The 57,312-nt window shown below is 38.1% G+C and carries 67 protein-coding genes (1 of these 67 only partly in view); 64 read left to right on the top strand and 3 right to left on the bottom strand.

Annotated elements, in window-relative coordinates:
* From rplL to HU235_RS00415, 58 genes are all read left to right on the top strand, one after another.
* Window positions 1–288, top strand: partial view of a 50S ribosomal protein L7/L12 gene (gene rplL, locus HU235_RS00700; protein ID WP_095301346.1) — the 3' portion only. It extends 75 nt beyond the left edge of the window; 288 of the gene's 363 nt are visible here — the last part of the coding sequence; the start codon falls outside the window, past its left edge; the stop codon is at window positions 286–288.
* A gap of 119 nt (window positions 289–407) precedes the next feature.
* Window positions 408–1,010 (top strand): class I SAM-dependent methyltransferase, encoded by a 603-nt coding sequence (locus tag HU235_RS00695; RefSeq protein ID WP_174879084.1) that lies wholly within the window; start codon window positions 408–410, stop codon window positions 1,008–1,010.
* Window positions 1,011–1,365: 355 nt separating this feature from the next.
* Window positions 1,366–4,947, top strand: a complete 3,582-nt coding sequence (gene rpoB / locus HU235_RS00690) for a DNA-directed RNA polymerase subunit beta (RefSeq protein WP_095301348.1) — start codon at window positions 1,366–1,368, stop codon at window positions 4,945–4,947.
* Window positions 4,948–5,060: 113 nt separating this feature from the next.
* Window positions 5,061–8,660 (top strand): DNA-directed RNA polymerase subunit beta', encoded by a 3,600-nt coding sequence (rpoC, locus tag HU235_RS00685; RefSeq protein WP_174879083.1) that lies wholly within the window; start codon window positions 5,061–5,063, stop codon window positions 8,658–8,660.
* A 117-nt stretch (window positions 8,661–8,777) separates the two neighbouring features.
* On the top strand, window positions 8,778–9,026 hold the full coding sequence (locus HU235_RS00680; RefSeq protein WP_095301350.1) for a 50S ribosomal protein L7ae-like protein: 249 nt from the start codon (window positions 8,778–8,780) through the stop codon (window positions 9,024–9,026).
* A 108-nt stretch (window positions 9,027–9,134) separates the two neighbouring features.
* Window positions 9,135–9,557, top strand: a complete 423-nt coding sequence (gene rpsL, locus HU235_RS00675; protein ID WP_095301351.1) for a 30S ribosomal protein S12 — start codon at window positions 9,135–9,137, stop codon at window positions 9,555–9,557.
* A gap of 42 nt (window positions 9,558–9,599) precedes the next feature.
* The gene (gene rpsG, locus HU235_RS00670; RefSeq protein WP_095301352.1) at window positions 9,600–10,070 is read left to right on the top strand and encodes a 30S ribosomal protein S7; all 471 of its coding nucleotides are present in this window, start codon (window positions 9,600–9,602) and stop codon (window positions 10,068–10,070) included.
* A gap of 53 nt (window positions 10,071–10,123) precedes the next feature.
* Window positions 10,124–12,202, top strand: coding sequence for an elongation factor G (fusA, locus tag HU235_RS00665; RefSeq protein ID WP_095301353.1), 2,079 nt, complete (start codon window positions 10,124–10,126; stop codon window positions 12,200–12,202).
* 113 nt (window positions 12,203–12,315) lie between these two features.
* Window positions 12,316–13,503 carry an elongation factor Tu gene (gene tuf, locus HU235_RS00660; protein ID WP_095301354.1) on the top strand — a complete coding sequence of 396 codons (1,188 nt, stop codon included), beginning with the start codon at window positions 12,316–12,318 and terminating at the stop codon, window positions 13,501–13,503.
* A gap of 385 nt (window positions 13,504–13,888) precedes the next feature.
* The gene (gene rpsJ, locus HU235_RS00655) at window positions 13,889–14,197 is read left to right on the top strand and encodes a 30S ribosomal protein S10 (RefSeq protein ID WP_095301355.1); all 309 of its coding nucleotides are present in this window, start codon (window positions 13,889–13,891) and stop codon (window positions 14,195–14,197) included.
* Between the two features lie 42 nt (window positions 14,198–14,239).
* Window positions 14,240–14,869, top strand: a complete 630-nt coding sequence (gene rplC / locus HU235_RS00650) for a 50S ribosomal protein L3 (protein WP_095301356.1) — start codon at window positions 14,240–14,242, stop codon at window positions 14,867–14,869.
* A 27-nt stretch (window positions 14,870–14,896) separates the two neighbouring features.
* On the top strand, window positions 14,897–15,520 hold the full coding sequence (rplD, locus tag HU235_RS00645) for a 50S ribosomal protein L4 (protein WP_095301357.1): 624 nt from the start codon (window positions 14,897–14,899) through the stop codon (window positions 15,518–15,520).
* Window positions 15,520–15,807 carry a 50S ribosomal protein L23 gene (rplW, locus tag HU235_RS00640; RefSeq protein WP_095301358.1) on the top strand — a complete coding sequence of 96 codons (288 nt, stop codon included), beginning with the start codon at window positions 15,520–15,522 and terminating at the stop codon, window positions 15,805–15,807. The genes rplD and rplW overlap by 1 nt, the downstream gene beginning before the upstream one ends.
* A 27-nt stretch (window positions 15,808–15,834) precedes the next feature.
* Window positions 15,835–16,665: a 50S ribosomal protein L2 gene (rplB, locus tag HU235_RS00635; RefSeq protein WP_095301359.1), complete on the top strand. Its 831-nt coding sequence runs from the start codon at window positions 15,835–15,837 to the stop codon at window positions 16,663–16,665.
* 57 nt (window positions 16,666–16,722) lie between these two features.
* Window positions 16,723–17,001 carry a 30S ribosomal protein S19 gene (gene rpsS, locus HU235_RS00630; RefSeq protein ID WP_095301360.1) on the top strand — a complete coding sequence of 93 codons (279 nt, stop codon included), beginning with the start codon at window positions 16,723–16,725 and terminating at the stop codon, window positions 16,999–17,001.
* A 17-nt stretch (window positions 17,002–17,018) separates the two neighbouring features.
* Window positions 17,019–17,363: a 50S ribosomal protein L22 gene (gene rplV, locus HU235_RS00625; protein ID WP_095301361.1), complete on the top strand. Its 345-nt coding sequence runs from the start codon at window positions 17,019–17,021 to the stop codon at window positions 17,361–17,363.
* 3 nt (window positions 17,364–17,366) lie between these two features.
* On the top strand, window positions 17,367–18,023 hold the full coding sequence (gene rpsC / locus HU235_RS00620) for a 30S ribosomal protein S3 (protein ID WP_095301362.1): 657 nt from the start codon (window positions 17,367–17,369) through the stop codon (window positions 18,021–18,023).
* A 1-nt stretch (window position 18,024) separates the two neighbouring features.
* Window positions 18,025–18,459, top strand: a complete 435-nt coding sequence (gene rplP / locus HU235_RS00615) for a 50S ribosomal protein L16 (protein ID WP_003225801.1) — start codon at window positions 18,025–18,027, stop codon at window positions 18,457–18,459.
* Window positions 18,449–18,652, top strand: coding sequence for a 50S ribosomal protein L29 (rpmC, locus tag HU235_RS00610; protein WP_095301363.1), 204 nt, complete (start codon window positions 18,449–18,451; stop codon window positions 18,650–18,652). The genes rplP and rpmC overlap by 11 nt, the downstream gene beginning before the upstream one ends.
* 21 nt (window positions 18,653–18,673) lie before the next feature.
* A complete protein-coding gene (rpsQ, locus tag HU235_RS00605; protein ID WP_095301364.1) occupies window positions 18,674–18,937 on the top strand; it encodes a 30S ribosomal protein S17 in 264 nt (87 codons plus the stop codon).
* Window positions 18,938–18,975: 38 nt separating this feature from the next.
* The gene (rplN, locus tag HU235_RS00600; protein WP_095301365.1) at window positions 18,976–19,344 is read left to right on the top strand and encodes a 50S ribosomal protein L14; all 369 of its coding nucleotides are present in this window, start codon (window positions 18,976–18,978) and stop codon (window positions 19,342–19,344) included.
* Window positions 19,345–19,380: 36 nt separating this feature from the next.
* Window positions 19,381–19,692, top strand: coding sequence for a 50S ribosomal protein L24 (rplX, locus tag HU235_RS00595; RefSeq protein WP_095301366.1), 312 nt, complete (start codon window positions 19,381–19,383; stop codon window positions 19,690–19,692).
* 25 nt (window positions 19,693–19,717) lie between these two features.
* On the top strand, window positions 19,718–20,257 hold the full coding sequence (gene rplE, locus HU235_RS00590; protein WP_095301367.1) for a 50S ribosomal protein L5: 540 nt from the start codon (window positions 19,718–19,720) through the stop codon (window positions 20,255–20,257).
* 25 nt (window positions 20,258–20,282) lie between these two features.
* Window positions 20,283–20,468: a 30S ribosomal protein S14 gene (rpsN, locus tag HU235_RS00585; protein WP_010285078.1), complete on the top strand. Its 186-nt coding sequence runs from the start codon at window positions 20,283–20,285 to the stop codon at window positions 20,466–20,468.
* 30 nt (window positions 20,469–20,498) lie between these two features.
* Window positions 20,499–20,897: a 30S ribosomal protein S8 gene (rpsH, locus tag HU235_RS00580; RefSeq protein ID WP_095301368.1), complete on the top strand. Its 399-nt coding sequence runs from the start codon at window positions 20,499–20,501 to the stop codon at window positions 20,895–20,897.
* A gap of 29 nt (window positions 20,898–20,926) precedes the next feature.
* Window positions 20,927–21,466 carry a 50S ribosomal protein L6 gene (gene rplF / locus HU235_RS00575; RefSeq protein WP_095301369.1) on the top strand — a complete coding sequence of 180 codons (540 nt, stop codon included), beginning with the start codon at window positions 20,927–20,929 and terminating at the stop codon, window positions 21,464–21,466.
* Window positions 21,467–21,499: 33 nt separating this feature from the next.
* Window positions 21,500–21,862, top strand: a complete 363-nt coding sequence (gene rplR, locus HU235_RS00570) for a 50S ribosomal protein L18 (protein ID WP_095301370.1) — start codon at window positions 21,500–21,502, stop codon at window positions 21,860–21,862.
* 23 nt (window positions 21,863–21,885) lie between these two features.
* Window positions 21,886–22,386: a 30S ribosomal protein S5 gene (gene rpsE, locus HU235_RS00565; protein WP_095301371.1), complete on the top strand. Its 501-nt coding sequence runs from the start codon at window positions 21,886–21,888 to the stop codon at window positions 22,384–22,386.
* 13 nt (window positions 22,387–22,399) lie between these two features.
* A complete protein-coding gene (gene rpmD / locus HU235_RS00560) occupies window positions 22,400–22,582 on the top strand; it encodes a 50S ribosomal protein L30 (RefSeq protein WP_095301372.1) in 183 nt (60 codons plus the stop codon).
* Between the two features lie 31 nt (window positions 22,583–22,613).
* Entirely contained in the window at window positions 22,614–23,054 is a 441-nt protein-coding gene (gene rplO / locus HU235_RS00555) for a 50S ribosomal protein L15 (protein ID WP_095301373.1), read from the top strand.
* The gene (gene secY / locus HU235_RS00550; protein WP_095301374.1) at window positions 23,054–24,343 is read left to right on the top strand and encodes a preprotein translocase subunit SecY; all 1,290 of its coding nucleotides are present in this window, start codon (window positions 23,054–23,056) and stop codon (window positions 24,341–24,343) included. Before rplO ends, secY begins: the two co-directional genes overlap by 1 nt.
* A gap of 58 nt (window positions 24,344–24,401) precedes the next feature.
* Window positions 24,402–25,064 (top strand): adenylate kinase, encoded by a 663-nt coding sequence (locus HU235_RS00545; protein WP_095301375.1) that lies wholly within the window; start codon window positions 24,402–24,404, stop codon window positions 25,062–25,064.
* Window positions 25,051–25,797: a type I methionyl aminopeptidase gene (gene map, locus HU235_RS00540; RefSeq protein ID WP_174879082.1), complete on the top strand. Its 747-nt coding sequence runs from the start codon at window positions 25,051–25,053 to the stop codon at window positions 25,795–25,797. The genes HU235_RS00545 and map overlap by 14 nt, the downstream gene beginning before the upstream one ends.
* Window positions 25,798–26,099: 302 nt before the next feature.
* The gene (gene infA, locus HU235_RS00535; RefSeq protein ID WP_003348578.1) at window positions 26,100–26,318 is read left to right on the top strand and encodes a translation initiation factor IF-1; all 219 of its coding nucleotides are present in this window, start codon (window positions 26,100–26,102) and stop codon (window positions 26,316–26,318) included.
* Window positions 26,319–26,353: 35 nt separating this feature from the next.
* Window positions 26,354–26,467 (top strand): 50S ribosomal protein L36, encoded by a 114-nt coding sequence (gene rpmJ / locus HU235_RS00530; protein ID WP_003156543.1) that lies wholly within the window; start codon window positions 26,354–26,356, stop codon window positions 26,465–26,467.
* A 22-nt stretch (window positions 26,468–26,489) separates the two neighbouring features.
* The gene (rpsM, locus tag HU235_RS00525; protein ID WP_026561242.1) at window positions 26,490–26,855 is read left to right on the top strand and encodes a 30S ribosomal protein S13; all 366 of its coding nucleotides are present in this window, start codon (window positions 26,490–26,492) and stop codon (window positions 26,853–26,855) included.
* 21 nt (window positions 26,856–26,876) lie between these two features.
* A complete protein-coding gene (gene rpsK, locus HU235_RS00520; RefSeq protein ID WP_095301377.1) occupies window positions 26,877–27,266 on the top strand; it encodes a 30S ribosomal protein S11 in 390 nt (129 codons plus the stop codon).
* Window positions 27,267–27,443: 177 nt separating this feature from the next.
* Window positions 27,444–28,388, top strand: a complete 945-nt coding sequence (locus HU235_RS00515) for a DNA-directed RNA polymerase subunit alpha (protein ID WP_072581439.1) — start codon at window positions 27,444–27,446, stop codon at window positions 28,386–28,388.
* A gap of 99 nt (window positions 28,389–28,487) precedes the next feature.
* Window positions 28,488–28,883, top strand: a complete 396-nt coding sequence (gene rplQ / locus HU235_RS00510; RefSeq protein WP_095301378.1) for a 50S ribosomal protein L17 — start codon at window positions 28,488–28,490, stop codon at window positions 28,881–28,883.
* A 399-nt stretch (window positions 28,884–29,282) separates the two neighbouring features.
* Complete coding sequence (locus tag HU235_RS00505; RefSeq protein WP_174879081.1) at window positions 29,283–30,122, top strand: energy-coupling factor ABC transporter ATP-binding protein; 840 nt, start codon at window positions 29,283–29,285, stop codon at window positions 30,120–30,122.
* Complete coding sequence (locus tag HU235_RS00500) at window positions 30,098–30,964, top strand: energy-coupling factor ABC transporter ATP-binding protein (protein ID WP_174879080.1); 867 nt, start codon at window positions 30,098–30,100, stop codon at window positions 30,962–30,964. The genes HU235_RS00505 and HU235_RS00500 overlap by 25 nt, the downstream gene beginning before the upstream one ends.
* Entirely contained in the window at window positions 30,961–31,758 is a 798-nt protein-coding gene (locus tag HU235_RS00495; RefSeq protein WP_095301381.1) for an energy-coupling factor transporter transmembrane component T family protein, read from the top strand. Before HU235_RS00500 ends, HU235_RS00495 begins: the two co-directional genes overlap by 4 nt.
* Before the next feature lie 6 nt (window positions 31,759–31,764).
* Window positions 31,765–32,508 (top strand): tRNA pseudouridine(38-40) synthase TruA, encoded by a 744-nt coding sequence (gene truA / locus HU235_RS00490; RefSeq protein WP_174879079.1) that lies wholly within the window; start codon window positions 31,765–31,767, stop codon window positions 32,506–32,508.
* A 154-nt stretch (window positions 32,509–32,662) separates the two neighbouring features.
* Window positions 32,663–33,100: a 50S ribosomal protein L13 gene (gene rplM / locus HU235_RS00485; protein WP_095301383.1), complete on the top strand. Its 438-nt coding sequence runs from the start codon at window positions 32,663–32,665 to the stop codon at window positions 33,098–33,100.
* Between the two features lie 20 nt (window positions 33,101–33,120).
* Window positions 33,121–33,513 (top strand): 30S ribosomal protein S9, encoded by a 393-nt coding sequence (gene rpsI, locus HU235_RS00480; RefSeq protein WP_095301384.1) that lies wholly within the window; start codon window positions 33,121–33,123, stop codon window positions 33,511–33,513.
* A 549-nt stretch (window positions 33,514–34,062) separates the two neighbouring features.
* Window positions 34,063–34,332 (top strand): heterocycloanthracin/sonorensin family bacteriocin, encoded by a 270-nt coding sequence (locus HU235_RS00475; protein ID WP_233452102.1) that lies wholly within the window; start codon window positions 34,063–34,065, stop codon window positions 34,330–34,332.
* 159 nt (window positions 34,333–34,491) lie between these two features.
* Window positions 34,492–36,447 (top strand): putative thiazole-containing bacteriocin maturation protein, encoded by a 1,956-nt coding sequence (locus HU235_RS00470; RefSeq protein WP_174879077.1) that lies wholly within the window; start codon window positions 34,492–34,494, stop codon window positions 36,445–36,447.
* Between the two features lie 29 nt (window positions 36,448–36,476).
* Window positions 36,477–38,390 carry a TOMM precursor leader peptide-binding protein gene (locus HU235_RS00465; protein WP_370877295.1) on the top strand — a complete coding sequence of 638 codons (1,914 nt, stop codon included), beginning with the start codon at window positions 36,477–36,479 and terminating at the stop codon, window positions 38,388–38,390.
* Between the two features lie 21 nt (window positions 38,391–38,411).
* Window positions 38,412–39,989, top strand: coding sequence for a SagB family peptide dehydrogenase (locus HU235_RS00460; protein WP_174879075.1), 1,578 nt, complete (start codon window positions 38,412–38,414; stop codon window positions 39,987–39,989).
* Between the two features lie 775 nt (window positions 39,990–40,764).
* Window positions 40,765–42,255 carry a BglG family transcription antiterminator gene (locus tag HU235_RS00455; RefSeq protein WP_145584863.1) on the top strand — a complete coding sequence of 497 codons (1,491 nt, stop codon included), beginning with the start codon at window positions 40,765–40,767 and terminating at the stop codon, window positions 42,253–42,255.
* Entirely contained in the window at window positions 42,245–42,694 is a 450-nt protein-coding gene (locus HU235_RS00450; RefSeq protein ID WP_145584865.1) for a PTS sugar transporter subunit IIA, read from the top strand. Before HU235_RS00455 ends, HU235_RS00450 begins: the two co-directional genes overlap by 11 nt.
* Window positions 42,694–43,011, top strand: coding sequence for a PTS fructose transporter subunit IIB (locus HU235_RS00445; protein ID WP_145584867.1), 318 nt, complete (start codon window positions 42,694–42,696; stop codon window positions 43,009–43,011). Before HU235_RS00450 ends, HU235_RS00445 begins: the two co-directional genes overlap by 1 nt.
* A 31-nt stretch (window positions 43,012–43,042) precedes the next feature.
* The gene (locus HU235_RS00440) at window positions 43,043–43,495 is read left to right on the top strand and encodes a PTS sugar transporter subunit IIA (protein ID WP_095301406.1); all 453 of its coding nucleotides are present in this window, start codon (window positions 43,043–43,045) and stop codon (window positions 43,493–43,495) included.
* Window positions 43,496–43,524: 29 nt separating this feature from the next.
* A complete protein-coding gene (locus HU235_RS00435; RefSeq protein ID WP_095301392.1) occupies window positions 43,525–44,619 on the top strand; it encodes a PTS fructose transporter subunit IIC in 1,095 nt (364 codons plus the stop codon).
* Between the two features lie 138 nt (window positions 44,620–44,757).
* The gene (alsE, locus tag HU235_RS00430; protein WP_095301393.1) at window positions 44,758–45,447 is read left to right on the top strand and encodes a D-allulose 6-phosphate 3-epimerase; all 690 of its coding nucleotides are present in this window, start codon (window positions 44,758–44,760) and stop codon (window positions 45,445–45,447) included.
* Window positions 45,448–45,924: 477 nt separating this feature from the next.
* The gene (kduI, locus tag HU235_RS00425) at window positions 45,925–46,755 is read left to right on the top strand and encodes a 5-dehydro-4-deoxy-D-glucuronate isomerase (protein WP_174879074.1); all 831 of its coding nucleotides are present in this window, start codon (window positions 45,925–45,927) and stop codon (window positions 46,753–46,755) included.
* Window positions 46,756–46,924: 169 nt separating this feature from the next.
* The gene (gene kdgT / locus HU235_RS00420) at window positions 46,925–47,920 is read left to right on the top strand and encodes a 2-keto-3-deoxygluconate transporter (RefSeq protein WP_095301395.1); all 996 of its coding nucleotides are present in this window, start codon (window positions 46,925–46,927) and stop codon (window positions 47,918–47,920) included.
* 50 nt (window positions 47,921–47,970) lie between these two features.
* Window positions 47,971–48,921, top strand: coding sequence for a sugar kinase (locus HU235_RS00415; RefSeq protein WP_174879073.1), 951 nt, complete (start codon window positions 47,971–47,973; stop codon window positions 48,919–48,921).
* Window positions 48,922–49,104: 183 nt separating this feature from the next.
* Here the strand turns inward: HU235_RS00415 and HU235_RS00410 are convergent, their stop codons facing one another.
* Complete coding sequence (locus HU235_RS00410) at window positions 49,105–49,866, bottom strand: IclR family transcriptional regulator (protein ID WP_174879072.1); 762 nt, start codon at window positions 49,864–49,866, stop codon at window positions 49,105–49,107.
* Window positions 49,867–50,517: 651 nt separating this feature from the next.
* Here HU235_RS00410 and HU235_RS00405 point away from each other — a divergent pair.
* The 4 genes from HU235_RS00405 to HU235_RS00390 all read left to right on the top strand — a co-directional run bounded on the left by HU235_RS00405 (window position 50,518) and on the right by HU235_RS00390 (window position 54,494).
* The gene (locus HU235_RS00405) at window positions 50,518–51,996 is read left to right on the top strand and encodes a SulP family inorganic anion transporter (RefSeq protein ID WP_174879071.1); all 1,479 of its coding nucleotides are present in this window, start codon (window positions 50,518–50,520) and stop codon (window positions 51,994–51,996) included.
* A gap of 131 nt (window positions 51,997–52,127) precedes the next feature.
* A complete protein-coding gene (locus tag HU235_RS00400) occupies window positions 52,128–52,565 on the top strand; it encodes a DUF2521 family protein (protein ID WP_174879070.1) in 438 nt (145 codons plus the stop codon).
* A gap of 78 nt (window positions 52,566–52,643) precedes the next feature.
* Window positions 52,644–53,357 (top strand): N-acetylmuramoyl-L-alanine amidase CwlD, encoded by a 714-nt coding sequence (cwlD, locus tag HU235_RS00395; RefSeq protein WP_174879069.1) that lies wholly within the window; start codon window positions 52,644–52,646, stop codon window positions 53,355–53,357.
* Between the two features lie 87 nt (window positions 53,358–53,444).
* Window positions 53,445–54,494 (top strand): P-loop NTPase, encoded by a 1,050-nt coding sequence (locus tag HU235_RS00390; protein ID WP_095301401.1) that lies wholly within the window; start codon window positions 53,445–53,447, stop codon window positions 54,492–54,494.
* Window positions 54,495–54,537: 43 nt separating this feature from the next.
* Here HU235_RS00390 and gerD read toward each other — a convergent pair whose 3' ends face one another.
* Window positions 54,538–55,119: a spore germination lipoprotein GerD gene (gerD, locus tag HU235_RS00385; RefSeq protein ID WP_095301402.1), complete on the bottom strand. Its 582-nt coding sequence runs from the start codon at window positions 55,117–55,119 to the stop codon at window positions 54,538–54,540.
* Window positions 55,120–55,264: 145 nt separating this feature from the next.
* Here gerD and HU235_RS00380 point away from each other — a divergent pair, with 145 nt between their 5' ends.
* A complete protein-coding gene (locus HU235_RS00380; RefSeq protein WP_174879068.1) occupies window positions 55,265–55,870 on the top strand; it encodes a KinB-signaling pathway activation protein in 606 nt (201 codons plus the stop codon).
* A 77-nt stretch (window positions 55,871–55,947) separates the two neighbouring features.
* On the opposite strand, the gene pdaB is transcribed toward HU235_RS00380, so the two are convergent.
* Window positions 55,948–56,709: a polysaccharide deacetylase family sporulation protein PdaB gene (pdaB, locus tag HU235_RS00375; RefSeq protein ID WP_095301404.1), complete on the bottom strand. Its 762-nt coding sequence runs from the start codon at window positions 56,707–56,709 to the stop codon at window positions 55,948–55,950.
* A gap of 121 nt (window positions 56,710–56,830) precedes the next feature.
* On the opposite strand from pdaB, the gene HU235_RS00370 reads away from it, so the two are divergent.
* Entirely contained in the window at window positions 56,831–57,043 is a 213-nt protein-coding gene (locus HU235_RS00370; RefSeq protein WP_174879067.1) for a hypothetical protein, read from the top strand.
* Window positions 57,044–57,312: the final 269 nt, after the last annotated feature.

Below are 57,312 nucleotides of genomic sequence, written 5' to 3'. Positions count from 1 at the left end.
GAAGAAGAGTTTGGTGTAACTGCTGCAGCTCCTGTAGCTGTTGCTGGTGCTGCTGCTGGTGAAGCTGCTGCTGAGAAAACTGAATTTGACGTAGTACTTGCAAGTGCTGGCGGACAAAAAATCAAAGTTATCAAAGTAGTACGTGAAGCTACTGGCCTTGGCTTAAAAGAAGCTAAAGAATTAGTAGACAACGCTCCAAAGCCACTTAAAGAAGGCGTATCTAAAGAAGAAGCTGAAGAATTAAAAGCTAAACTTGAAGAAGTAGGCGCTTCTGTAGAAGTTAAGTAATTTAAAATCATTTATAAAAGAAGTCCGCTTTTTAGCGGACTTTTTATTTATGTATTTTTGTATGTATAAATTGACAGAAGTTAGTAAAATATAAACTCCTGAAAGAGGAGGAACGATTGATGAGTGATCACTATTATTCAGAAAAGCCTACTGTGGAAAGTGACCGGAAAACATGGGAATTTGAATTAAAGGGATACAACTTTACTTTTCAGAGTGATAAAGGAGTATTTTCTAAAAATGAAGTTGATTTTGGCTCGAGAATTTTGATTGAAAACTTTATCCCGCCTACAATTGATGGAAATTTTTTAGATGTTGGTTGCGGATATGGACCGATAGGACTCTCGCTTGCAAAACATTTTAATAGACATGTTGATATGATTGATGTAAATGAAAGAGCAGTAGAGTTAGCGAAGGATAATGCAGTAAAAAATTCTATAAACAATGTAACAATATTTCAAAGTAACTTATTTTCTAATATAGATGAAAAACGCCAATATGCAGCAATTATTACAAATCCTCCTATCCGGGCTGGGAAAAAGGTAGTTCATGCAATTTTTGAAACTAGCTATCATCATTTAGTGAATGATGGGGAATTATGGATAGTTATTCAGAAAAAACAAGGGGCACCGTCAACAATCGATAAATTAAAAGAGTTATACTCTGAGGTAGAGGTAGTTGATAAGAAAAAAGGCTATTTTATTATTAAGGCGAAAAAAAGTTGACTCAATATCCTTGTTATGTTAACATTATAAAATGCCAATATATAATTTCCATAACTGTCTAATTTTTTGTAAAAACTTGTATGAAAATTAGATAATTGGAAATACTTATAAAATCAATAGTACGATTAAATTGTGGTTTTTCTTAGTTAGAAACCCTTTTTATTTTTTGTTTTTTCCTTGCGTATGTGCTTCGTTTTCCTTTATTTTTAACTTCAGATTTTATAGTATATATTAAGATATTGATTTTTAAGAGAATGATCATATGTGAGTTCTCTTATTCGTCTGTCTAAAAAATAAGGTATACATAATAAGTACAACGCAAGATCTATTACGCTTGATTTGAGGGGTGAATGAGTTGACGCATCAACTAGTTCAGTATGGACGACACCGCCAACGTAGAAGTTACGCACGCATTAGTGAAGTGTTAGAATTACCTAATCTTATTGAAATTCAAACGTCTTCCTATCAGTGGTTTCTTGATGAGGGCTTGAGAGAAATGTTCCAAGATATTTCTCCTATTGAGGATTTTACTGGTAACCTCTCGCTAGAATTTATTGATTATAGCTTAGGAGACCCAAAGTACTCTGTTGAGGAATCAAAAGAGCGCGATGTTACCTATTCTGCACCGTTACGTGTGAAGGTGCGACTTATTAACAAGGAAACTGGTGAAGTAAAAGATCAAGATGTCTTTATGGGGGATTTCCCTCTAATGACGGAGACAGGTACATTTGTGATTAATGGAGCAGAGCGCGTTATCGTGTCTCAGTTGGTCCGTTCTCCAAGTGTATATTACAGTGCCAAGGTCGATAAAAATGGTAAAAAAGGCTTTACAGCTACTGTTATTCCAAACCGTGGAGCTTGGTTAGAGTACGAAACAGATGCAAAAGATGTCGTTTATGTACGTATTGACCGTACACGTAAGTTGCCAGTAACGGTTCTTTTACGTGCTCTTGGGTTTGGCTCTGATCAAGAAATCATCGACTTATTGGGTGAAAATGAGTACTTGCGTAATACGCTAGATAAAGATAATACGGAAAGTACTGAAAAAGCACTACTTGAAATTTATGAGCGTCTTCGTCCTGGTGAACCACCAACGGTAGAAAACGCAAAAAGTTTATTAGATTCTAGATTCTTCGATCCTAAAAGATATGATTTGGCAAATGTTGGTCGTTACAAGATTAATAAAAAGCTACATATTAAAAATCGACTTTTCAACCAACGTTTAGCTGAAACCTTAGTAGATCCTGAAACTGGGGAAATCATCGCTGAAAAGGGTACGATGATCGATAGAAGAACACTTGATCGAATCTTACCAAACTTAGAAAGTGGAGTAGGATTTAAAAAAGAGCATCCATCTGGTGGTGTTATTGAGGAAGAAGTGACTCTACAGTCAATTAAAATCTTTGCGCCAAATGATCCAGAGGGTGAAAAAGTAATAAATGTATTAGGAAATGCCTATGTAGAAGAGGCTGTTAAAAATATAACTGTAGCAGATATTTTAGCATCTATAAGTTATTTCTTTAACCTATTACATGGTGTTGGTGATACGGATGATATCGATCATCTCGGTAATCGTCGTTTGCGTTCTGTTGGGGAATTATTACAAAATCAATTTAGAATTGGTTTATCTCGTATGGAACGTGTAGTTCGTGAAAGAATGTCTATTCAGGACACGAACACAATTACACCACAGCAATTGATTAATATTCGTCCGGTTATTGCGTCAATTAAAGAGTTCTTTGGTAGCTCGCAATTATCACAATTCATGGATCAAACAAACCCTCTTGCTGAACTAACGCATAAGCGTCGTTTATCTGCACTTGGACCTGGTGGTTTAACGCGTGAACGTGCTGGTTTTGAGGTTCGTGACGTTCACTATTCACACTATGGTCGTATGTGTCCAATTGAAACGCCAGAGGGACCAAACATTGGATTGATTAACTCATTATCTTCTTACGCAAAGGTAAACAGATTTGGGTTTATTGAAACTCCGTATCGTCGTGTTGATCCAGAGACTGGTAAGGTTACATCTCGAATTGACTATTTAACAGCGGATGAAGAAGATAATTATGTTGTAGCACAAGCGAATGCTAGATTAGCTGAAGATGGCTCTTTCATTGATACAGATATCGTATCTCGTTTCCGTGGTGAAAACACGGTTGTTCATAGAGACCGCATTGATTACATGGATGTATCTCCAAAACAAGTCGTTTCTGCTGCTACGGCATGTATTCCGTTCTTAGAAAATGATGACTCAAACCGTGCGTTAATGGGAGCGAACATGCAACGACAAGCTGTTCCATTATTAAACCCAGAGGCACCGATCGTTGGTACTGGAATGGAGTATGTATCAGGTAAAGACTCTGGTGCAGCTGTTATTTGTAAGCATCCGGGAATCGTTGAACGTGTCGAAGCGAAAAACGTTTGGGTTCGTCGTTATGAAGAAGTAGATGGACAAAAAGTTAAGGGTAATCTTGATAAGTACAGCTTGTTGAAATTTATCCGTTCAAACCAAGGTACATGCTACAACCAAAGACCTATCGTAAGTGTGGGTGATGAGGTTGTGAAGGGAGAAATCCTAGCTGATGGTCCATCTATGGAAAAAGGTGAACTTGCTCTTGGGCGAAATGTAATGGTAGCGTTCATGACATGGGATGGTTATAACTATGAGGATGCCATTATCATGAGTGAGCGTTTAGTAAAAGATGATGTTTATACTTCAATTCATATTGAAGAATATGAATCAGAATCTCGTGATACAAAATTAGGACCTGAAGAAATCACTCGTGATATTCCTAACGTTGGTGAAGATGCATTAAGAAATCTAGACGAACGTGGAATTATTCGAATTGGAGCAGAAGTAAAAGACGGCGACTTACTAGTTGGAAAAGTTACACCTAAAGGGGTAACTGAGTTAACAGCAGAAGAGCGATTACTTCATGCGATCTTCGGTGAGAAAGCACGTGAAGTTCGTGATACTTCATTGCGTGTGCCACACGGCGGAGAAGGGATTGTCCTGGATGTTAAAGTCTTTAACCGTGAAGACGGTGATGAGTTACCACCAGGAGTAAATCAATTAGTTCGCGTGTTTATTGTACAGAAGCGTAAAATACATGAAGGCGATAAGATGGCTGGACGTCATGGTAATAAAGGGGTTATCTCACGTATTCTTCCGGAAGAGGATATGCCTTATTTACCAGATGGAACACCTGTTGATATCATGTTGAACCCTCTAGGGGTACCATCACGTATGAATATCGGTCAGGTTCTTGAGCTGCATCTTGGTATGGCTGCTCGTAAAATGGGTATCCATGTTGCGTCTCCAGTATTTGATGGTGCCAGAGAAGAAGATGTATGGTCAACATTAGAAGAAGCAGGAATGGCGCGTGACGCTAAAACTGTATTATATGATGGCCGTACTGGTGAACCGTTTGATAACCGTGTATCAGTAGGGATCATGTACATGATCAAGCTAGCACATATGGTTGATGATAAGTTACATGCACGTTCAACAGGTCCATATTCATTAGTTACACAACAACCGCTTGGTGGTAAAGCACAGTTCGGTGGTCAGCGATTTGGAGAGATGGAGGTTTGGGCACTTGAAGCATACGGTGCTGCATATACTCTTCAAGAAATTCTAACTGTAAAATCGGATGATGTCGTTGGTCGTGTGAAAACATATGAAGCTATTGTAAAAGGCGAAAATGTTCCTGAACCAGGAGTTCCTGAATCATTTAAAGTATTAATTAAAGAGCTTCAAAGTTTAGGTATGGACGTTAAAATGCTATCAAGTGATGAACAAGAAATTGAAATGAGAGATCTTGATGATGATGAGGATGACTCTCAACAAGCAGAAGGATTTTCAATTACTGAGCAAGAAGAACCAGAGCTTGAAGCTGTCGAACTAGAAAAGGACACAGTAGCGAAAGAATAATGTATACCTGAGCGTCTAGATCAGTAAATCTAGGCGCTACAGTTAACATTAAGATAAGAAAATGTATCTTATAATATGGGTAGAACCTGAAGACGAAAAGGGAGGTAGGCCCCTTGATAGATGTTAATAATTTTGAATATATGAGCATCGGCTTAGCTTCACCAGATAAAATCCGTTCTTGGTCTTTTGGTGAAGTGAAAAAACCAGAAACAATTAACTATCGTACTTTAAAGCCAGAAAAGGATGGACTTTTCTGTGAACGTATTTTTGGACCAACAAAGGATTGGGAATGTCATTGCGGTAAATACAAAAGAGTCCGTTATAAAGGTGTAGTTTGTGACCGCTGTGGCGTTGAGGTTACTCGTGCAAAAGTTCGTCGTGAAAGAATGGGGCATATTGAACTAGCGGCTCCTGTGTCACATATTTGGTACTTTAAAGGTATTCCTAGTCGTATGGGATTAGTACTAGACATGTCTCCAAGAGCGTTAGAAGAAGTTATTTATTTTGCTTCCTACGTTACAACTGATACTGGTGATACTCCACTCGAGAAAAAACAATTGTTATCTGAAAAGGAATATCGTGCATACCGTGAAAAATACGGTAACACATTCCAAGCATCAATGGGTGCTGAAGCAATTAAAAAGCTTTTATCTGATATTGATTTAGATAAAGAAGTGGATGCATTAAAAGAGGAACTAAAAACAGCGCAAGGACAACGTAGAACTCGTGCGATTAAACGTCTTGAAGTTCTTGAAGCATTCCGTAATTCTGGAAACGAACCTTCTTGGATGATTTTAGATGTTCTTCCTGTCATTCCACCTGAACTACGTCCTATGGTACAGCTTGATGGTGGACGTTTTGCAACATCTGATTTAAATGACTTATATAGACGAGTTATTAATCGTAACAATCGCTTAAAGCGTCTATTGGATTTAGGTGCTCCAAGCATTATCGTTCAAAATGAAAAGCGTATGCTCCAAGAAGCAGTAGATGCGTTAATTGACAATGGACGTCGTGGACGCCCTGTAACTGGACCTGGTAACAGACCATTGAAGTCTCTTTCACATATGTTGAAAGGTAAGCAAGGACGTTTCCGTCAAAATCTATTAGGGAAACGTGTTGACTATTCAGGTCGTTCAGTTATCGTTGTTGGACCAAACTTAAAAATGTATCAATGTGGATTACCGAAGGAAATGGCTCTTGAATTATTTAAGCCGTTTGTTATGAAAGAACTAGTTGAAAAAGGTTTAGCACACAATATTAAAAGTGCAAAACGAAAAATTGAAAGAGTACAGCCGGAAGTATGGGATGTTTTAGAATCGGTTATTAAAGAACACCCAGTATTACTAAACCGTGCACCGACTCTTCACAGACTAGGGATTCAGGCGTTTGAACCAACATTGGTTGAAGGTCGTGCAATTCGTCTACATCCACTTGTATGTACGGCATATAATGCTGACTTTGATGGTGACCAAATGGCGGTACACGTTCCTTTATCTGCAGAAGCTCAAGCAGAAGCACGTATCTTAATGCTTGCTGCACAAAACATTTTGAACCCTAAAGATGGAAAACCAGTTGTTACACCATCTCAAGACATGGTTTTAGGTAACTATTACTTAACTCTTGAACGTGAAGGTGCAATTGGTGAAGGTATGATATTTAATGATACCAATGAAGCATTGCTAGCATATCAAAATGGTTATGTACATTTACACACACGTGTGGCTGTAAATGCTGGTGCATTAAATAATCAAACATTTACTGATGAGCAAAATAAAATGCTGTTGATTACAACAGTAGGGAAGCTTATTTTCAATGAGATTTTACCGGAATCATTCCCATACATGAATGAACCAACAAAACAAAACATTGAAGATAAAACACCTGAAAAATATTTTGTTGATACAAATGTAAATGTAAAAGAGCATATTGCTGCTCAAGAGGAAATTGCTCCGTTCAAAAAAGGTATCCTTGGAAAAATCATTGCGGAAATCTTCAAGAAGTTCCATATTACAGAAACTTCAAAGATGTTGGACCGCATGAAAAATCTCGGATTTAAATATTCTACAAAAGCAGGTATCACTGTTGGTGTAGCTGACATTATCGTATTAAAAGAGAAACAAGAAATTATTAGCGAAGCACAAGCAAAAGTTGATAATGTTATGAAACAGTTTAGAAGAGGATTAATTACAGAAGATGAACGTTATGAACGTGTCATCTCAATCTGGAGTGCTGCCAAAGATAATATTCAAGGGAAATTAATGGCGTCTCTTGATAAGCGAAATCCAATCTTCATGATGAGTGACTCTGGTGCCCGTGGTAACGCATCGAACTTTACACAATTAGCTGGTATGCGTGGACTTATGGCCAACCCGGCTGGACGTATTATCGAATTACCAATTAAATCAAGTTTCCGTGAGGGACTAACGGTATTAGAGTACTTTATCTCTACTCACGGTGCTCGTAAAGGTCTTGCCGATACAGCACTTAAAACAGCAGACTCTGGTTACTTAACACGTCGACTAGTAGATGTTGCCCAAGATGTTATCATCCGTGAAGATGACTGTGGAACAGACCGTGGTATTCGTGCTGAAGCTATTAAAGAAGGTACTGAAATTATCGAGAAGCTTGATGAGCGCTTGATTGGAAGATACTGTCGTAAAGCAGTCAAACATCCTGAAACTGGTAAGATTATTGTAAATGAAAACGAACTAATTACTGAGGACATAGCAGTAGAGATTATCGAAGCTGGTATTGAGGCAGTTTGGATTCGTTCTGCATTTACATGTAACACTAGACATGGTGTTTGTAAAAAATGTTATGGACGTAATTTAGCGACAGGTAGTGAGGTTGAAGTCGGTGAAGCTGTAGGTATCATTGCTGCACAATCAATCGGAGAACCTGGTACTCAGTTAACAATGCGTACGTTCCATACAGGTGGGGTTGCTGGAGACGATATCACTCAAGGTTTACCTCGTATTCAAGAACTCTTTGAAGCTAGAAATCCTAAAGGTCAAGCAATTATCTCTGAAATCGATGGTGTTGTAGCAGAAATCAACGAAGTACGTGAAAAACAACAAGAAATTGTTATTCAAGGTGAAGTTGAATCACGTTCGTACACTGCGCCATATAATGCACGCTTGAAAGTAGCGCAAGGAGATAAAATAGAAAGCGGTCAGGTATTGACTGAAGGTTCTATTGATCCAAAAGAATTATTAAAAGTTAAAGATTTACAAGCAGTTCAAACATATCTACTACGTGAAGTTCAAAAAGTATACCGTATGCAAGGGGTAGAAATTGGTGATAAGCACGTAGAGGTAATGGTTCGTCAAATGTTACGTAAGGTCAGAGTAATGGACGCTGGAGATACAGATGTATTACCAGGAACACTTCTTGATATCCATCAGTTTACTGATGCAAACAAGCAAGTATTACTAGAAGGTAAACGACCAGCAACAGGTAGACCAGTTCTACTTGGTATTACGAAGGCATCACTTGAAACAGATTCATTCCTATCTGCTGCGTCATTCCAAGAGACAACACGTGTACTAACAGATGCGGCAATTAAAGGAAAACGTGATGAATTACTTGGACTGAAAGAAAATGTTATCATCGGTAAACTTGTTCCGGCTGGTACAGGTATGCCGAGATATCGCCAATCTGAACCAATCATGAAGGTAGAGCAAGCCGAAGAGGTTGTTTCAGTAGACTAATGTAATTGAAGATGGATGTTAAACTTTTTCACTAGGAATGTTGACATCCATCTTTTCTGATGTTAATATATTCAAGGTGTGTTAGTCACAACCTGTTACTTTGGAGGATATTTGATTATGTCTTATGAAAAAGTATCACAGGCACATAAAATCATTGTTGGTACAAAGCAAACAGTTAAAGCCCTGTTAAATAATCAAGTTAAAGAAATTGTCATTGCTGAAGATGCAGAACCAAGAATAATTAACAAAGTTATTCAAACTGCGGAACAAATGCAAGTACCTTTAACGAAAGTTTCTTCTATGAAAAAGCTTGGTAAAGCTTGCGGAATAGAGGTAGGAGCTGCAGCTGTAGCTATAATCCAGTAAAAACTGTTTTTGCACGATGAAAATAGTCATTATGCAGAAACTTTGTTTTTGCCTAAATATGAACCACCTGGATGTGTGGGATTAAAAGATGAGGGGAGGATATCCAAAATGCCTACAATTAATCAACTAGTTCGTAAAGGACGCGTAAGCAAAGTTGTGAAATCAGATTCACCAGCTTTGAATAAAGGTTACAATAGCTTCAAGAAAGAGCAAACAGATGTATCATCACCTCAAAAACGTGGTGTATGTACTCGTGTAGGTACGATGACGCCAAAGAAACCAAACTCAGCGCTTCGTAAATATGCTCGTGTACGTTTAACAAACGGTATTGAAGTAACTGCTTATATTCCTGGTATCGGTCATAACTTACAAGAGCACAGCGTTGTGTTAATCCGTGGAGGTCGTGTAAAAGACTTACCAGGGGTACGTTATCACATCGTGCGTGGAGCACTTGATACTGCAGGTGTAGATGGACGTATGCAAGGTCGTTCTAAATACGGTACAAAGCGTCCAAAAGCTGCAAAAAAATAATATGAATAAAATTTCAAACTAATTTGAAGGGAGGAACATAACATGCCACGTAAAGGTCCTGTAGCAAAAAGAGATGTATTACCAGATCCACTTTACAATTCAAAGCTTGTTACACGTTTAGTAAATAGAATTATGATCGACGGGAAAAGAGGTAAAGCACAATCTGTACTTTACAATGCGTTCGATCTAATCAAAGAACGTTCTGGAAAAGAACCTATGGAAGTGTTTGAACAAGCACTTAAGAACATCATGCCTGTTCTTGAAGTTAAAGCTCGCCGTGTTGGTGGTGCTAACTATCAAGTACCAGTAGAAGTTCGTCCAGATCGTCGTACTACTTTAGGTCTTCGTTGGTTAGTTAACTACGCTCGTCTTCGTGGAGAAAAAACAATGGAAGAGCGTTTAGCTAATGAAATTCTTGATGCAGCTAACAATACTGGTGCTGCTGTTAAGAAGCGTGAAGATACACATAAAATGGCTGAAGCAAATAAAGCATTTGCTCACTATCGTTGGTAATCAATATAATATAAATATACTAAATTTCCTATTAGGAAGGAGAAATTTACCCAATGGCAAGAGAGTTCTCCTTAGAAAATACTCGTAATATTGGTATCATGGCTCATATCGATGCTGGTAAAACAACAACAACTGAGCGTGTACTTTATTACACTGGTCGTATTCATAAAATTGGTGAAACTCATGAAGGTGCATCTCAGATGGACTGGATGGAGCAAGAACAAGAACGTGGAATCACGATCACATCTGCTGCAACTACAGCGCAGTGGAAAGGTCATCGCGTAAACATCATTGACACTCCTGGACACGTAGACTTCACAGTTGAAGTTGAACGTTCATTACGTGTTCTTGATGGTGCGATCGCTGTTCTTGATGCTCAATCAGGTGTTGAACCACAAACTGAAACAGTTTGGCGTCAAGCAACAACTTATGGAGTACCACGTGTTGTATTCGTTAATAAAATGGATAAAATCGGTGCAGACTTCATATATTCAGTGAATACATTGCATGATCGTCTTCAAGCAAATGCTCATCCAATTCAATTACCGATTGGTGCTGAGGATCAATTTGAAGGTATCATCGATTTAGTCGAAATGAAAGCTACGTTCTATGGTAATGACTTAGGAACTGATATCGTTGAGAAGGAAATTCCTGAAGAATACCAAGATCAAGCAAACGAATACCGTGAAAGATTAGTTGAAGCAGTTGCTGAATTAGATGAAGAGTTAATGGAAAAATACCTTGGTGGTGAAGAAATCACTAACGAAGAGCTTAAAGCAGCAATTCGTAAAGGTACAGTTAATGTTGAATTCTATCCAGTTATCTGTGGATCAGCTTTCAAAAATAAAGGTGTTCAAAAAATGTTAGATGCAGTAATCGACTACTTACCATCTCCATTAGATGTACCTGCAATCAAAGGTACTGTTCCTGATAGTGATGAGGAAGTAACTCGTGAATCTAGCGACGATGCTCCATTCGCTGCATTAGCATTTAAAGTTATGACAGACCCATATGTAGGTAAACTTACATTCTTCCGCGTTTACTCTGGTACATTAAGTTCTGGATCATATGTTCAAAACTCTACTAAAGGTAAACGTGAACGTGTAGGACGTATCTTACAAATGCATGCAAACAGCCGTGAGGAAATCTCTCAAGTACATGCGGGTGATATTGCTGCAGCAGTTGGTTTGAAAGATACAACAACTGGTGATACTTTATGTGATGACAAAAACTTAGTTATCTTAGAGTCTATGGTATTCCCTGAGCCAGTTATTGAGCTTTCAGTTGAACCAAAATCAAAAGCAGACCAAGATAAAATGACGACTGCTTTACAAAAACTTCAAGAAGAGGACCCTACATTTAGAGCTCATACTAACCCAGAAACTGGTCAAACGATCATTGCTGGTATGGGTGAACTTCACTTAGATATTCTCGTTGACCGTATGAAGCGTGAATTCAAAGTTGAAGCAAATGTTGGTGCACCTCAAGTAGCATATCGTGAAACATTCCGCCAAGGAGCAAAAGTTGAAGGTAAATTTGCTCGTCAATCTGGTGGTCGTGGACAATTCGGACATGTTTGGATCGAGTTTGAACCAAATGAAGAAGGTAAAGGCTTCGAATTTGAAAACAAAATCGTCGGTGGTGTAGTACCACGTGAATATGTTCCTGCTGTTCAAGCTGGTCTTGAAGATGCAATGCAAAACGGTGTATTAGCTGGTTATCCACTAGTAGACGTTAAAGCTGCACTAGTTGACGGATCTTACCATGATGTTGACTCAAGTGAAATGGCGTTTAAAGTTGCTGCTTCTTTAGCTCTTAAAAATGCTGTTTCAAAATGTAACCCAGTAATTCTTGAACCTGTTATGAAGGTTGAAGTTGTAGTACCAGAAGAGTACATGGGTGATATCATGGGTCAAGTAACTGCTCGTCGTGGACGTGTAGAAGGTATGGAAGCACGCGGTAACGCTCAAGTTGTTCGTGCAATGATTCCACTTTCTGAAATGTTTGGATATGCGACAGCATTACGTTCAAGTACTCAAGGTCGCGGTGTGTTCACAATGCACTTTGATCACTATGAAGAAGTACCAAAATCAGTTGCAGAAGAAATTATTAAAAAAAATAAAGGTGAGTAATTGATTTTACCCCTTTGTTGAGATATAACTACTTATGTGAGAACAGAAAGTGTTTACATCACTTTCTGTTACATAAATCCTAAAAAATTTAAACTCTAAGGAGGATTTTTAGAATGGCTAAAGAAAAATTCGATCGTTCCAAAACGCATGCTAATATCGGTACAATTGGTCACGTTGACCATGGTAAAACTACATTAACAGCTGCTATCACAACAGTTCTTGCAAAAGCAGGCGGCGGTGAAGCAAAAGGTTATGATCAAATCGACGCAGCTCCAGAAGAACGTGAGCGTGGTATTACAATCAATACTTCACACGTTGAATATGAAACAGCTACTCGTCACTATGCACACGTTGACTGCCCAGGACACGCTGACTATGTTAAAAACATGATCACTGGTGCTGCACAAATGGATGGTGGTATCCTAGTAGTATCTGCTGCTGACGGTCCAATGCCACAAACTCGTGAGCACATCCTTTTATCTCGTCAAGTAGGTGTACCATACCTTGTTGTATTCTTAAACAAATGTGACATGGTTGATGATGAAGAGTTATTAGAACTTGTTGAAATGGAAGTTCGTGACCTTCTTTCTGAATATGAATTCCCTGGTGATGATGTACCAGTAATCAAAGGTTCTGCTCTTAAAGCATTAGAAGGAGAGCCTGAGTGGGAAGAAAAAATCGTTGAATTAATGAACGCTGTTGACGAGTATATCCCAACTCCAGAACGTGACACTGACAAGCCATTCATGATGCCAGTTGAGGATGTATTCTCAATCACTGGTCGTGGAACAGTTGCTACAGGTCGTGTAGAGCGTGGACAAGTTAAAGTTGGTGACGTTGTTGACATCATCGGTTTAGTTGAAGAGCCAAAGAACACAACTGTAACAGGTGTTGAAATGTTCCGTAAGCTTCTTGACTATGCTGAAGCTGGTGATAACATCGGTGCACTTCTTCGTGGGGTTGCTCGTGACGATGTACAACGTGGACAAGTACTTGCTAAACCAGGTACAATCACTCCACACACTAAGTTCAAAGCTGAAGTTTACGTATTATCAAAAGAAGAAGGTGGACGTCACACTCCATTCTTCTCAAACTACCGCCCACAGTTCTACTTCCGTACAACTGACGTAACTGGTATCTGCCAATTACCTGAAGGCGTAGAAATGGTAATGCCTGGTGATAACGTTGAAATGTCTGTTGAGCTTATCGCTCCAATCGCGATTGAAGAAGGAACTAAATTCTCAATCCGTGAAGGTGGACGTACAGTAGGCGCTGGCGTTGTAGCTTCTATCCAAGAATAATTAACTATAATAGTTAGAAAAGACGAGTATTTGTTACTCGTCTTTTTTTTTGCATTATATCCTTTATATGAAACTAATCGATTTCATCTTTTCACAATTAATTAGAAAAGGTATTTTTAAGGATGATAGAAAATAAAACCATCTAGAATGAACTTGATAATCAACTATAATCTATGTATAATATGAAAAGTGCGCAAGAATACTATATAACTTTAATTTATTCTTGCATCTATCACGGTTTTTTTGTATAATAGACAATGTTGGTCTTTGACTGCGATGAGGCAGGAGGTTGCCGATACACACGGCCGCTTTGCCATGGCGTGTGTAGGAAAATTTCTGCTGAGAAAATGTCTATTTTAAAAATAGGCGAAAAGGAGGGAAAATAATGGCAAAACAAAAGATTCGTATTCGTTTAAAAGCTTATGATCATAGAATTCTTGATCAATCAGCTGAGAAAATCGTTGAAACTGCAAAACGTTCTGGAGCAAGTGTTTCTGGTCCAATTCCATTACCAACAGAAAGATCTGTATACACAATCCTACGTGCGGTTCATAAGTACAAAGATTCTCGTGAACAATTCGAAATGCGTACGCATAAGCGTTTAATTGATATCATCAACCCAACACCACAAACAGTTGATGCATTAATGCGTTTAGACTTACCATCTGGTGTTGACATCGAAATCAAATTATAATTTTAAGAATAATTTCTACGGAATATATAGGAGGTGTGACTCATGACCAAAGGAATCTTAGGAAGAAAAATTGGTATGACGCAAGTATTTGCTGAAAACGGTGATTTAATCCCTGTAACAGTTATTGAAGCTACTCCAAACGTTGTTCTTCAAAAGAAATCAGCTGAAACTGATGGATATAATGCTGTACAATTAGGTTTTGAAGATAAACGTGAAAAATTAGCTAACAAACCTGAAAAAGGACATGTTGCAAAAGCAAACACTGCACCTAAGCGCTTCGTTAAAGAACTTCGTGAAGCTAGCTTAGATGGTTACGAAGTTGGTCAAGAAGTCAAAGTTGATATTTTCACCGCTGGTGAAATTGTAGATGTAACAGGAATTTCTAAAGGGAAAGGTTTCCAAGGCTCAATTAAACGCCACGGACAATCTCGTGGACCTATGTCTCACGGTTCTCGCTATCATCGTCGCCCAGGTTCAATGGGACCTGTAGCTCCAAACCGAGTTTTCAAAAACAAATTATTACCTGGACGTATGGGTGGAGAACGTATTACAGTTCAAAACTTAGAAATCGTTAAAGTAGATGCAGAACGCAATCTATTATTAGTTAAAGGTAATGTACCTGGAGCTAAAAAAGCACTTATCACTGTAAAAAGCGCAGTTAAATCTAAATAATTTCTTTAGGAAAGGAGGAATTGGATAATGCCGAAAGTAGCATTATTAAACCAATCTGGATCTAATGTTGGAGAAATTGAACTAAATGATTCTGTATTTGGTATCGAACCTAATCAGCACGTATTATTTGATGCGGTTATCATGCAAAGAGCTTCCTTACGTCAAGGAACTCATAAAGTAAAAAATCGTTCTGAAGTTGCAGGCGGAGGTCGTAAGCCTTGGCGCCAAAAGGGTACTGGTCGTGCTCGTCAAGGATCTATCCGTTCGCCACAATGGCGCGGTGGTGGTATCGTATTCGGACCAACTCCACGTTCATATTCTTATAAATTACCTAAAAAAGTTCGCCGTTTAGCGATCAAATCTGCTTTATCATCAAAAGTAATTGACAACAATATCGTTGTTTTAGAGGATTTAACGTTTAATGCACCAAAAACAAAAGAAATGACTGCTGTTCTTAAAGGTCTTTCTGTTGATAAAAAAGCATTAATCGTTACTGCTGACAACAATGAAAATGTTGCATTATCAGCACGTAATATTCCAGGTGTAACAGTTGTTACAGCTAATGGAGTAAACGTACTTGATGTACTTAACCATGATAAGCTTATTATGACGAAAGCTGCGGTGCAAAAAGTAGAGGAGGTGCTTGCATAATGAAAGATCCTCGTGATATTATTAAGCGCCCCGTAATCACTGAACGTTCAACAGATCTTATGACTGAAAAGAAATATACATTTGAAGTTGATGTTAAAGCAAATAAGACTGAAGTAAAAGATGCTATCGAAGCTATCTTTGGCGTAAAAGTTGAAAAAGTAAACATCATGAACTACAAAGGTAAATTAAAACGAGTAGGCCGTTACACTGGTTTAACAAACCGTCGTCGTAAGGCTATCATTAAACTCGCTGCGGATAGTAAAGAAATCGAATTATTCGAAGTATAATTTTAAAAGAAAAGGAGGGATATCGATATGGCGATTAAAAAATATAAACCAACCTCAAATGGTCGTCGTAATATGACTGTTTCTGATTTTGCTGAAATTACGACTGACAAACCAGAAAAATCGTTACTTGCACCTCTACACAGTAAAGGTGGACGTAATAACCAAGGTAAATTAACGGTTCGTCACCAAGGCGGCGGACATAAGCGCCAATATCGTGTGATCGATTTTAAACGCAACAAAGATGGAATACCAGGACGCGTTGCTACAATCGAGTACGATCCAAATCGTTCAGCTAACATCGCATTAATCAACTATGTTGATGGTGAGAAAAGATATATCCTTGCACCAAAGAACTTAACTGTAGGATTAGAAATCATGTCTGGTCCAGACGCTGATATTAAAGTAGGGAATGCACTTCCACTACAAAACATCCCAGTTGGTACTGTTGTGCATAACATTGAGTTAAAACCAGGTAAAGGCGGACAATTAGTTCGTTCTGCAGGTACATCTGCTCAAGTATTAGGTAAAGAAGGTAAATATGTACTTGTACGTTTAAATTCTGGTGAAGTACGTATGATTCTTGCTACTTGCCGTGCAACTATCGGTCAAGTTGGTAACGAACAACACGAACTTATTAATATTGGTAAAGCAGGTCGTTCTCGTTGGTTAGGTAAACGCCCAACTGTTCGTGGATCTGTAATGAACCCTAATGACCATCCACACGGTGGTGGTGAAGGTCGCGCTCCTATCGGACGTAAATCACCAATGTCACCATGGGGTAAACCAACTCTTGGAGCTAAGACTCGTAAGAAATCAAATAAATCAGATAAGTTTATCGTACGTCGTCGTAAAAAATAACGTGATTGAACTACGGTTCTTTCGAACCGTAGCACGATCGCGAAGGGAGGTACAATCATGGGCCGTAGCTTAAAAAAAGGACCATTCGTGGATGAACATTTAATGAGTAAAGTTGAAAAGTTAAATGAAGCGGATAAGAAACAAGTGATTAAAACTTGGTCTCGCCGTTCTACAATTTTCCCGCAATTCATTGGTCACACTATCGCTGTTTATGATGGACGTAAACATGTTCCTGTATATGTAACTGAGGACATGGTAGGTCACAAACTTGGTGAGTTTGCACCTACACGTACGTACAAAGGTCATGCAAGTGATGACAAGAAAACAAGACGTTAATGAGAGGAGGCATTTATATGCAACAATCTAAAGCTGTCGCTAAAACAGTTCGCATTGCTCCTCGTAAAGCTCGTTTAGTTTTAGATCTTATTCGAGGTAAGCAAGTAGGCGAAGCAGTAGCAATTTTAAACCATACTCCAAAAGCTGCTTCTCCAATCATTGAAAAAGTATTAAAATCAGCAGTGGCAAACGCTGAACATAACTATGAAATGGACATTAATAGCTTAGTTGTATCTGAAGCTTATGCAAATGAAGGTCCAACTCTAAAACGTTTCCGTCCACGTGCTCAAGGTCGTGCAAGTGCTATTAACAAACGTACTAGCCACATCACAATCATCTTAACAGAAAAGAAGGAGGGATAATCCGTGGGTCAAAAGGTAAATCCAGTCGGTCTTCGTATTGGAGTTATTCGTGATTGGGAGTCTAAATGGTTCGCTGGTAAAGACTACTCAACTCTTTTACATGAAGATATTAAAATTCGTGAATACATTAGCAAACGTCTTAATGATGCATCTGTTTCTAAAATTGAGATCGAGCGTGCTGCAAACCGTGTAAACATTACAATCCACACTGCAAAACCTGGTATGGTTATTGGTAAAGGTGGTACGGAAGTTGAAGCATTACGTAAAGCGTTGAACCAATTAACTGGCAAACGCGTCCACATCAACATTTTAGAAATCAAAAAAGCTGATTTAGATGCTAAATTAGTTGCTGAAAACATTGCACGTCAATTAGAAAACCGTATTTCTTTCCGTCGTGCTCAAAAACAAACTATTCAACGTGCAATGCGCGCTGGTGCACAAGGTATTAAAACTCAAGTATCTGGTCGTTTAGGTGGAGCAGATATCGCACGTGCGGAGCATTATAGCGAAGGAACAGTTCCACTTCACACTCTTCGTGCTGACATTGATTATGGAACAGCTGAAGCTGATACAACTTATGGTAAATTAGGTGTTAAAGTTTGGATCTATCGTGGAGAGGTTCTTCCTACTAAGAAGAAAACTGAGGAAGGAGGAAAATAATATGTTATTGCCAAAACGCGTAAAGTATCGCAGAGAACATCGTGGAAAAATGCGTGGTCGTGCGAAAGGCGGTACTGAAGTACACTTCGGTGAATTCGGTATTCAAGCATTAGAAGCTTCTTGGATTACTAACCGTCAAATCGAGGCTGCTCGTATTGCGATGACACGTTATATGAAACGTGGCGGTAAAGTTTGGATTAAAATCTTCCCTTCTAAACCATATACAGCAAAACCTCTTGAGGTTCGTATGGGATCTGGTAAAGGTGCTCCAGAAGGTTGGGTAGCAGTTGTTAAGCCAGGTAAAGTATTATTCGAAATTTCTGGTGTTTCTGAAGAAGTAGCGCGTGAAGCACTTCGCTTAGCTTCTCATAAATTACCGATTAAAACGAAATTCGTAAAACGTGAAGAAATTGGTGGTGAATCTAATGAAAGCTAATGAAATTCGTGACCTTACCACTGCTGAAATTGAACAAAAAGTAAAGTCTCTTAAAGAAGAGTTATTTAACCTTCGCTTTCAACTAGCGACAGGACAATTAGAAAATACTGCTCGCATCCGTGAAGTACGTAAATCGATCGCTCGTATGAAAACTGTTATCCGTGAAAGAGAGATCGCAGCTAATAATCGTTAATAAGAGAGGAGGTTTACGAAAATGAGTGAACGTAACCAACGTAAAGTGTATACTGGTCGTGTTGTTTCTGACAAAATGGATAAGACAATTACTGTTCTTGTAGAAACTTACAAAACACACTCGCTATACGGTAAACGAGTAAAATACTCTAAAAAGTTTAAAGCGCATGATGAAAACAACCAAGCTAAAATTGGTGATATCGTTAAAATCATGGAAACTCGTCCATTATCAGCTACTAAACGTTTCCGTCTAGTAGAAGTAGTAGAAGAAGCTATTATCATTTAATTTGTTCGGATAGTTAATTCCGAAGGGAGGTAACATAAGTGATCCAACAAGAATCTCGTTTAAAAGTTGCTGACAACTCTGGTGCTCGTGAAGTTCTTACAATCAAAGTATTAGGTGGTTCTGGTCGTAAAACTGCTAATATCGGTGATGTGATTGTTTGTACGGTAAAACAAGCAACACCAGGTGGCGTTGTCAAAAAAGGTGAAGTTGTAAAAGCGGTTATCGTTCGTACAAAGAGTGGTGCACGTCGTTCAGACGGTTCATATATCAAATTTGATGAAAATGCATGTGTTATCATCCGTGATGACAAGAGCCCTCGTGGAACTCGTATTTTCGGACCTGTTGCACGTGAATTACGTGAAAACAACTTCATGAAAATCGTTTCTTTAGCTCCGGAAGTATTATAATAAATTCGATTGCCTTACTAAGGAGGTGCAACTAGGATGCATGTTAAAAAAGGTGACAAAGTAATGGTTATCTCTGGTAAGGATAAAGGTAAACAAGGCGTTGTACTTGCTGCTTATCCGAAAAAAGATCGCGTACTTGTTGAGGGAGTTAATGTTGTGAAAAAACATTCAAAACCTTCTCAAGCTAATCCACAAGGTGGAATCTTAAACCAAGAGGCACCTATCCATGTATCAAATGTTATGCCACTTGACCCTAAATCTGGTGAGCCGACTCGCGTTGGTTATAAAGTGGTAGACGGTAAAAAGGTACGTGTAGCAAAAAAATCTGGTGAAACTTTAGATAAATAGTAAATAAGGAAGGGAGGTCTGTGGTATGAACCGCCTTAAAGAAAAGTATCAAAAAGAAATTACACCTGCATTAATGAGTAAGTTTTCTTACAAATCAGTAATGCAAGCTCCAAAAATTGAAAAAATCGTTATCAACATGGGTGTTGGTGATGCAGTTTCAAACTCAAAAGCATTGGATGTTGCTGTTGAAGAATTAGCTCAAATCACTGGTCAAAAACCAGTTATTACAAAAGCTAAAAAATCTATCGCTGGTTTCCGTCTTCGTGAAGGAATGCCTATCGGTGCAAAAGTTACATTACGCGGTGAGCGTATGTACCAATTCTTAGACAAATTAATTTCTGTTTCTTTACCACGTGTACGTGACTTCCGTGGGGTTTCTAAGAAATCATTTGACGGTCGTGGTAACTACACTTTAGGTGTTAAAGAGCAATTAATTTTCCCTGAGATTGATTATGATAAAGTTAACAAGGTTCGTGGTATGGATATCGTTATCGTAACAACTGCGAATACTGATGAAGAAGCACGCGAACTATTAACACAGTTCGGTATGCCGTTCCAAAAATAATCGCTAAGTAAAGGGAGGCGAAATTGTGGCTAAAAAATCAATGATTGCGAAGCAAAAACGCACTCAAAAGTTCAAAGTACAAGAGTACACTCGTTGTGAGCGTTGCGGACGTCCACATTCTGTACTACGCAAATTTAAGCTTTGCCGTATTTGTTTCCGTGAACTTGCTTATAAAGGTCAAATTCCAGGCGTGAAAAAAGCTAGCTGGTAAAACCGTAAAACGGGAAGGAGGTTATTTTAGATGGTTATGACAGATCCTATTGCAGATATGCTTACTCGCATTCGTAATGCGAACATGGTACGTCACGAGAAGCTTGAGTTCCCTGCTTCTAAAATTAAGAAAGAAATTGCTGAAATTTTAAAGCGTGAAGGTTTCGTTCGTGATGTTGAATATGTAGAAGATAACAAACAAGGTATCATTCGTATTTTCTTGAAATACGGATCAAACAATGAGCGTGTAATCACTGGTCTTAAAAGAATCAGTAAGCCAGGTTTACGTGTATATGCAAAAGCTGATGAAGTACCACGTGTACTTAACGGATTAGGAATTGCAATTGTTTCAACTTCTCAAGGTGTTTTGACTGATAAAGAAGCTCGTGCAAAACAAACTGGTGGAGAAGTATTAGCATACGTTTGGTAAAAAGTTCAAAAAGAATGGAGGTGTATTGAATGTCTCGTATTGGTAAAAAGCCACTAGAAATTCCTGCTGGTGTTACAGTTACAATCGCTGATGATAATACGGTAACAGTAAAAGGACCTAAAGGTGAATTAACTCGTACATTCAACTCTGATATTAAAATCTCTTTAGAAGATAACGTCTTAACTGTAAGTCGTCCTTCTGATGTTAAAGAACACCGTGCTCTTCACGGTACTACACGTAGTCTACTAGGTAATATGGTAGAAGGCGTTTCTAAAGGTTTTGAAAGAGGATTAGAACTAATCGGTGTCGGTTACCGTGCTTCTAAATCTGGAAATAAACTAGTTCTTAATGTTGGTTACTCACACCCTGTTGAAATCACACCTGAGGCTGGTATTGAAATCGAAGTACCATCTCAAACAAAAGTTCTTGTTAAAGGTACTGATAAAGAGCGTGTAGGTGCTATTGCAGCTAACATTCGTGACGTTCGTCCACCAGAACCTTACAAAGGTAAAGGTATTCGCTATGAAGGCGAACATGTACGTCGTAAAGAAGGTAAAACTGCGAAGTAATATCGCCTAGATGATAAGAAAGGAGTGACCTAAATGATTACTAAAGCTGATAAAAATGCTGTACGTAAAAAAAGACATGCGCGTGTACGTGCGAAATTAACAGGTACTGCTACTCGTCCACGTCTTAACGTATATCGTTCAAATCAACATATTTATGCACAAGTAATTGATGATACTAACTCTGTAACTTTAGTAAGTGCTTCTACTTTAGATAAAGATTTTGATCTTGATGCAAAAAGCAATGTCGAAGCTGCACAAAAAGTTGGCGAATTAGTTGCTAAACGTGCTATTGAAAAAGGTGTTAAATCAGTCGTTTTTGATCGTGGAGGATATTTATATCATGGTCGTATTAAAGCTCTAGCTGATGCAGCTCGCGAAGCTGGACTTGAATTTTAATCGCAAAAGGAGGGACATAAAGAATGCGTCGTATTGATCCAAACAAATTAGAGCTTGAAGAACGCGTAGTTACCGTTAACCGCGTAGCGAAGGTTGTTAAAGGTGGTCGTCGTTTCCGCTTTGCAGCACTTGTTGTTGTTGGTGATAAAAACGGTCACGTAGGTTTCGGTACTGGTAAAGCACAAGAGGTACCAGAAGCGATTCGTAAAGCAATTGAAGATGCAAAGAAAAACCTTATCGAAGTACCAATGGTAGGGACTACAATTCCTCACCAAGTTATCGGACAATTTGGAGCAGGAAATATTCTTTTAAAACCAGCATCTGAAGGTACAGGAGTTATCGCAGGAGGACCTGTTCGTGCGGTATTAGAATTAGCAGGTGTTGCTGATATCCTATCTAAATCTTTAGGTTCAAACACTCCAATTAATATGATTCGTGCTACTATTTCTGGTTTGAAAGACTTAAAGAGTGCTGAAGATGTTGCAAAGTTACGTGGAAAAACGGTAGAAGAACTGTTAGGATAAGGAGGGAACTAAAATGGCGAATAAGTTAGAAATTACCCTCACTCGCAGTGTGATTGGTCGTCCTGAGGATCAACGTGTTACTGTTAGAACACTTGGACTTAAAAAGTTACATCAAACTGTAGTACAAGATGATAATCCTGCGATTCGCGGTATGATTAATAAAGTGTCTCACTTAGTTACAGTAAAAGAACAATAATAGATACAACAATAAATAAGGAGGTGTCCCGATGAAACTTCATGAGTTGAAACCAGCAGAAGGATCACGTAAAACTCGTAATCGTGTTGGACGTGGTACAGGATCTGGTAACGGTAAAACAGCTGGTAAAGGTCATAAAGGACAAAACGCTCGTTCTGGTGGTGGAGTACGTCCAGGATTCGAAGGTGGTCAAACTCCTTTGTTCCGTCGTTTACCAAAACGTGGATTTACAAACATCAACCGTAAGGATTACGCAATTGTTAACCTTGAGACTCTTAATCGCTTTGAAGAAGGTACTGAGGTTACTCCAGAATTATTACTTGAAACAGGTATTGTTAGCAATGTAAAATCTGGTGTGAAAATCCTAGGTAACGGACAGTTAGAGAAAAAACTTACTGTAAAAGCTAACAAATTCTCTGCTTCAGCTAAAGAAGCTATTGAAAATGCTGGCGGTACAGCTGAGGTGATCTAATGTTAAAAACAATCTCCAATTTTATGCGCGTGGGTGATATTAGAAATAAAATTATATTCACCCTTTTAATGTTAGTAGTATTTCGTATTGGGACGTTCATTCCTGTGCCGAATGTTAATGCAGAAGTGCTTAAAGCACAGGATGAACTAAATGTATTCGGAATCTTAAACACATTCGGTGGCGGTGCATTATTTAATTTCTCAATCCTAGCGATGGGGATTATGCCATATATCACTGCATCAATTATCGTTCAACTTCTTCAAATGGATGTTGTTCCGAAATTCACTGAATGGTCTAAACAAGGTGATGTTGGGCGACGTAAGCTTGCTCAATTTACAAGATATTTTACGATAATATTAGGTTTTATCCAGGCGTTAGGTATGTCCTATGGGTTTAATGCTCAGTCAGGCGGTGCCTTAATTGAGAATCCCGGAATCGGCACATACTTGTTAATTGCGATTGTATTAACAGCTGGAACAGCATTTTTAATGTGGTTAGGGGAGCAAATTACCTCTAAAGGTGTTGGGAATGGTATTTCCGTTCTTATCTTTGCAGGGATTGTCGCGGGTATCCCATCTACATTGAATCAAATATATGCACAACAATTCGAAAATGCAGGGGATCAATTGTTTATTCGTATAATTACAGTTGTTATCCTTGTATTAGCAATATTAGCAGTAGTAGTAGGGGTTATTTTTATCCAACAAGCACTTCGTAAGATTCCAATTCAATACGCTAAGCGATCTGGTAACAATATGGCTGGTGGTCAAACGACTCATCTTCCATTAAAGGTTAACCCTGCTGGCGTTATTCCTGTAATCTTTGCTGTGTCGTTCGTCATTACACCTCCAACGATTGCTTCGTTTTTCGGTCCTAATGATGTAACGGAATGGATTCAAAAAATCTTTGATTATACTCAACCAATCGGTATGATTATCTACATTGCGTTAATTATTGCATTTGCATATTTCTACACATTTGTTCAAGTTAATCCTGAGCAAATGGCTGATAACTTGAAGAAACAAGGTGGCTATATACCTGGTATTCGTCCAGGTAAGAGCACGCAGGAATACGTTACAAAGGTATTATATCGTCTTACTTTTGTTGGTTCTATTTTCTTAGCAGCAATAGCTGTTCTTCCTGTTTTCTTCATTAAATTTGCTAACTTACCTGATTCTGCACAAATTGGTGGAACTAGCTTGTTAATCGTAGTAGGGGTAGCCCTTGAAACGATGAAACAACTAGAAAGTCAGTTAGTGAAGAGACATTATAAAGGTTTTATTAAATAATGGGGATATGGGAGCTACTTCCCATGCCCTTTAAACAGAGACTGAGGGGGAAATACAAGTGAATTTAGTATTGATGGGCCTTCCAGGTGCTGGAAAGGGTACTCAGGCTGAACGTATTGTCGAAAAGTACGACATCCCTCATATCTCAACAGGAGATATGTTCAGAGCTGCTATGAAAGAAGAAACAGAACTAGGTTTACAAGCAAAATCTTTTATTGATAAAGGTGAACTTGTACCAGATGAAGTAACTATAGGTATCGTTCGTGAACGTTTAGGGAAGAATGATTGCCAAAAAGGTTTTCTTCTTGATGGGTTTCCAAGAACTGTTGCTCAAGCTGAAGCGCTTGAGGGAATTCTAGCAGAGCTTAACAAACAGATTGATTACGTAATTAACATCGATGTAAATAAAGATATCTTAATGGAGCGTTTAACGGGTCGCCGCATCTGTAAATCATGTGGTGCTACTTATCATCTAGTATTTAACCCACCTGCTAATGAAGGCAAGTGTGATAAATGTGGTGGTGAGCTTTACCAACGTGCTGATGACAATGAAGAAACGGTTGCAAACCGTTTAGAGGTTAACCTTAAACAAACCGAACCTTTATTGAACTTTTATAACGAAAAAGGTTATTTAAGAAATATAAATGGTGAACAAGATATTAATGATGTGTTTGTTGACGTTAATCAGCTGCTTGGAGGATTAGTGCATGATCGTTTGTAAGACTCAGCGTGAACTCGAAATTATGCGAGAAGCTGGTCGAATCGTTGCTCTGACACACCAAGAGTTGCAAAAGTTCATACAACCTGGTATAACAACAAAAGAATTGGATTCCATAGCTGAAAAGTTTATCCGTGGATATGATGCAATTCCGTCCTTTAAAGGGTATAATGGTTTCCGCGGGAGTATTTGTGCTTCCGTAAATGAAGAACTCGTTCATGGAATACCTGGAGATCGTGTATTGCGTGAAGGAGATATAATTAGCATCGATATCGGTGCAAAGTATAATGGTTATCATGGAGATTCTGCTTGGACTTATGCAGTTGGCAACATATCTGATGAGACGAGAAGACTTTTAGAGGTAACAGAAGAGTCTTTATATAGAGGTCTTAAAGAAGCGAAGCCAGGTGATAGACTTTCAAATATTTCTCATGCGATCCAAACTTATGTTGAAGAACATCAGTTTTCTGTCGTTAGAGAGTATGTCGGTCACGGCGTAGGTCAAGAATTACATGAAGATCCGCAAATTCCTCATTATGGTCCACCTAATAAAGGCCCAAGGCTAAAGCCCGGAATGGTATTAGCGATTGAACCTATGGTAAATGCGGGTACCCGTTATGTTAAGACATTGGCTGATAATTGGACAGTTGTTACGGTTGATGGGAAAATGTGTGCTCATTTTGAACATACTATCGCTATTACCGAAACAGGCTATGAAATCCTAACAAAAGCCTAATTGAAGGTGACATTGCTTGAACGAACCTAATTCGATTCCATACATTAGTCAAATGTTCTAAACAAAGACTTATGTAATATTGATGGGAAATTTCGGATGACATTTCGTTTAAATACTGAAGGAGAATGGGCGTCATTTCAATCTCTCCAGTAAGAAGAATGTTCATCATCTAGATTTTTTATCCTAAGTATCTCCGGAAGTTCAGAACAGTATAATGGAAACAGGTCGTGCGACAAAATGAGATGTAGTTTTCATAATTGTCAATGAGCAAGTTACTGATTTTGAGAAGGGAGAACAGTTCAATGGCGAAAGACGATGTAATTGAAGTTGAAGGAACTGTCGTTGAAACATTGCCTAATGCAATGTTCAAGGTAGAACTTGAGAACGGTCATACGGTTTTGGCGCATGTATCTGGAAAGATTCGCATGCATTTCATTCGTATTTTACCTGGAGACAAAGTAACGGTAGAATTATCTCCATATGATTTAACACGTGGTAGAATAACTTACCGTTTTAAATAATTAGCACTCCGTACTATTAAGGAGGTATTAGAATCATGAAAGTCAGACCATCTGTTAAACCGATTTGTGAGAAATGTAAAGTCATTCGCAGAAAAGGCAAAGTCATGGTTATTTGTGAGAATCCTAAACATAAGCAAAAACAAGGTTAATTATTAAGGAGGTGCAAGCTTAATGGCTCGTATTGCAGGTGTTGATATTCCTCGCGACAAACGTGTTGTGATTTCTTTAACATATATTTTTGGTATTGGACGTTCTACTGCTCAAAAAGTTTTAGCTGAAGCTGGAGTTTCTGAAGATACTCGTGTACGTGATTTAACTGAAGAAGAATTAGGAAAAATTCGTGATGTAATCGATAAGCTTAAAGTTGAAGGGGATCTTCGTCGTGAAGTTTCACTTAACATTAAGCGTCTAATTGAAATTGGTTCATTCCGTGGTATCCGCCACCGTCGTGGATTACCAGTTCGTGGACAAAATACGAAAAACAATGCTCGTACACGTAAAGGACCACGTCGTACTGTAGCAAACAAGAAGAAATAAGGTAAAGGAGGTTAACCAATAATGGCACGTAAAACAAACACTCGTAAACGTCGTGTGAAAAAGAATATTGAGAGTGGAGTTGCTCATATTCGTTCAACTTTTAACAACACGATTGTTACAATTACTGACACTCATGGTAATGCAATTTCATGGTCAAGTGCAGGTGCGTTAGGCTTTAGAGGTTCTCGTAAATCTACTCCTTTCGCTGCACAAATGGCTGCTGAAACAGCAGCAAAAGCATCTATGGAACATGGTTTAAAAACTCTTGAGGTTACAGTTAAAGGACCAGGTGCTGGTCGTGAAGCTGCAATTCGTTCATTACAAGCTGCAGGTTTAGAAGTAACTGCAATTAGAGACGTTACACCAGTTCCTCATAACGGATGCCGTCCACCAAAACGTCGTCGTGTATAAATTTTCTGTATAGATTTTGTATCCCTGTCAATAATGGGTTATGATACAGTATATAAGTTCTAACAGAATCACTTTGTTGTTGTGCACATTCGGGAACTTTTGAATGGGGAATTTCGGTTAGACATTTTAACATGTTAGTCTAGCCGGGGTTTCGACGTTTTGAAGGAGGGTTTATAGATGATAGAAATTGAAAAACCAAAAATCGAAACGGTTGAAATCAGCGATGATGCCAAATACGGTAAATTCGTCGTCGAGCCACTTGAGCGTGGATATGGTACAACTTTGGGTAACTCCTTACGTCGTATTCTTTTATCCTCACTCCCTGGTGCCGCTGTAACATCGATCCAAATAGATGGCGTACTTCATGAGTTTTCAACGATCGAAGGTGTTGTTGAAGATGTTACTTCGATTATCTTAAACATTAAAAAACTTGCTCTTAAAATCTATTCAGATGAAGAAAAGACGCTTGAAATTGATGTTCAAGGCGAAGGTAGTGTAACCGCATCGGATATTACTCATGATAGTGATGTGGAAATTTTAAATCCAGATCTTCATATCGCAACTCTTGCATCAGATGCTAGCTTTAGAATGAGACTAACAGCTAAGCGTGGACGTGGATACACTCCAGCTGATTCAAACAAGAGAGAAGATCAGCCAATTGGTGTCATTCCAATTGATTCGATTTACACTCCTGTTTCACGTGTTTCCTACCAAGTAGAAAAAACACGTGTAGGTCAAGTTGCTAATTATGATAAATTAACGCTTGATGTCTGGACTGATGGTAGCACTGGACCAAAAGAGGCGATCGCTTTAGGTTCAAAGATCCTTACTGAACACTTAAATATTTTTGTTGGTCTTACTGATGAGGCTCAAAATGCAGAAATTATGGTGGAAAAAGAAGAGGATCAAAAAGAAAAAGTTCTTGAGATGACGATTGAAGAATTAGACTTATCTGTTCGTTCCTATAACTGTTTAAAACGTGCTGGTATTAATACTGTACAAGAGCTTGCTCATAAAACAGAGGAAGATATGATGAAGGTTCGTAATTTAGGTCGTAAATCTCTTGAAGAAGTTAAGGCAAAGCTAGAAGAACTAGGATTAGGTCTTCGAAAAGACGACTAGTTAGAAAGTTAACTAGCGTTTTCGTATGTTTCAATAGACAATTTGTTTCTTAGTAGAAACAATAAAAACATACATTAAGAACGAAGGAGGGGACATCTGATGTCATACAGAAAATTAGGCCGTACAAGTGCTCAACGTAAAGCGATGCTTCGTGATTTAACTACTGATTTAATCATCAGTGAGCGTATTGAAACAACTGAAGCTCGTGCTAAAGAATTACGTTCAGTTGTTGAAAAGATGATCACTTTAGGAAAGCGCGGAGATCTTCATGCTCGCCGTCAAGCAGCTTCTTATGTACGTAATGAAGTTGCAGAGGTTGTAACTGTTACAACTGAAGAAGGTAAGGAAAAAGATAAACCTAAATATGCTTTAGAAAAGCTATTCAGTGATATCGCTCCACGCTATGAAGAGCGTCAAGGCGGATATACTCGTATCATGAAACTTGGACCACGTCGTGGAGACGGTGCTCCAATGGTTATCATTGAATTAGTTTAATTTACATTATTTACTCTCAAGGGCGTGACAGTTGTTAAACTGGTTCAATGCCCTTTTTTTATAGGTGCTTTGTTGTGAATTAATAAAGTGTCTTAATTATAGCGCCTAGCGACTAATAAACTTCACAATCCTCTTTACGATAAGCGAGCAGCGAATCACTTAAGATCTTCGTGTTTCCTTATCATGGATTGCTCTTATTTTTACGTCGCTGAGAAAGGCGCTAACAACTTTAGAGGTGTCTAGCTATAGCGCCCTAGTGACTAGTAACTTAACAATCCCTTATGAGACTAAACGGGTTTTGGATATGTTTACAATCTCATATGGATTGTCCTTCTTTCTAAATCGTTACAAAGCAAAGGCGCTCATGCTTTTTTAATTGGAGACTAGGAGAGACGAGCGATGGGTCAAACAATCATAGATGTGAAAGATGTAACATTTCATTATCATCAGGAAGCAACTCCCGCATTAAGCAATGTATCATTTCAGGTGAAACAAGGTGAATGGCTAGCCATTGTTGGACATAATGGTTCTGGTAAATCAACCTTAGCTCGGATTTTAAATGGATTATATATTCCGAGTACCGGTAGTGTTCATGTATGTGGCATCCAGCTTTCAGAAGAGACGATATGGGACATTCGAAAGCAGGTCGGAATGGTTTTTCAAAACCCAGATAATCAGTTTGTTGGATCAACAGTAAAAGATGATGTTGCTTTTGGACTTGAGAATAATGCAATTCCGCGTGAAGAAATGAATAGACGGATTGAATGGGCGACGAAAAGGGTTAAAATGGATGGTTTCCTCGATCGAGAACCACATCATCTTTCAGGGGGTCAAAAACAAAGGGTAGCAATTGCGGGTGTTCTAGCTGTCCAACCTACTATCATTATTTTAGATGAAGCAACTTCGATGTTAGATCCTATAGGTAGAAATGAAGTGATTGAAACTGTTCGTGAGTTAAAGAATCAAAGCTCATTAACGGTCATATCAATTACACACGATTTAGAAGAGGCATCAAAGGCTGACAGAATCATTGTGATGAACGGTGGAAAAAAGTTTGTAGAAGGAACACCTGAAGAAGTCTTTCTTTTGGATGACAAACTTGTAGAAATTGGACTAGATTTACCATTCCCTTTTCAGTTAAGTAAAAAACTAAAAGAGGCTGGCATTCCAATTCAAAAACATCATCTTACAGAGGAAGGCTTGGTGAATGAGTTATGGACATTACGATCAAAGATCTAGAACATCGCTACCAAGCTAGAACTCCTTTTGAAAGATTAGCTCTATACGATGTGAATTTAACAGTAAAAAAGGGAACATATCTATCGATCATCGGACATACAGGTTCAGGGAAGTCAACGATTCTTCAGCATTTAAATGGACTGCTAAAGCCTACGAAGGGATCAATTCAGATAGGAGACTATTTGATTGAGGCTGGTAAGAAGCAAAAGCAGCTAAAGGTTGTTAGGAGTCTAGTCGGGATAGTTTTTCAATTTCCTGAGCATCAGCTTTTTGAGGAAACGGTTGAAAAGGATATTGCCTTCGGACCAATGAATTTTGGTATGAGTGAGGAAGAAGCGCTAGCAAAAGCTAGAGAAACATTAGAGCTAGTTGGATTACCTGAAGCGATCCTTAAAAAATCCCCCTTTGACTTAAGTGGAGGGCAAATGCGCAGGGTTGCTATTGCCGGCGTGCTAGCGATGGGACCAGAAGTTCTCGTTTTAGATGAACCAACTGCTGGATTGGATCCAAAAGGGAGAAAAGAGATGATGGAATTATTCTATCGTCTTTACAAGGAACATCACTTAACCATTATCCTCGTAACACATAGTATGGAGGATGCGGCAACATACTCTGATGAAATTATCGTTATGCATAAAGGGACGATTGAGATGAAGGGAACGCCGAAGGAAATATTTCAGAAGGCAGATAAATTAATCTCATTAGGTCTCGACCTACCAGAAACTGTGAAGTTCCAGCATAAGTTAATTGAAAAGGGAATGGAAATTAGAGATACCGCCCTCACAATGGATGATATTGTTACGCAAATAAAGGCCTCTTTGAAGGAAGGTGGACCTTTATGATGGATAGCATTATCATTGGAAAATATGTCCCTGGGAATTCTGTTATTCACAAACAGGACCCCCGTTCAAAGCTGCTAATGATTTTTCTTTTTGTTTTTATTGTCTTCCTAGCAAATAACTTTATTACTTATTTATGTCTCGGTCTTTTTACTATCATTATTGTTCTTTTAACGAAGCTGCCTTTCCGGTTTTTGCTAAGAGGTCTAAAGCCGGTATTATGGATTATCCTGTTTACTTTTATTTTGCATATTCTTGTGACAAAGGAAGGGAGAGTATTGCTAGATTTAGGTTTTTTCCGTCTACATGAGGAAGGGCTTAAGCAAGGGTTTTTTATTTCTCTCCGTTTTTTGTATTTAATCGTGATGACAACGATATTGACATTAACAACAACACCGATTGAAATTACAGACGGCATGGAAAGCTTACTAGCTCCATTAAAGAAGCTGAAATTCCCGGTACATGAGCTAGCTCTAATGATGTCTATCTCGTTAAGGTTTATTCCAACGTTATTAGAAGAAACGGATAAAATATTAAAGGCACAGATGGCCAGGGGAGTAGATTTTACTAGCGGCCCAATAAAGGACCGTATAAAGGCAGTTGTCCCGTTGCTAGTCCCTCTCTTTATAAGTGCGTTTAAACGTGCTGAGGAGCTCGCTACGGCGATGGAGGCAAGGGGTTATAGAGGTGGAGAAGGAAGAACAAAACTAAGGCTGTTGAAATGGGGCTACAAAGACACGATATTATTAATAGCCCTTCTTGCTTTAGGAATATGTTTATTTTATTTACGGACATAGGAGCAGATGATGAGAATAAAATGTATTGTTTCTTATGACGGCACTCAGTTTCATGGCTATCAAATTCAACCGATGAAAAGAACAGTTCAACAGGAAATTGAATCGGCTTTGACAAAGCTTCATAAGGGACAAAATGTTAAAATCTATGCTTCTGGAAGAACAGATGCTGGAGTGCATGCTGTTGGGCAAGTTTTCCATTTTGATACAAAGATGAACATTCCAGAGGAAAAATGGCCATATGCACTCAATCGCTATCTACCAGAAGATATTGTACTTCAGGAAGCAAAATATGTTCCAAGTGACTTTCATGCAAGATATGATACAACTGCAAAAGAATACCGATATATCATTAGTCAAAGAGAAATAATCGATGTATTCAAAAGAAATTACAGCTATCATTTTCCATTTAGACTGGATTTAACGGCCATTAGGCGGGCATGTACGCATTTATGTGGTACACATGATTTTACAAGCTTCTGTGCGGCTAAAACAGAAGTCGAAGATAAAGTGAGAACCATCTATTCGATTCAAGTAATAGAGGAAGGCACTGACATTATTTTTAGTTTTAAAGGAAATGGTTTTTTGTATAATATGGTAAGAATTTTAGTTGGTACTTTGCTAAATGTTGGACAAGGTTTAACTGACCCTGATAGTATTCCTTCAATCATTGAAGGACGTGACAGAAGCTTAAGTGGCAAGACTGTTCCGGGGCATGGATTATATTTATGGAAAGTTTACTATGACAACTAAACCAGGTGTAACATTTTCTTGACATTATAGGTTATACGTTATATTATATTTGATGGTATGTATTTCAACCCCACGTATAAGCCCCGGAAACTTATCGTGTTATGAAATAGAATAGGAACCATAAAAAATAGTTATCAATTTAGGAGGGAATATCATGCGTACAACGTTTATGGCAAACGCTGGAAATATCGAACGTAAATGGTACGTAGTAGATGCAGCTGGCAAGACTTTAGGTCGTCTTTCAAGTGAAATCGCATCTATCTTACGTGGTAAGCATAAACCAACATATACACCACACGTTGACACTGGTGATCACGTAATCATCATCAATGCTGAGAAAATTGAATTAACAGGTAAAAAATTAACTGACAAAATTTATTACCGTCATAGTATGTACCCAGGTGGTTTAAAAACTAGAACTGCTTTGGAAATGCGCACAAACTATCCTGAAAAAATGCTTGAATTAGCAATCAAAGGTATGCTTCCAAAAGGTTCATTAGGACGTCAAATGGCGAAAAAATTACACGTATATGCTGGTAGCGAACATCCACACCAAGCACAACAACCAGAAGTTTACGAACTTCGCGGATAATATTAAAGGAGGTTATTAATTTGGCACAGGTTCAATATTACGGTACTGGTCGTCGTAAAAGCTCTGTAGCACGTGTACGTTTAGTACCAGGCGAAGGCCGTATCGTTGTAAATAATCGCGATGTAAAAGATTACATCCCATCAGCTGCTTTAATCGAAGATATTAAACAACCATTAAACTTAACTGAAACTGCAGGTAGCTACGATGTTCTTGTAAATGTTTCAGGTGGTGGATATGCAGGCCAAGCAGGCGCTATCCGTCACGGTATCTCTCGTGCTTTATTAGAAGCAGATCCAGAATACCGTGCATCACTTAAACGTGCAGGTTTATTAACTCGTGACGCTCGTATGAAAGAACGTAAAAAATACGGTCTTAAAGGCGCTCGTCGTGCACCTCAATTCTCAAAACGTTAATTACTGGCGTTTCAAAGACTCTTTTCACTTATGTGGAAAGGGTCTTTTTTATGTTTAAACGTGCTTTTGACCACATTTGACAGCTAATTATTATAGCTTGATAAATTATGAAATTTTGAAGCGGTTTGCTTTTTAAGGGTATTGGTTAGCATTCGTTACTCTAGCGCTCAGATATACGGTGAACATACTATCGAGACAGCAATTATTGACACTATTAATATTTATAGCGAATCCAAATTAAACAAACCAAAAAGATGTTGATTTGTCAGTGAATTTTAATTCGGATAAATGGGAAAGCACATTTTCTACTCAATAACAAAATCTCCCTGTTTTTCTAGTTTAGGTAAATTGGGCTTTTTTATCGGTAACAATACCCATCTACTCTACATAATTTGTTGAGGAGTATTCGAAGTATTTAATCAAAGTTTCAACCCGAGAATACAGTTCTTTTTCGATTTAACTTGGATGTTTCCGTTTTAAGTTGCTGCACCCTTTGTTAATTTGTTTGAGGAGGAAAAGAAAGTGAATAATTTCCAAAATGAACTTCAAATGTTGAATGTTGGCGATTTCCATGCGACTCAGGCAGTCCCTTGGGATCCTAATCAGTATTATACTGATGAGGATCGACAATTCACTGGTTTGGGATTTGGTTTTGGTCGGTGCTTTAGTTGTTTTAGTTGTTTTAGCTGTTTTAACTGCTTTAGATGCTTTAACTGCTTTAACTGCTTTAGTTGTTTTCGTTGCTCAAATTGCTCCAGATGCGGAGGAGGTGGCCGTTGCGGAGGTGGCGGTCGCTGCGGAGGTGGAGGCAGCTACTAAGTTAGTTAATCGTTTAATGTTCTATTTGAGAAGGCCCCCTGCATTGTTGCAGGGGGTCTTCTCAAATGAGATAAGACATAACGGACAAATTGCTGTACATACGATGGTAGTGACAGTGATATTGAACATTTATGGACACAAAGGGTAAGGAGGAGAGAGATGGAAAATTTGAACCCTTCGATGCGTCTGAAAGTAAAAAGGGATACGTTTTATCTCCCTGAACCAAACAGAGGTGTGTATTTTCGAAACAACTTAAGTTCATTCCGTATAGAAGGAAGTGGGATCGATCAGTGGGTTGAAAAGTTGTTACCGATGTTCAATGGGGAACATACGTTAGGATATTTGACTAATGGATTGCCTGACCTATACCGGAATCGGGTATATGAAATTGCGAAGGTGCTGTATGCGAATGGATATGTTCGAGATTTAAGCCAGGATCTTCCGCATCAATTGTCGGATTATCATCTTAGAAAGTATGCATCACAAATTGAATTTGTGGACAATTTAGTTGGTTCTGGGGCGGCTCGTTTTCAAGTTTTTCGTCAGGCTAAGGTGCTGGCAGTGGGTTCTGGCCCTATTTTAAATTCATTGGTTTCTTCGTTGATTGAATCCGGTTTGACTGAGGTCCATGTGCTAATCACAGACGAGGTTCCGACTAATAGAAAGAGGTTAAAAGAAATCGTGGAACATGCACGAAAAATAGATCCAGAGGTTGATTTTAAGGAGGTTGTGCAAAAGAAAGAAAGTTGGCAAGAAATAGTGAGGCCTTTTGACTCAATTGTATATGTAAGTCAGAAGGGGGAACTGGAAGAACTTAGAAAAATCCATACGGCTTGCAGGGAAGAGAAGAAAATGTTTCTCCCTGCAATATGCCTGCAGCAGATAGGTTTAGCAGGTCCATTAGTTCGACCAGATTCCGAGGTGTGTTGGGAGACAGCATGGCGTCGTTTGCATCATTCTGTTATCAATAAAAACGAGGAATTCCCTGCCTTCTCTGCTACTCCAGGATCGTTGTTAGCCAATGTTATTGTATTTGAATTGTTTAAAGAGTTTACAGGAGTCTTGGGATTGGAACAGAAGAATAGGATGTTTCTTCTGGATTTGATCACTTTGGAGGGAAACTGGCATTCGATTTTGCCTCATCCACTAGTAACAAACAGTATATCTGCTGAATGGGTTGAAGATGTAGAAAACCGTCTCCAAGTAGGCTTAGAGAAAGTGGAGCCAAGTAAATTACTTCTTTATTTCAACAAGTTAACATCAGCGGAATCGGGAATCTTCCATATATGGGAGGAGGAAGATTTAAAGCAGCTTCCGTTAGCTCAGTGCCGCATTCAGGCAGTCGACCCTTTATCGGAGGGACCAGCTGAGTTGATGCAAGACATTGTTTGTTCAGGTTTGACTCATGAGGAAGCGCGAAGAGAAGCAGGCTTAACTGGGATTGAAATGTATGTTTCGCGAATGGTCAGTCTGATTGTTAATACCCTGCCATTAAATAAAAATGTGGATGGAAGTTTAGTGGTACCTGATGAAATTGTAGGGGTTGGAGCTGGTGAATCGTTTGTGGAAGCTGTTGGCCGTGGGTTGCAAAAGTGTTTGGCGGAGGAACTTAGCAAGCAATTACTTAATCAGAACTATTCTGTTTCTCGAGTAAATTTGCATTTTATAGAAGACGAGAGATGTCGGTTCTATTTAAAGGCACTGACTACGATGCAGGGCGCACCAATTATCGGAACAGGAAAGGAAGTATTCGGTTTACCTGTCGTATGGGTAGGTACGAAAGATGGATGGTATGGCAGTGTCGATTTAAATATAACAATGGCGTTACGGAAGGCATTGCAGTATGCGCTTATGAAAGTGCAAAACAAATCGGATATTTCTAATGAGCTAGCCTGTGGACTAACATCCGTACTTTTGGAAGAGAAGATGACGGTTAGTCTTAACATTCCTATGTGTGAAGAGAGGATTGAAGTCGACATTCTACAAGGGGCCATGGAAATATTGAAACGGAATGGAAAACGGGTCTTAATATTCGAATTAGAGATTGAACCTATTTTTAAAGAGCAACTAGACGGAGTGTTTGGTGTTTTGCTGCGAGAGGAGGATTCACATTGAGTTCCTTCGTGTTGATTGTCGGAGAAGGGATGCTGGCTGACCGTGTAAGCGAAGAACTGTCTGCACAGCATTTAGTTATACGTAAGTCCAATTTTGAGGAAGGTGTTCCAAAAAATATTGATTTGGCTCTTTTTTTGGATGATGGTTGGGAACCCTCTCTTCATCAAAAGGCGGAAGAAGTATTACGAAAGACTGGTACTCCCTGGCTCAGAGGCTTCGTTTCATTTGGAGAAGGTGTAGTTGGTCCGCTTGTACGCCCAGGTGCAGCTGGTTGCTCTCAATGTGCGGACATGAGACGTCTCATGGGAGGACGTGACCGCACAGAGATGTGGGAAGTACAACAAAGGCTGACTGTGGCTGGGGGAATGGGACGTGACCCGTGGGCTTCAAGTACTGGCCTTTTGCAAATGGCTTACCTGATTGAGAAAGAGGTACAAAATTTATTACGAGATCATCAGGCTTATTCGGAAGGTAAGGTATATCTAATTGATTTGAAAACTTTGAAGAGCTCATGGCATTCTTTTCTGCCTAACCCATTGTGTCCGTTCTGTAGCCGAATACCCGATGATTCAAAGACATTAGCCCGAATTTCACTGCAGCCAAGTCCGAAAATCAGTTCCAGCAGTTTTCGCTGCCGTCCGTTGGATGAGATGAAGAAGGTTATTGTTAAAGACTATTTGGATAATCGTACTGGCCTTTTGAATAGTAAAATGTATGACCTAGTGCCCCCATTTGCTGATGCGAGTGTCAATCTGCCTATGTTGACCGGGGACGAGGGAACAGCTGGCCGTACGCATTCATATGAAGAAAGTGTGTTGACAGCCATTTTAGAGGGATTGGAGCGGCACTGTGGTTTAGAGCCACGTGGCAAACGAACAGTTATCCATGATAGTTTTCGTAATCTGGAAAATCAAGCTCTCAATCCATTGAGGGTAGGTGTACACGCAAAGGAACAATATGCCCAGCCTGGTTTTCCATTTAAATCGTTTGATCCTGACCGTTCTATTAATTGGGTATGGGGTTATTCGTTGATAGAAGAGCGTCCAATTCTGGTACCAGAGCTCCTTGCCTATTATAGTGTTGGATGCGGGTCACAAGGTTTTATCTATGAAACGTCCAATGGATGTGCGCTAGGAGGAAGTTTAGAAGAGGCCATTTTCTATGGAATTATGGAGGTGGTCGAGCGTGATTCATTCCTGATGACTTGGTACGCAAAGCTGAACCTTCCACGACTGGATCCTTTTACAGCTGACGACCAGGAGTTGGAATTAATGGTCGAACGGATGCGAGCGGTCGCTGGGTATGATTTGTATTTGTATAACTCCACGATGGAACATGGTATTCCGAGTATTTGGGCAATGGCTAAAAACAGAAAAGGAAAGGGATTGAATCTCATCTGTGCGGCCGGAGCTCATCTGGATCCGGTACGGGCGGTGAAAAGCGCGGTTCATGAGCTTGCTGGCATGATGCTAAACCTAGATGAAAAATTTGAGGCGAACCGGGAGGAGTATGAAAGAATGCTGCATGATTCTTCCCTGGTACGGCAGATGGATGACCACGGTATGTTGTACGGTTTGCCGCAAGCAGAAGAGCGCTTAAGCTTTTTGCTTGACGACAATGGCCCAATGCGAACTTTTAAAGAAGAGTTTAAGTGGAAGTCGAATCACATGGATCTTACCGATGATTTGCAAGACATCCTTAAGGTGTTCTGTCAGTTAAACCTTGATGTAATTATAGTAGACCAGACGACACCGGAAACGAGACGAAACGGATTGTATTGTGTAAAAGTGCTGATTCCGGGGATGCTACCGATGACATTCGGGCATCACCTTACCCGCCTGACAGGGCTTGAGAGGGTATTCCGAGTCCCTATGGAGCTTGGGTATACGAATAAACTATTGACACCAGAACAAATCAATCCACATCCGCATCCGTTTCCTTAAGCGGTGATTAGGAGGTAGAAGATGAGTCTGGAAGAGTTTCTGTACAATCTGCATTTTGATATTGATAAGGCAAATCAGCCGAACTGGGAAACGGATTGGGACGATGCACCGCTTGCATATAAACTTTACCGTGGTTTACCGGTTGTTCCATTGTCCACGGAAGTACCATTGACGCTTACTGAAGGAGAACCTCCCGGAAGTTTGGACCTTAATAGAGTCGGTCATTTTCTCTGGTATGTATTCGGTTTTACTCAATTGAGCCAATCAGTCTTTCCAATAGATTCCAAAGAAAAAGATTTCTACCCTTTGCAGTCATATAGGCGGTTTGCGCCTTCTGGTGGAGCGTTGTACCCTAACGAATTGTATTTGTATTTGAAGATAAAGGGACTTCCTGATGGAGTCTACCATTATGATGTAGCACACCATAGTCTGGTATTGCTACGGGAGGGGAATTTCGATTCCTATTTAACCAGGGCTCTGGGCAATCGGTGTGACATCTCCTCGTGTTTTGGTACTATCTTTGTGTCAACAATGTTCTGGAAAAATTTCTTTAAATACAACAACTTTGCGTATCGACTCCAAGGATTGGATGCTGGTGTGCTAATTGGACAGTTAATGGAGGTAGCGAAACGGTTTGGCTTCGCCTCAGGTGTATATTTTCAATTTCTTGATTCCGCAATCAATCATCTGCTTGGACTATCCGAACAGGAGGAGAGCGTATATAGTGTAATCCCATTATCTGTGGAAGCCACCATCTGGTCTACTAACGGAAGGGACCTATACAGAAATATTATATCGGAGGAATTGAGACAGGAGTTGCCAGCGATTCAACCAGAACATTTCGAGCGGTCACTTAGTGTCAAAGAATGTCCGATGATAACTGCGATGAACGAAGCTTCTAAGCTGGATTCCACATGGTCATTTCGGGTGATTAAGGGGAGTGAAATTGCGGAACGTGAGGATTCAACTGTGGCATTGCCTCATCTAAATTCTCTGTCTTATGATCTTGCCGAGGCATGTGGAAACCGATTTTCTCCTGATATGGATTTTGTTTTGGGGAAAGTGAGTCAACACCAACTGGCCACCCTTCTTCAAGAAGCAATGGCTTCTTTTTCATACAGAAATGATTTGGATGAAGCATATAGGAGGAATGTCCCGCGTGTAACAATCTACAGCTGTTTATATAATGTCGAGGGTATTTCAAATGGGACTTACTATTATGACAGCACAGAGCACTCATTAAGAGAAATATGCCCAGGTGACCATCGACTCCATTTGCAGACTGGAATGTCTCTGGATAATGTGAATTTGCTTCAAGTACCACTTTGCCTGCATGTGGTTGGTGACAAGGAATTCTATAAAAAGGAACTAGGATATAGGGGCTACCGAATCCAACAGATGGAAGCAGGCATGCTTGTGCAACGATTGCTTTTGGTTGCATCAGCTCTCGGGATGGGAGGGCACCCGCTTCTTGGATTTGATGCGAAATTGAGCGATAAACTCTATAAAATAGATCAACAAGGAAAGACCAGCCTAATTCAAATTCCGATTGGTCCCTATCGCCCTCGTCCTTGGCTGAGGGGAAGTTTGCATAGCTAAAATGATCGTAAAAAATACGGTCTTAAAGGCGCTCGTCTTGCACCTCAATTCTCAAAACGTTAATTACTGGCGTTTCAAAGACTCTTTTCACTTATGTGGAAAGGGTCTTTTTTATTTGCGAAAATAGTTTTTGACCCGAGGACACGATATTAACCACACGGCCACATTTCATAGCTAAATGTACTTTTGAAAATTTTGTGCGTTTGTTCTTCTAAAAGGTTAGTAACATGTGTATATATGTTCATTGTCTTTTCAATACCAGAATGCCTTAATCGTTCCTGAAGCTCTTTGCCCCAGGGGTTATTTTCTAATACTGATGATTATACCAAGAAACAAATATTGAAAGAATGTAGAAGTAAATTAGAAAGTGGGAAAATAATACAGCTTTAAGATGAAACGTTGCTAAAAGAACAATGTGTCACTCCATATAATGAAGTTTTACGACCCGAAAGAATAGTTTTATATGGAAACCATAAATAAGCATAATAAGACCACCAAGATAGAGGCGCAGCATCGTTGCGCGGCTATCTTTGTAGCTTTACAGAAGGTTTCATATCATTAATACAAAATATAAGTTTTTCATCATCTTCTCAGTGATTTTCCTATTGAGGGAGGCAAGGGAAATTGTCCTTGCCTCTATTAACGTTTTAATAGAGAGTGTCGATTTTAGAAACGCCTTATAGAATGTCTAAAAAAAAGTGACCGTTGCAACGGTCATTTTTCAGCGAATTGTCTTTTATATTGTGTGTTAGTATTTTATCAGGGAGGCATGGAGATGAGTTCAAATTGTAACCGTGAACAAGATTTGTTACTGTTTCTTTCAAAAAATCAAGGTTATGTTACTTCAAAGGATCTCCTAGAAGTACTAAATGTTTCTCAAAAAACAGTATATCGTTTAATAAATAAAATTAACAACGAGTACGTGGACAGCCCTTTAATTATATCTGAAAGGGGGAGAGGGTATAAACTCGATTACGAAAAATTTATTAATTATCAAAAAAACAATAATAAATACAAAGAAATACAATTTTCCCCTAACGAGAGACGTAAACGAATTATGGAAGAACTATTGTTGTCTTCGCCTAAACCTATAAATGTTTACCACTTATTCAGTCATTATCATGTAGGAGACTCCGTTGCTTTTAATGACGAACAGATAATGAGCGAAGAGCTTAAAAAGTACAATTTAGTTCTGGAGCGAAAAAATAGAACACTTGCCATACAAGGGGATGAAGTTAATATTCGGAAGGCCATTAAAGATATTATTGAAATCTTTAATACGATTGATATCGATGATTTAAAAAGGAATCAAGAACTTAGTTTTAATCAGTACGATGTTTTGTTTATATTGGATCAACTAAGAAAGATTGAAGAGGATTTAGATATAACAATTCCCTATCCATATAATGTAAACATTTTCTCGCATCTGTATATACTACTAAGTCGCTCAAGAAAAGTTCCTACTAGGCTGTTTACCGATAAGATTTCGATTGAAGAAATGGAAAATATGAAAAGAGATATTTTATATCCGGTTGCAAAAGATATTGTCCATAATATTGAAAAGTATTTGAACAGTTCATTGCCAGATATTGAGATTTACTTTCTTTATCAGTATTTAGTGTCATCAAGAATGCAGGGATCTCTTGTTAAAACTTCGACTTTTTCATCAAAAGTTATCCAAGTGACGAAAGCATATATTGACGGGATGAGTACTAGTTTAGGAATTGATATAGACAGTCAATCCATTTTTATCGATTTAGCCAACCATATTAAGCCGATGCTTAATCGATTGGAGCATAAAATTCGAGTGAATAACAGCTTGTTAAGTCAGATTAAGGTAACGTATGAAGAAGTATTTTTCGGTGTAACAAACGTATCTGAATTGGTAGGTGAAAAATTCAACTTACCAGCTATAAATGACGATGAAAATGGGTTTATCACCCTCTATTTTGCAAAAGCAATTGAAACGGGCCAATATCAACGCCCAATAAAAACACTAATCATGTGTACGACAGGAATTGGAACTTCAGAGCTTTTAAAAGCAAAAGTTTCAAAGAAATTTCCCGAGTTAGAAATAGTTGATGTAGTAGCATCACGAAATATAAAAATGATAAAAGAGAAATACTCAGATGCTGAATTGATCCTGAGTACTGTTCATATTAAGGAAGACGTACCGATTCCTTATTTATTAGTAAGTGCGATGTTTACAATTGATGATCAGAAAAGACTTCAGGGAAAGATAGAGGAAATTTATCATGGAGATTAATTCAATCTATCAAGTTTATTTTAATTGTGTCTTAAAAACAAAAGAAGAAGTACACTCTTTTATTTCTGAAATCGTATGTCAGGATAATCCTTCGCAAAAAGCGGAAGTTATCAATCAATTAAATGAAAGAGAAAAAGTAGGCAGCACTTTAATTGCTGAACATGTGTTATTGCCTCATATCGAAAGTAATCAAATAAAGAAGAGTCAAATTCTATTGATTCGGTTAGCAAGTCCAATCCGATCATGGGATTGCCAGACAAAGGATATCCATTTATTGATAGTTATTTTATTAAAGGAAAATGAAAGCGTTCAAATAAAGAAGGAAATAGCCTTATTCACCCGCTCTTTAGCAGATGAAGAGTATTTAACCCGATTATTGAATAGCCGTGAAAAAGAAAGCTTTATTAAAGAAATTTTAAAAAATCAGGAGGAAAAATAATGAAAATAGTAGGAGTTGCTGCATGCACAGTTGGGATTGCACACACATATATCGCACAGGAGAAACTAGAGAATGCCGGAAAGAAAGCAGGCCATGAAATTCATATTGAAACACAAGGAACGATTGGCACAGAGAATGAACTGTCTCAAAAACAGATCGATGAAGCAGACATCGTTATCTTAGCCGTAGATGTTAAAATCGCGGGAAGAGAACGTTTTGAAGGGAAAAGAATCATCCAAGTGTCAACAGAAATAGCTGTAAAATCACCAAATAAATTAATTGAAAAAGCGGTAGAAGTTGTAAACCAAAAGAAATAATTTAAGCCATCAAAAATAGGAGGGGAATATGATGGAAGTAAAAGATATTGTCGATATAAATACAATCAAAACCAACATAAATGTTAAAAGCAAGGAAGAAGCCATCCAAGAATTAGCAGAGGTATTGCTCCAAAATGAATACATTACAGATATTAAAGGGTTTTTAAAAGATATCTATGCTAGGGAAGCAGTCGGACAAACTGGAATCGGGAATTATATTGCGATTCCTCATGGTAATAGTCATTCTGTAAAAAAAATAGGAGTAGCGATTGGGATTACACAGGAAGAAATCCCTTGGGAGACGCTCGATGGGAAAGGTGTAAAGGGAATCATTCTTTTTGCTGTAGGAAAAGAAAATGATGGATCACAACAACATCTAAAATTATTATCACTATTTGCAAGAAAATTAGGAAACGATGAAGTCGTTGAGAAAATGCTAAAGTCGAAGGATGCAGAAGACGTGAAAGATGCTTTATGTAATTAAAAAGACTTTTAGTAATAGGGGGGGTAAAGATGAGTAAAATAAAAAATTTAAATCTTAAAGGTCATTTATTGACTGCAATTTCATATTTGATTCCAATTGTTTGTGGTGCAGGTTTTTTAATCGCAATTGGTATGGCTTTTGGAGGTACTAGTCAAGGTACATTAGTACAAGGTGAGTTTTCCATTTGGGATGCTTTAGCAACCATGGGTGGGGCTGGCTTAGGTTTACTACCTGTCGTTATTTCTACAGGGATTTCTTATTCAATTGCAGGAAAACCAGGGATCGCTCCAGGTTTTATAATTGGTTTAACTGCTAATGCAATTGGTGCTGGATTCATTGGTGGGATTTTAGGAGGATACTTATCGGGTTATCTTGCTGTAGCTGTTTTAAAACATGTTAAAGTTCCAAGCTGGGCTAAAGGATTAATGCCAACTTTAATTATTCCATTTTTGACCTCTATTATTGGTGGGTTAATCATGGTTTACATTATCGGTATCCCGGTCGCTGCTTTTACATCTCTATTAACAAATGCATTGAACGGTTTAGGGTCTTCTTCATTGTTAGTATTTGGTGCAATTATAGGTTTATTGAGTGGGATTGATTTTGGTGGGCCTATTAACAAAACTGTATTTGCCTTTGTATTGACAATACAGGCAGAAGGAATTAATGGACCTATTACTGCTTTACAATTAGTAAATACAGCAACACCTATTGGATTTGGGTTAGCTTACTTTATAGCAAAAATGTTTGGAAAAAACATCTATACACCAGTAGAAACTGAGGCATTGAAATCGGCAGTTCCAATGGGTGTTGTTAATATTGTTGAAGGTGTTATTCCGATTGTTATGAATGATATTGTACGTTGTGTAACGGCAGTAGCGATTGGTGGAGCAGCAGGTGGAGCCGTAACGATGGTGTTAGGAGCAGATGCAACTGTCCCATTTGGTGGCGTATTGATGTTACCAACGATGTCTCAACCATGGACGGGAGCTGTAGCCATATTAGTGAATGCTCTTGTAACAGGGGTAGCTTTGGCATTGCTTAAGAAAAATGTCAGTCAAGAAGATGAGCGAGTAGAAGTAGAAGAGGAAGACATTGATTTAGATGATATTCAAATTATTTAAGCAAAATGCAAGTGAAATGAAATGTGTAGAGGCAGAAAATGTAAGCGGAACAATACTTCAGAGCTAGTGGATGGGGTGACGACAAGCCCTACTATTATTTCAAAAGAAAATAACGGTTTTGTGGAGGATAAACAGATTATGAGAAAAGTAGAATTTTCACCATCATTGATGACAATGGACTTAGATAAGTTTAAAGAACAAATTACTTTTTTAAACAATCATGTAGACTCTTATCATATTGATATTATGGATGGGCATTATGTTCCCAATATTACTTTATCGCCTTGGTTTATCGAAGAAGTGCGAAAAATAAGTGATTTACCAATGTCCGCCCATCTTATGGTAACGGATCCAAGTTTCTGGGTTCAACAATTAATTGATTTAAAGTGCGAATGGATTTGTATGCATGCAGAAGTACTTGATGGTTTGGCTTTTCGATTAATTGATCAAATACATGATGCTGGATTAAAAGCAGGAGTAGTATTAAATCCAGAAACACCTATTGAAACGATTTTTCCTTATATTGAATTAGTAGATAAAATTACAATTATGACAGTGGATCCAGGGTTTGCTGGGCAACGTTTTATCGAAAGCACCTTAGATAAAATTGTAGCGTTAAGGGAACTACGAGAAGAAAAGGGATATCAATATGTTATTGAGATGGATGGATCATCTAGTCGAAAAACATTTAAAAGAATTGATGAAGCCGGCCCTGATATTTATATCGTAGGTCGTAGCGGTTTATTTGGATTAGATGAAGATATCGAAAAATCATGGGAAATCATGTGTAATGATTATGAGGACATGACTGGGAAAGTAATATCATAATAATATAAAGGAACTGGTGCAACCCCCGCTATGCGTCAAGAGGTTTAACGCAGCATATTCCTCAAAAACATGAAAAAAGTGAAATCAACGGTGGATTTCACTTTTTTCATGTTTTCAGAAGCTAATTATATTTAACAAAATAAATTCCACTGTTACTTTCCCTTTTCTCCACTATATTAGCTCTACTACTATCTATTGTATGATAAATGCCTATTAATTTTGTTTAGGAGAGGCTACTTAAGTAGTCTTATTTTTTTATGAAAAAACAATTCACCATTATTTTTGTCAATTTTTATCTAGTAATTCGCTTGTGAAAACGCTATAATTATTTTATGGAACACCATACCACGATGTGGAACAAGTTGTTGTTGAATGTTAAATTTTGAGTCTAATCTAAAGTTGTTTTACGGATTGTTGTTATTCACCAGTGAATGAAAACGCTTAATTTAAAAAGACAATATAAGGGAGATGGAGATTATGGAAATAAGATATTCAACACATCCAGAGCAAGTAAAGGCATTTACGACAGAGGATATACGCAAGCATTATCTCATTGAGGAATTGTTTGTACCAAATGAAATAAAGCTTGTTTATACGATGGAAGATAGAGCAATCATTGGTGGGATTACACCAACTACAGAAGCAATCTCTTTAGAAGGCTATGATGAAATTAAAGCAGATTACTTTTTAGAGAGAAGAGAGGTTGGGATCTTTAATGTAGGTGGTCCTGGGAGCATTTCTGTAGATGGTGAGCAGTATCAAATGGAAAATAAGGATTGCCTATACGTTGGGTTGGGTAAAAGGGAATTATTGTTTACTAGTGAAGGATCTGAAAATCCAGCAAAATTCTATTTGTTTTCAGCACCAGCACATAAGGAATATCCAACTCAGCACGTTGCATTTAAGGACGTTGAAGGAGATCGATTAGGTTCACTTGAAAATGCCAATGATCGTGTGATTAGGAGAATGATACATAATGAAGGAATCCAAAGCTGCCAGGTTGTGATGGGAATGACACAATTAAATACTGGCAGTGTATGGAACTCAATGCCAACTCATACACATAATCGCCGTATGGAGGTATATCTCTATATCGATTTAGATGAACAATCAAGAATGTTTCATTTGATGGGAGAGCCAACAGAAACAAGACATATCGTCATGAAAAATGAAGAAGCCGTTATTTCACCTCCTTGGTCAATTCACTGTGGAAGTGCAACGAGTAGTTATACATTTATTTGGGCAATGGCAGGAGAAAACAAAACCTATAATGATATGGATGCCGTATCAATTGAACAATTACGCTAGGTTAAAATAAATCCAAAAATCGGGGTCAATATAGAAGACGCCTAAAGAATAAGAAAACTTCCTTTGATTTCATAATAGATAAAGAACGCATGAGCAGCATGAAAAGTCAACTCTATCTAATTAAGCCTTGAAATTACACATTTTAATTTGAAAGGTAAGGTAGATATTTATGAAGATTATGAAGACGATTGAAAAGATCCCTGGGGGTCTAATGCTCGTTCCATTGTTTCTTGGAGCTATTATTCGTACACTTGCTCCAGAATCAGGGGAGTATTTCGGTTCATTTACAAATGGATTGATGACTGGAACTGTACCGATACTAGCTGTCTGGTTTTTCTGTATGGGAGCAGGAATTAATATTAAAGCAACTGGTACAGTATTAAGAAAATCCGGAACGCTTGTATTGACGAAAATAGCAGTTGCCTGGTTGGTGGCAATTGTAGCGTCTCTGTTTATTCCTGATGGTGGTATTCAATCAGGCTTCTTTGCTGGATTATCAGTTCTTGCACTAGTGTCTATGATGGATATGACAAATGGTGGTTTATATGCTTCTATTATGCAACAGTATGGAACAAAAGAAGAAGCGGGTGCATTTGTTTTAATGTCGCTAGAATCAGGACCATTAGTAACGATGTTAATTCTCGGAACAACGGGGTTAGCTGCATTTGAACCACAGGCATTTGTCGGTGCTGTGCTTCCATTTGTGGTTGGATTTATTCTTGGAAACTTAGATCAAGATTTTCGTAATTTCTTTAGTAAGGCAACACATACGATGATTCCTTTCTTCGGATTCGCTTTAGGTAACACAATTGATTTAACTGTTATTGCACAAACGGGTCTTTTAGGAATCATTCTTGGCATTCTAGTGATTATTGTAACAGGAATACCATTGATGCTTGCAGATAAATTTATTGGGGGAGGAAACGGTACAGCAGGGATTGCGGCATCAAGTACAGCTGGTGCAGCAGTAGCAAATCCAATGATTATCGCTGAAATTAAACCTGAATTTCTTCCAGAGGCACAGTCAGCTACTGCGTTAGTTGCTGCAGCTGTCATTGTTACATCGATATTAGTACCAATTTTAACAGCATATTGGTCAAAGCATATGGATAAGAAAAATAAAAAGCCTGTTATAAAGGATGAAAATAACGCTACTGTTTTATAGTTTTGCATGACAATATTCTTTATGACAACATTCGGGAGGGGATTTTTAAGGTGAGTAAAATTTTAACTGTAGGGGAACCGATGGCTTTATTTGTAGCAGAAAAGGAAGGACCATTGGAGGATGTTGAGCATTATAGTCGTTTTGTAGCAGGTGCAGAGGTTAATTTTTCTATTGGGATGTCGCGATTAGAACATCAAGTAACATATATTTCACAAGTGGGATTAGATCCCTTTGGAAAATATATAAAAAAATTTCTTGATCAAAATAAAATAGATACATCACTTGTCACGTTTGAATCAAATTATGGAACAGGAATGCAGTGGAAGCAAAAGGTAGCAAGTGGAGATCCGGAGGTACATTCAGCTCGAAAACATTCAGCTGCTTCTCATATGGATGTTGAAAAGCTAGCAAATATAAAGTGGGATGAATTTGATCATCTGCATTTAACCGGAATACCTCCCGCATTATCTGGAAGCTGCCGCAATATGATTTACGAGCTAATAAAAGAAGCTAAAGCAAAAGGTATACAAATTTCCTTTGACACGAATTTGCGACCTGGCCTTTGGGATAGCGAGGAAACGATGGCACATGTAATCAATGACCTTGCATTTCAGGCAGATATTGTTCTACCGGGAATCGACGAGGGAAAACTATTAACTGGGAAACAAAATGAGCGTGAAATTGCTGAATTTTATCATGCAGCAGGGGTTAAAACTGTTGTCATTAAATTAGGTGCAAAAGGTGCTTTTACAAGTTCAGATGGAGAACAATTTTATACCGAGGGGTATCCTGTAAAAAAAGTAGTCGATACTGTAGGTGCTGGGGATGGCTTTGCGGTTGGTGTTGTTAGTGGAATTCTAGAGGGGTTACCTATAAAAGAAGCAGTAAGACGTGGAACGATTATTGGTGCTCTAGCTGTTATGTCACCTGGAGACAATGATGGTTTGCCTGATAGGGAAAAGCTTGAGGTAATTGCAAAAGGATCAGTAGCTAATTCCTAGAATATACTTGAGGAGAGAAAACAAGAAGCTTGTTTTCTCTCCTTTTTTTATTTTCCTATGTTAAAGGTTATAGGAGATCCACAGTCCTTTTGCCGAGAAATTCCCGAACCCCCTTGGAAAGCGGATGCCTGAAACGGAAATCAACAGCATGTTTAACATCGTTTTTTTTAAAATAGTCCGTTATTAACCGCGATATCCGAGATTTCTTGAAATATCAATACTGTACTGTTTCATTTTATCTACTAAAGACTCTTCAATAAAATCAGTGGTCATTCGATTATTTGGGCCAGAGATACTGAAGCTTGCAATGATTTCTCCATCGTGATCATAGATTGGAGATGCAATACAGCGAAGAACGGCCTCATTTTCACAATTATCTAAAGCATATCCTTTGTTTTGAACGTTTTTAATTTCCCCTAGAAATTCTTCCTTAGAGGTGATAGTCGTAGATGTTTTTGGAATGAACGTCATATTTGAAATCAGTTCATTCTTTTTATCCTCTTTCATCCCCGAAAATAAAATTTTTCCTACTGCTGTACAATACAGTGGAGCACGACTGCCGATACGAGAATACATTCTGACTGTTTGGTTACTTTCGATTTTATCGATGTAAACTACCTCACCACGGTCCTCAATACATAGATGAACCGTTTCATTGACTTCTTGACATAATTTTTCTAAATATGGCTTTGCGATGCTTATGATATTTGTATTATTTAATAAATTCCTTGAGAGAAACAATATTTGATACCCGAGCTTATATCTGTCTGTTTTATCATCCTTAATAACATAATTCATGCTTGATAAAGTTGCTAGCATTCGATGGATCGTGCTTTTCGTTAATCCAAGTTGCTCTGATAAACGGGTAATTTGCATACCTTCTGGATATTCAGAAAGCTTGTTCAATATTGTTAAAGCTCGTTCCAGTGATTGAACATTAGACATATATAATCTACCTCTTTTAACATAATGATTTGATAGGAGAATAATAATGAAACAGTGTTTTACTATATGATACGGCAAGGCTATAGTAATGTAAATTTAATTATCTAGCACATTTAATGGTCATGGAGAGCTAGAATGAAAGGGAAATAATGAAATTTTATAAAAAATCAAAGATGATATCTGAGAAAGGTGATGAAGATACATTTTTATCAAGGACTTACATAATAACGGGTAGTAATTGGAGAAATTCATACTTTTTCACAATAGTGATAGTCTTGAAATTTATTAAGTAAAATAAAGAAGCTAGTCTGTACTTATCATGAACGCTATTGATAGCATAACCTCAAAGCGAGATGCCTCCATAAATGTGAGACACTGTCTCCGGCAACCTGTATTTCCTTAAACATCATTGTTTCTCTTTCTATTAACTGAAAAGTAGTTTGGATTAATTAGGAAAGGGAATTTTATTGTTTTTTTGATTTCAATGATAGAGATAGTATTGAAGAGCATATAAGAGCAATTATTGATTGATGACGTTTACATGTAGTTTCACAAAAACGGCAAATCTCTATATAATTCACTTGTTATGAACGGACCCGACTTTCATGAGAGTTGAAAGTCACAACTAAAATTAATGGAAGAGGTGTCATTTTGAATTTAAGTACAATTAAATATTCATGGTTTGGCAATATCAAGGGAGATATATTAGCGGGAATTGTTGTAGCCCTTGCGTTAATTCCTGAAGCAATTGCGTTTTCCTTAATTGCTGGTGTAGATCCAATGGTAGGATTATATGCTTCATTTTGCATCGCAGTAACAATAGCTTTTGTCGGTGGTCGACCTGGAATGATTTCGGCAGCAACAGGAGCAACCGCACTGTTAATGGGGTCATTAGTTTCGGAATATGGTTTGCAATATCTTCTTGCTGCAACACTATTAACAGGTGTTCTACAAATCATTATGGGAATCTTGAAGCTGGGCAAATTAATGAAATTTGTTCCCCGATCCGTCATGACTGGCTTCGTGAATGCATTAGCAATTCTTATCCTTACCGCACAATTGCCTCATTTTAAGGGTGAATCATGGGAAATGTATGCAATGGTAGCAGGAGCCCTTGCTATAATATATATTTTACCGCGGTTTACCAAAGTGGTGCCGGCTCCATTAGTTGCAATTGTTGTCATGACCATCATTGCGGTTTTGACAGGCAGTGATGTACGAACAGTGGGGGATATGGGCGAATTAACTCAGCAGTTACCAGTGTTTTTATTTCCGGATGTTCCTTTAAACTTTGAAACATTACAAATCATTTTCCCGTATTCATTATCTATTGCGATTGTTGGGCTTGTTGAATCATTATTAACAGCTTCAATTGTTGACGATATGACTGATACGGAAAGCGATAAAAATAAAGAAGCACGTGGACAAGGGATTGCTAATATTGTTTCTGGCTTATTCGGTGGAATGGCTGGATGTGCGATGATTGGCCAATCTGTTATTAATGTAAAATCTGGTGGGAGAGGCCGATTGTCTACATTTGTCGCGGGAGGATTTTTATTAGTTCTTATTATTGCTTTAAATGATATTTTAGTTCAAATTCCAATGGCAGCACTTGTTGGAGTTATGTTTATGGTTTCGATTGGAACGTTTGACTGGTCTGCTTTAAAGACCCTTCACAAAGTACCATTAACAGATACTTTAGTTATGATTACGACTATTGTTACAGTTGTTATGACACATGACCTATCTAAAGGTGTTCTTGTTGGGATTATCATGAGTGCGATTTTCTTTGCTGCTAAAATATCGAAGGTGAAAGTAACGAGCATTTCATCAGCTGGTGCATCGAAAAAGGTATACAAAGTATCTGGTCAATTGTTCTTTGCATCTGTTACTGACTTTGTTGATAGCTTTGATTATAAAGAGGATGTAAAGGAAATTGATTTGGACTTATCACAAGCGCACTTATGGGATGATTCAGCAGTTGGTGCTATTGATAAGGTCGTCATAAAGTACCATCAAAATGGGGTTAAAGTGAACTTAAGTGGCTTAAATGCGGAAAGCAATAAGCTAATGGAACGAATAGCTGTCCATACAAAACCAGATGGATTGAAAAAAGCTGTAAACCATTAAAAGGATAAAAAGAGCATCGATTTTGATGCTCTTTTTTGTTTGTTTAGATAATAATAGCTAAGAAAATTGGAAGAGATTTCTCGAATGATATGTCAGGAGGGATGAACAATACATATAAGGAGGCTTTCGATATGAGTGACGTTATTTCGATTAAACAAAAGCGATATCAAAAGGAATTGAAATATGAGAAAAAAATGCTTAGGGAGCTTTCTTTAACAGAAATAAAACATCAAATGAACTTTTGCTTCGGTAAAATGATCGACAATGCCAGGAAAAAAATAATAGAAGAAGCATGTGTAGATTATGCAATTGAAGCCTTTTTGTTAGGGGCTAAATACAGTCGTTTTGGCTATTATGGAGAGACAATGGATGCTGCTAATAAAAGATGCCAGCATGAAGAAAAACGGTTAATTGATGAATTTTATGATTACTTTCTTAATTGGGGGAAAGTTAAGATAAACGATGTCTCATATGATGAATTATATATAGCGAGTGAGCATTATATCCATACGTTTTGGCAGGAAGGTTTTATTAAGGGTGAGAAGCGATATAAGTTAAGACTTCATTAGAAAAATCCTCTATTTTGATTATCATATTCCTCCTGATTGTCCCATATATTGAAATGAGGACGAGCAGGAGGGGAAAGTATGAAAAAGAAAATGAAATGGTTTGGCTTTTTAGCTGGTTTTATATTGTTGCTTTTCCTATTTCAATGGCAATTTTCCGATAATAATTCATGGGAATCATGGAATTTGCCCCTTACAGGGAAGGTTATTTATTTAGATCCTGGACATGGCGGTCCTGATGGTGGAGCTGTTGGGAGCACGTTGCAAGAAAAGGATATTGCTCTTAGTATCTCTTTAAAGTTAAGGGATTATCTTCAAGAGCAAGGTGCGCTTGTTTTGATGACAAGAGAAGAGGATGTTGACTTAGCTGATAAGGATACGTCCGGATATAGCAGACGGAAAGTAGAGGACTTAAAAAAACGGGTTGAAATTATAAATGAATCAGAGGCTGAACTTTTTCTTAGTATCCATCTAAATGCTATACCTTCTGCTAAATGGAGCGGTGCTCAAACATTCTATCATGGAAAATTCGTTGAAAATGAAAACGTCGCGAAATTTATCCAAGATGAACTACGGAGAAATCTGGAGAACACAGAACGAGTAGCAAAACCGATAAATGGGATATATCTGCTTAATAAGGTTGAAAAGCCTGGTGCTTTAGTAGAAGTAGGTTTCCTATCAAATCCGTTAGAAGAAAAAATGCTGTCAACGGAAGAATACCAAGAGGAAGTAGCAGCATCAATTTATAACGGCATCCTAAGATATTTTTCAAATGAAGAAAACCCACCTGATTAATATAAATTCTGTTCAAGGCTTCATTCTCTAACTATTGATTTTGTTATGGTATACTGAATGTAAACGAAATCAAAAAGGGTGGTTAGGATGCTAGGAGAAGTAGAATTACGTAAAATCATCGGACAACTGCAAGAGCCTTTTTTACATAAAACATTAGAAGAATTAAATGCAATTGAGGAAATAAAAATAAAAGAAGAAAAAGCACATGTTAGTTTTAAAATCGGAATTTCAAAGCCAAATTCAGCTGAACAGCTACAATTACAACAGCAAATTGTCACACTCGCTAAACAAAATGGAGCGGAATCTGTTGGACTTCGTTTTCATCAGCTTCCTGAAGAAACGATTTCGGCTTTTCAAGACCAATCAACAAATGAAGATTTGCTAAGTCCAAATAGCAAAACGACCTTTTTAGCAATTGCCAGTGGTAAAGGTGGAGTAGGTAAATCAACTGTATCTGTAAATCTTGCTGTAGCTCTTGCTCGCTTAGGGAAAAGGGTTGGATTAATTGATGCGGATATTTACGGGTTTAGTGTACCGGATATGATGGGGATTACAAAACGACCTGTTGTTCGAGGTGAAAAAATTATCCCTGTTGACAGATTTGGGGTAAAGGTCATTTCAATGGGCTTTTTTGTTGAGGATAATGCACCGGTTATTTGGAGAGGCCCAATGTTAGGGAAAATGCTTAATAATTTCTTTCATGAAGTTGAATGGGGGAATTTGGACATTCTTTTGCTTGATCTTCCTCCAGGAACAGGTGATGTAGCGTTGGATATTCATTCTATGCTTCCATCCTGTAAAGAGATTATCGTTTCAACTCCACATCCTACTGCTGCATTCGTTGCGGCAAGAGCGGGAGCAATGGCACTGAAAACAGACCATGAAATAATCGGAGTTATTGAAAATATGGCATACTTTGAAAGTGCAATAACGAAGGAAAAGGAGTATGTCTTTGGACGTGGCGGTGGAGAAAAGCTAGCTGAAGAGCTTCGTGTACCACTAATAGGAAAAATACCTCTTCAACAACCAGATTGGAATGAGGATGATTTTGCTCCATCAGTTTATGCTGAGACTCATTCAACTGGTAGAATATATCAGACAATTGCTGAGCAAGTGGTAGAATTATTACATGTTTAAAAAGCGCTGGTTTCAGCGCTTTTTTGTTTATCAATAAATTACCTTATTCATCACCTTTGGGTTTCTCTTCGCCTTTTCCTGCCTCTTCAGCAGCCTTTAATAGTGTTTCTTGGATTTTAGCTTTGTATAATGGGCTTTCGAGAGTTTCCGAAATGACCTCTTTTAGATGCTCTCTAAATTCTTTACTTTTTAGAGAGGTTTGTAAGCTTTTTTCCATCTCAGGATCTTGAAATACCTCGATAAGAAGCTTTTGATATTCCGGATCGGTCATTAACCCCTTTATGACTTTTTCATGCTCTTCCTGTAAGCTTTTTGCAAAGCTCTCAACGAATTTAGGGTCTTCAAATACCTTTTGCCAAAACTTAGTTCCCTCTTCAGAAGTAAGTGTTTTTTGAATTGTCTCTGTCACGGTTTTTTGATCCATAATTAACGCTTGCTGCATATCCTCAGCCTTCATGACTTCCTGCAATGCCTTTTTGCCATCGTCAGTTTCGAGTATGTCTATCATCATTTTTTTCGTTTCATCATAATCCATCTGGGATCCGGCCTCTTCGCGAGGTGCACACCCAGAAAGCATCACATATAGCGATAATGCAAGAATTATGAGGAGCGTGTATCTCTTCATTAATCCAAGCTCCTTTCAATTTTTCTTTACAGTTTATATTTTTGAATGAGATGAACGAATTTATACGAGGAAAAAACTTATGATGTAGCAATTTAACAAAAGGATTGGTAAAATCAATAATAGTAATGTTATGGAGGATATTGTTGTGAAAAGTCGAAATTGGGTACGCTTTTTTCTAAGTACTTTACTTGTAGGCGGTATATCAACAGGGATTATTGGTTTTGCATTAAGGTGGTCAGATTATCAGGATCTATTTATAAAATTTGATTTTTTAGAAATTATCTCAGTCTTATTTTGGCTATTTGGAGTCGGATTAATATTTAGCGTAATTAGCCAAATGGGTTTTTTCGCATATTTAACAGTACATCGCTTTGGATTGGGAATATTTCGTTCCATTTCAATGTGGAACTTAGCTCAAATTGTATTAATAGCATTTGTCTTATTTGATTTAGTTTATTTCCGATTTCAGGTATTCGCGAAGGATAATGAATCAATTATCCCTTATGTGTTAATAGCTATTTACATATTAGTTGTTGGCCTAATTGTTGCATACTTTAAGCGAACATCAACGAATAAGGAAGCGTTTATACCTGCTTTATTTTTCATGGTTGTAGTAACTACAATTGAGTGGTTTCCAGCGCTTAGAGTAAATGAGGAAGATTGGTTACTTCTTATGCTAATACCAATCCAATTTTGTAATGCCTTTCAACTCCTAATGCTCCCTAAATTCACTCAAGCAAAAAAGAGCTAGTCCTGAGGTGACCCCCAAAAGTTAGATTTTTCTACTAACTTTTGGGGTGTAGTACATTCTCGCTAGCTCTTTTCTAATTACTTTATCTCTGATGTTTTTGTTTCCGCGTTCGATATTAATTCTTCGACAGTTACATTTTTTAACCCTTTGTTTTTAATCTCATTAATGATAGATGGAAGTGCCTTATTTGTTTGTTTCGCCCTGTCAGAGGCATGTAAAAGGACGATGTCGCCACCTTTAATTGAAGAAGTTGTATTACGAATGATGTTCTCAATACCTGGGTTCTGCCAATCATTAGAATCTATACTATAATGGATGACTGTATAACCGTGCTTTTCTGCTATATTAAGTACTTCTCGATTGAAGTTTCCACTAGGTGGTCTTAATAAAGAAATATTTTTAACCCCTAGTTTTTTAAAAACCTCTTGTGCCATTAGTAAATCTTTATTAACTTCGCTTGCTTCAAGATCAGTATAGTTTTTATATGCATATCCCATACTTCCGATTTGGTGACCGTCCTTTACCATCCTACTAACAAGATCAGGGTGTCTTTCGGCCCATGATGCAGAGAGAAAGAACGTTGCGCTTACGTTATGTTTCTTTAAAGTATCGAGAATCGGCTCTGCTTTTACATCTCCCCAACTAATATCAAATGTTAACGCAACCTCCTTTGTTTTTTCCTCACCTTTATAAATCGCCTTAGGGCCACTTGAAGTAGAAAATACGGGATAGTTTAATACGGTTTCTACATATATGATTCCAGCAGTAAAAAAGGCAGCAAGCATTATCATTGCAAGTTGCTTAATTTTCCTCATATGAATGACATGAAACTGATTCATCCTAGTCCTCCTCGTCCGAGCTTCTTTGTGACAAGTCTATGCTTGGACTTTTGTGAAAATGATTAGAAATGCAAGAAAAAAGATAAAATAGATTTAAAAATGATTTAATGAGGTGGAATGTTTGATTTACTATACGTTATCAGAAAAGGAGAGAATAGAGCTTGAAATGTTAATTGAAAAAGAAATCAACATCGTACAGGAGTTATTAAAGGAAGATGAAATAAATAAACGGTCACATCTTGTTAAGAAAGCAATAGAAGAAAAAAACCATTTATTAAACGTGTTAATGATGAAGTTCTCAAAAAAACGAAAAAAAGTTTATAAAAGAGGTTGATCTCTTAAATAAATGATGATATATTATAAATCGCCGCTCAAACAGCGGATGATTTAAAAAAGCAATAAAAGTTATTAAAAAAACATCTTGACTTACTAAATGAAAGATGTTATATTAATAAAGTCGCTTCTGAAAAGAAGTTGAAATGAATGTTCTTTGAAAACTAAACAAAACCAAGCGTGCCAACGTTAATTTCGATAAACAACAAATCGTACTATTAAGTACACAATGAGCAAGTCAAACACTTTATTGGAGAGTTTGATCCTGGC

Source organism: Metabacillus niabensis (genome assembly GCF_902829255.1).
GTDB lineage: Bacteria > Bacillota > Bacilli > Bacillales > Bacillaceae > Metabacillus > Metabacillus niabensis.
Note: the sequence above shows the minus strand (reverse complement) of the source record. Positions and strands in the feature narration are given on the sequence as shown.

Excerpts from the sequence above, each read along its gene's own strand:
- HU235_RS00695 (WP_174879084.1), top strand. The coding sequence starts at position 408 with ATGAGTGATCACTATTATTCAGAAAAGCCTACTGTGGAAAGTGACCGG.
- HU235_RS00680 (WP_095301350.1), top strand. The coding sequence starts at position 8,778 with ATGTCTTATGAAAAAGTATCACAGGCACATAAAATCATTGTTGGTACA.
- rpsL (WP_095301351.1), top strand. The coding sequence starts at position 9,135 with ATGCCTACAATTAATCAACTAGTTCGTAAAGGACGCGTAAGCAAAGTT.
- rpsG (WP_095301352.1), top strand. The coding sequence starts at position 9,600 with ATGCCACGTAAAGGTCCTGTAGCAAAAAGAGATGTATTACCAGATCCA.
- fusA (WP_095301353.1), top strand. The coding sequence starts at position 10,124 with ATGGCAAGAGAGTTCTCCTTAGAAAATACTCGTAATATTGGTATCATG.
- tuf (WP_095301354.1), top strand. The coding sequence starts at position 12,316 with ATGGCTAAAGAAAAATTCGATCGTTCCAAAACGCATGCTAATATCGGT.
- rpsJ (WP_095301355.1), top strand. The coding sequence starts at position 13,889 with ATGGCAAAACAAAAGATTCGTATTCGTTTAAAAGCTTATGATCATAGA.
- rplC (WP_095301356.1), top strand. The coding sequence starts at position 14,240 with ATGACCAAAGGAATCTTAGGAAGAAAAATTGGTATGACGCAAGTATTT.
- rplD (WP_095301357.1), top strand. The coding sequence starts at position 14,897 with ATGCCGAAAGTAGCATTATTAAACCAATCTGGATCTAATGTTGGAGAA.
- rplW (WP_095301358.1), top strand. The coding sequence starts at position 15,520 with ATGAAAGATCCTCGTGATATTATTAAGCGCCCCGTAATCACTGAACGT.
- rplB (WP_095301359.1), top strand. The coding sequence starts at position 15,835 with ATGGCGATTAAAAAATATAAACCAACCTCAAATGGTCGTCGTAATATG.
- rpsS (WP_095301360.1), top strand. The coding sequence starts at position 16,723 with ATGGGCCGTAGCTTAAAAAAAGGACCATTCGTGGATGAACATTTAATG.
- rplV (WP_095301361.1), top strand. The coding sequence starts at position 17,019 with ATGCAACAATCTAAAGCTGTCGCTAAAACAGTTCGCATTGCTCCTCGT.
- rplP (WP_003225801.1), top strand. The coding sequence starts at position 18,025 with ATGTTATTGCCAAAACGCGTAAAGTATCGCAGAGAACATCGTGGAAAA.
- rpmC (WP_095301363.1), top strand. The coding sequence starts at position 18,449 with ATGAAAGCTAATGAAATTCGTGACCTTACCACTGCTGAAATTGAACAA.
- rpsQ (WP_095301364.1), top strand. The coding sequence starts at position 18,674 with ATGAGTGAACGTAACCAACGTAAAGTGTATACTGGTCGTGTTGTTTCT.
- rplX (WP_095301366.1), top strand. The coding sequence starts at position 19,381 with ATGCATGTTAAAAAAGGTGACAAAGTAATGGTTATCTCTGGTAAGGAT.
- rplE (WP_095301367.1), top strand. The coding sequence starts at position 19,718 with ATGAACCGCCTTAAAGAAAAGTATCAAAAAGAAATTACACCTGCATTA.
- rpsH (WP_095301368.1), top strand. The coding sequence starts at position 20,499 with ATGGTTATGACAGATCCTATTGCAGATATGCTTACTCGCATTCGTAAT.
- rplF (WP_095301369.1), top strand. The coding sequence starts at position 20,927 with ATGTCTCGTATTGGTAAAAAGCCACTAGAAATTCCTGCTGGTGTTACA.
- rplR (WP_095301370.1), top strand. The coding sequence starts at position 21,500 with ATGATTACTAAAGCTGATAAAAATGCTGTACGTAAAAAAAGACATGCG.
- rpsE (WP_095301371.1), top strand. The coding sequence starts at position 21,886 with ATGCGTCGTATTGATCCAAACAAATTAGAGCTTGAAGAACGCGTAGTT.
- rpmD (WP_095301372.1), top strand. The coding sequence starts at position 22,400 with ATGGCGAATAAGTTAGAAATTACCCTCACTCGCAGTGTGATTGGTCGT.
- rplO (WP_095301373.1), top strand. The coding sequence starts at position 22,614 with ATGAAACTTCATGAGTTGAAACCAGCAGAAGGATCACGTAAAACTCGT.
- secY (WP_095301374.1), top strand. The coding sequence starts at position 23,054 with ATGTTAAAAACAATCTCCAATTTTATGCGCGTGGGTGATATTAGAAAT.
- map (WP_174879082.1), top strand. The coding sequence starts at position 25,051 with ATGATCGTTTGTAAGACTCAGCGTGAACTCGAAATTATGCGAGAAGCT.
- infA (WP_003348578.1), top strand. The coding sequence starts at position 26,100 with ATGGCGAAAGACGATGTAATTGAAGTTGAAGGAACTGTCGTTGAAACA.
- rpmJ (WP_003156543.1), top strand. The coding sequence starts at position 26,354 with ATGAAAGTCAGACCATCTGTTAAACCGATTTGTGAGAAATGTAAAGTC.
- rpsM (WP_026561242.1), top strand. The coding sequence starts at position 26,490 with ATGGCTCGTATTGCAGGTGTTGATATTCCTCGCGACAAACGTGTTGTG.
- rpsK (WP_095301377.1), top strand. The coding sequence starts at position 26,877 with ATGGCACGTAAAACAAACACTCGTAAACGTCGTGTGAAAAAGAATATT.
- HU235_RS00515 (WP_072581439.1), top strand. The coding sequence starts at position 27,444 with ATGATAGAAATTGAAAAACCAAAAATCGAAACGGTTGAAATCAGCGAT.
- rplQ (WP_095301378.1), top strand. The coding sequence starts at position 28,488 with ATGTCATACAGAAAATTAGGCCGTACAAGTGCTCAACGTAAAGCGATG.
- HU235_RS00505 (WP_174879081.1), top strand. The coding sequence starts at position 29,283 with ATGGGTCAAACAATCATAGATGTGAAAGATGTAACATTTCATTATCAT.
- HU235_RS00500 (WP_174879080.1), top strand. The coding sequence starts at position 30,098 with ATGGACATTACGATCAAAGATCTAGAACATCGCTACCAAGCTAGAACT.
- HU235_RS00495 (WP_095301381.1), top strand. The coding sequence starts at position 30,961 with ATGATGGATAGCATTATCATTGGAAAATATGTCCCTGGGAATTCTGTT.
- truA (WP_174879079.1), top strand. The coding sequence starts at position 31,765 with ATGATGAGAATAAAATGTATTGTTTCTTATGACGGCACTCAGTTTCAT.
- rplM (WP_095301383.1), top strand. The coding sequence starts at position 32,663 with ATGCGTACAACGTTTATGGCAAACGCTGGAAATATCGAACGTAAATGG.
- HU235_RS00475 (WP_233452102.1), top strand. The coding sequence starts at position 34,063 with ATGTTGAATGTTGGCGATTTCCATGCGACTCAGGCAGTCCCTTGGGAT.
- HU235_RS00470 (WP_174879077.1), top strand. The coding sequence starts at position 34,492 with ATGGAAAATTTGAACCCTTCGATGCGTCTGAAAGTAAAAAGGGATACG.
- HU235_RS00465 (WP_370877295.1), top strand. The coding sequence starts at position 36,477 with ATGCTGGCTGACCGTGTAAGCGAAGAACTGTCTGCACAGCATTTAGTT.
- HU235_RS00460 (WP_174879075.1), top strand. The coding sequence starts at position 38,412 with ATGAGTCTGGAAGAGTTTCTGTACAATCTGCATTTTGATATTGATAAG.
- HU235_RS00455 (WP_145584863.1), top strand. The coding sequence starts at position 40,765 with ATGAGTTCAAATTGTAACCGTGAACAAGATTTGTTACTGTTTCTTTCA.
- HU235_RS00450 (WP_145584865.1), top strand. The coding sequence starts at position 42,245 with ATGGAGATTAATTCAATCTATCAAGTTTATTTTAATTGTGTCTTAAAA.
- HU235_RS00445 (WP_145584867.1), top strand. The coding sequence starts at position 42,694 with ATGAAAATAGTAGGAGTTGCTGCATGCACAGTTGGGATTGCACACACA.
- HU235_RS00440 (WP_095301406.1), top strand. The coding sequence starts at position 43,043 with ATGGAAGTAAAAGATATTGTCGATATAAATACAATCAAAACCAACATA.
- HU235_RS00435 (WP_095301392.1), top strand. The coding sequence starts at position 43,525 with ATGAGTAAAATAAAAAATTTAAATCTTAAAGGTCATTTATTGACTGCA.
- alsE (WP_095301393.1), top strand. The coding sequence starts at position 44,758 with ATGAGAAAAGTAGAATTTTCACCATCATTGATGACAATGGACTTAGAT.
- kduI (WP_174879074.1), top strand. The coding sequence starts at position 45,925 with ATGGAAATAAGATATTCAACACATCCAGAGCAAGTAAAGGCATTTACG.
- kdgT (WP_095301395.1), top strand. The coding sequence starts at position 46,925 with ATGAAGATTATGAAGACGATTGAAAAGATCCCTGGGGGTCTAATGCTC.
- HU235_RS00410 (WP_174879072.1), bottom strand. The coding sequence starts at position 49,866 with ATGTCTAATGTTCAATCACTGGAACGAGCTTTAACAATATTGAACAAG.
- HU235_RS00400 (WP_174879070.1), top strand. The coding sequence starts at position 52,128 with ATGAGTGACGTTATTTCGATTAAACAAAAGCGATATCAAAAGGAATTG.
- cwlD (WP_174879069.1), top strand. The coding sequence starts at position 52,644 with ATGAAAAAGAAAATGAAATGGTTTGGCTTTTTAGCTGGTTTTATATTG.
- HU235_RS00390 (WP_095301401.1), top strand. The coding sequence starts at position 53,445 with ATGCTAGGAGAAGTAGAATTACGTAAAATCATCGGACAACTGCAAGAG.
- gerD (WP_095301402.1), bottom strand. The coding sequence starts at position 55,119 with ATGAAGAGATACACGCTCCTCATAATTCTTGCATTATCGCTATATGTG.
- pdaB (WP_095301404.1), bottom strand. The coding sequence starts at position 56,709 with ATGAATCAGTTTCATGTCATTCATATGAGGAAAATTAAGCAACTTGCA.